The sequence below is a fragment of the Mycobacterium sp. E342 genome (genome assembly GCF_001667665.1).
Classification (GTDB): Bacteria; Actinomycetota; Actinomycetes; order Mycobacteriales; family Mycobacteriaceae; genus Mycobacterium.
The window spans coordinates 1-43,247 of record NZ_LZJM01000206.1 but is presented as its reverse complement, the minus strand read 5'-3'; the positions used below and the strand labels follow the sequence as shown (position 1 = coordinate 43,247).

Sequence of the window (43,247 nt, the reverse complement as noted above, 5' to 3'; positions counted from 1 at the left end):
GGCCTCGGCGAAACGCACCGTCCGCGGGATCGGCGGGGCCAGTACCGGCAGGTTGTAGCGGTCGGCGACGTCCAGCAACACGTCGCGGGTGTGCGTGGTCCGCGAGTCGTACAGTGTCGGCAACGCGCCGAGCAACCGAAGGTCCGGGTTGGTGATCTGCTGGACGTCGGCGACGGTGCGCAGGAACTGGCCCACGCCGCGGTGCGCGAGCGTCTCGCACTGCAGCGGCACGATCACCTCGTCGGCGGCAGTCAGGCCGTTGAGCGTGAGCACACCCAGCGACGGCGGGCAGTCGATGATGACCACGTCGAAGTCGTCGGCGAGCTTGGCCAGCGCCCGTTTGAGCGCGTACTCGCGGCCGGCGCGCATCAGCAACATCGCCTCGGCTCCCGCCAGGTCGATGTTGGCCGGCAGCAGCGTCATGCCCTCCATCGTGGTGACCAGCGCGGCGTTGGGCTCGACCTCGCCGAGCAGCACCTCGTGCACGGACACCGGGAGCTTGTCGGGGTCCTGGCCGAGCGAGAAGGTCAGGCAGCCCTGCGGATCCAGGTCGACCAGCAGCACCCGCTTGCCCTCGTCGACCATCGCCGCGCCCAGCGAGGCAACCGTCGTCGTTTTGGCCACGCCGCCCTTCTGGTTGGCCACCGCCAGTACCCGGGTCTTAGTCATGAGCGCGGCTCCTCCTCATCGCTTCGCTCTGCATCGTCACCGCGCGCTCACCAGCGCCCGCCCCTCCTTGTTGCCGCGGTCACAGTGCCCATCCTGGCATGTTCGATCGCCCCGCGCTGCGGCCGACGTGCCCGGCATGTCGTCCGGCAGAATCGGTCGATATGGGCTTGCACAACCATCGACTGGTCCTCCTCCGCCACGGGGAGACCGAATGGTCGAAATCCGGCCAGCACACGGGGCGGACCGACCTCGAGCTCACCGACACCGGCCGCGTCCAGGCCGAGCTCGCCGGCCGCGTCCTGCGCGAGTTGAACCTCACCGACCCGTTGGTGGTCAGCAGCCCGCGCATCCGCGCGCTGACCACCGCCAAGCTGGCCGGACTGGCCGTCGACGAGGTCTCCCCCCTGCTCGCCGAATGGGATTACGGCTCCTACGAGGGGCTGACGACACCCCAGATCCACGAATCGGTCCCCGATTGGCTGGTCTGGACGCACGGCTGCCCCGGCGGCGAGAGCGTGGCGCAGGTCAGCGAACGTGCCGACCGGGCCGTCGCCTTCGCGTTGGAGCAGATGGAGTCGCGTGACGTGGTGTTCGTGGGGCACAGCCATTTCTCCCGTTCAGTCATCACGCGCTGGGTGGAGCTGCCGCTGGTCGAGGGCAGCCGCTTCTGGATGCTGGCCGGCTCCCTCGCCGTGTGCGGTTTCGAGCACGGCGTGCGACAGCTCGCCGCGCTCGGCCTGACCGCCCAGCCACAGGCGATCAAGCCCGGGTGAGCACCCAGCCACCGTTCGCGCTGTGCGGACCGACGCAGACCCTGGTGGCTGACGGGGTGCGGGAGCGCTACCGCGACGTGGCGGCCGCTCAGGACGCGCTGCGTTCGGGCTCGACGCCAATTGTGGTGGGCGCGTTGCCGTTCGACGTAGGCCGACCGGCGGCGCTGCTGACGCCCCGGGCGGTGCGCCGCACCGACGCGCCGCCGGACTGGCCGAGCGGCCCGCTCCCGGCGGTGCGTGTCGCCGCCGCCGACCCGTCGCCGGACGACTACCGCCGCCGCATCGCCCGCGCGCGTGACCAACTCACCGCGCCCGACAGCCCGCTCAGCAAGGTGGTGCTGTCCCGCGCGCTGCGGCTGGTCGCCGACGCCCCCCTGGACGCCCGCGTCATCCTGCGCCGGCTCATCGCCGCCGACCCGGCCGCATACGGTTACCTCGTCGACCTGACCGGCGCCGGCGACGACTACGCGGGCGTGGCGCTGGTGGGCGCGAGCCCGGAGCTGCTGGTGGCGCGCTCCGGAGACCGCGTCACATGCCGGCCGTTCGCCGGTTCCGCACCGCGCGCCGCCGATCCCGACGTCGACGCCGCCCACGGCGCCGCGCTGGCCGGTTCGGCCAAGGACCGGCACGAGCATCAATTGGTCATCGAGACCATCCGGGCCGCGCTGGAGCCGCTGTGCGACGAGCTGACGATCGCCGCCGAGCCCGAGCTGAGCCGCACCGCGGCGGTATGGCACCTGTGCACGCCGATCAGCGGGCGTCTGCGCGAAACATACACCACGGCAATCGATTTGGCCCTGGCTCTGCACCCCACACCGGCCGTCGGCGGGGTGCCGACCAAAGCCGCGGTCGAACTCATCGCCGAACTGGAGGGCGACCGCGGGTTCTACGCGGGGGCGGTGGGCTGGTGTGACGCGCGCGGCGACGGCCGCTGGGTGGTGTCCATCCGCTGCGCGCAACTGTCGGCGGACCGCCGCAGCGCGATCGCCCGCTCCGGTGGCGGCATCGTCGCCGAATCCGACCCCGATCAGGAAGTCGCGGAAACCACAACGAAATTCGCCACCATCCTCAACGCGTTGGGCGTCGAGCAATGACCATTCGCCGTGCCGCGCCGCAAGACGCGGGCGCGATCACCGAGATGATTCACGCGCTGGCCGAATTCGAACACGCCGCGGATCAGTGCACGGTCACCGAAAAACAAATTGCCGCAGCGCTTTTCGGTGCCACCCCGACGGTTTATGGGCACGTCGCGGAGGTCGACGGCGAGATCGCCGCGATGGCGCTGTGGTTTCTCAACTTCTCCACCTGGGACGGCGTGGCGGGCATCTACCTCGAAGACCTGTTCGTGCGGCCGGGGTTTCGCCGTCGCGGCCTGGCCCGCGCACTGTTGGCGACCCTGGCGGCCGAATGCCTCGACAAGGGCTACACGCGGTTGTCCTGGGCGGTGCTGAACTGGAACGCCGATGCCATCACGCTGTACGACGGGGTCGGCGGCGAACCGCAGCGCGAGTGGACCACCTACCGGCTGTCGGGTCCCCGGTTGGCCGGGCTGGCCGAATCACGCTGATCGCCGCCGGCGGCCCAGCGCACTCCCTGCGGGCTGAAGAGCAGCCCCAACACGGCCGCCGCCACGACGCCCGCGGGAATCCCGAAGGCGGGCCGGTGCGAGTCCACCGCGAGGTACCACGCCACCGGCAGGAGCAGCAGCTGGGTGATCACGGCGAGCCCTCGGCCCCAGCGCTTACCGAGCGTGAGCGCGCGCCCGGCGGCCAGCACCACCGCCCCGACCACCAGGAAGAACAGGGCGGTGCCGAGCCCGTTGACCACGTGCTGGTCGGCCCCCGCGATGCCGCGCACCACCAGTACCATCGCCATGACCAGCGCGGCCACCCCCTGCGCGGCCACCAAGAGACCGGCGCCGCGCACAACGGATGGGACGGCCCCCGGGTTGCGGCGCAAACCTGTCACCCGCGTCAGCGTAGTCACCGCGGCGGCGGGGGCGTTCCCCACAGCGTCGCCTTAAGGCTCCCGCATAAGCTCGTGCCTCATGCGCGCCGTGCTGATCGTGAACCCCACAGCCACGTCCACCACCCCGGCCGGTCGCGACCTGCTGGCGCACGCGCTCAAAAGCCGCCTGCAACTCACCGTCGAACACACCAATCACCGCGGTCACGGCACCGAACTCGCGGAGAAGGCGGTCGCGGACGGCGTCGACCTGGTGGTGGTGCACGGCGGCGACGGCACCGTGAGCGGGGTCGTCAACGGCCTGCTCGGCCGCCCCGGCGCCGCTTCGGGGCCGACCGGTCCGGTGCCGGCGGTCGCGGTGGTCCCCGGCGGTTCGGCGAATGTGCTGGCGCGGTCGCTGGGCATCTCCCGGGATCCGGTGGCCGCCACGAACCAGCTCATCCAGCTGCTCGACGACTACCACCGCCACCACACGTGGCGCCGGATCGGCCTGATCGACTGCGGCGAGCGGTGGGCCGTGTTCAACACCGGGATGGGTGTCGACGCCGAAGTGGTCGCCGCGGTCGAGGCCGAACGCGACAAGGGCGGGAAGGTGACCGCGTGGCGCTACATCCGCGCGGCGATACCCGCCGTGTGGGCTTACACCCGCCGCGAACCGATGCTCACCCTCGAACTGCCCGGCCGCGAACCCGTCACCGGGGTCAGCTTCGCGTTCGTGTCCAACTCCAGCCCCTGGACGTTCGCCAACGACCGGCCGGTATGGACCAATCCCGGCTGCACCTTCGAGACGGGGCTGGGTGTGTTCGCACCGACCACCATGAAAACCATCCCCACCCTGCGCATCGTGCGGCAGATGTTCGCCAAGCGGCCCAAGTTCGAGTTCGACCACCTCATCACCGCCGACGACGTCCCCTGCGTGCGCGTCACGTCGACCGGCGGCCCGGTCGCCTGCCAGTTCGACGGGGACTACCTCGGGGTGCGCGAAACCATGACGTACCGGGCGGTGCCGGACGCGCTGGCCGTCGTCGCGCCGCCTCGAAAAAATCCGTTCTGAGCTGCGGCGACGAAGCGGCCGCGGGCCAAGAGACGCAGCTTTTCCGCAAGAGTGGCCAGTCAGTGTAGTACAACTGTGTAAGGGCTCGGCTACGGAATGATCAAAGTGAGATAGCCCACGAGCTAACTCGGTGCTATTGACTTCTGTTGAGCCTGTGAAACGATCAAAAGGTTGCATGCAGAAATTTAGATAGGGGTACGGACCCTTTTCTTGTGCACGCATTAACAGCCGAAGAAAATTGGCCGTGCGCCTTGCTGCGCACTCAGTGAGGAGTAACAACGTATGGATTGGCGCCACAAGGCGGTCTGTCGTGACGAGGACCCGGAGCTGTTTTTCCCGGTAGGGAACAGCGGCCCGGCGCTCGCGCAGATCGCTGACGCGAAACTGGTCTGCAATCGGTGCCCGGTGACCACGGATTGCCTGTCCTGGGCCCTGAACACCGGCCAGGACTCGGGCGTCTGGGGCGGCATGAGCGAAGACGAGCGGCGCGCACTCAAGCGTCGCAATGCCCGGACGAAGGCCCGTAGCGGAGTCTGACCCAGTCAGAGCAAACAGTGCGGCCTCGACGAAAGTCGGGGCCGCGCTGTTGTGTGGGGCGCACAGCGCCTACAACGCCAGGCGGGCCCGCCGACCGATCGGCACCCGCAACACCACATCGGTGCCGCGGGACGGGGCCTGACGCATGCCCAGCGTGCCGTCGAGTTCCGCCGACACCAATGTCCGCACGATCTGCAGGCCGAGGCTGTCGGACGTCTCCAGGCTGAAGCCCTCCGGCAACCCGCGGCCGTCGTCGTGGACGACGACGTCGAGCCAGCGGGCCGACCGCTCGGCGCGGATGGTCACCGACCCCGCTTCGGCCGCCGGGTCGAACGCGTGCTCGATCGCGTTCTGAACCAGCTCGGTGATCACCATGATCAGGGCCGTCGCGCGGTCGGAGTCCAGCACACCCAGGTCACCGACCCGGTTGATCCGGATCGGTCGGTCCACCGACGCCACGTCGTTCATGATCGGCAGGATCCGGTCGATCACCTCGTCGAGGTTCACCTGTTCGTCGACCGACATCGACAGCGCGTCGTGCACCAGGGCGATCGACGAGACCCGCCGCACCGACTCGATCAGGGCTTCGCGCCCCTCGGCGTTGACCGTCCGGCGGGCCTGCAGGCGCAGCAGCGCCGCCACCGTTTGCAGGTTGTTCTTCACCCGGTGGTGGATCTCGCGGATCGTCGCGTCCTTGGAGATCAGCGCGCGGTCGCGGCGCTTCACCTCGGTGACGTCGCGGATCAACACCGCCGCCCCGGCGCCGGCGCCGTCGACCACCAGCGGCAGCGTCCGCAGCAGCACCGTGGCGCCGCCGGCGTCGACCTCCATCCGCATGCTCTTCCCGCCGGCCAGCAGGTCGAGCACATGCTCGGCCAGCTCCTGGGCCTCGAAGGGGTCGGAGATCAGCGGCCGCGTCACCTTGACCAGGTTGCGGCCCTCCAGCTCGCTCGTCAGGCCCATCCGGTGGTACGCCGACACCGCGTTGGGGCTGGCGTACGCGACGACGCCGTTGACGTCCAGCCGGATGAAACCGTCGCCCGCCCGGGGCGTGGAGCGGGACATGACGACGTCCCCCACGTCGGGAAAGGTGCCGTCGGCGAGCATGTGGACGAGGTCGCTCGCGCACTCCCGGTAAGCGGTCTCCAGTTGGCCGGACGTGCGGTCGGCCGCGCCCGCGGTTTGATGCCGGGTGAGCACGGCCACCACCCGGCCGCCGTACCGCACCGGGGAGGCCTCGACGTGCGGGCCGGGCAGCAGCGAATCCTCTTGGCCCGCATCGTAGTTGCGCTGTGGCGTCCCGGACTCGAAGGCCTCGGCCACCAGTGCCAGCCGGTCGGCGGCGACGACACTGCCCACCGAGTCGGTGAGCAACACCGTGGGCGCGGTGTTGGGCCGGCACTGCGCGACGCACACCAACATGCCGTCGTCGCGGCGAACCCACATCAGGTAGTCGGCGAACGACAGGTCCGCCAGCAGCTGCCACTCCCCCACCACCGCGTGCAGGTGGTCCACGGCGTTACCGGGCAGCACGGTGTGTTCGGCAAGCAGATCACCGAGAGTCGACATCACTCACTCCCCGGGCATCCCCGGCAACGGACGGATCCAAATTCTTTCGGGGGCTAGCTGATCACGGCAATCAGGTCGCCCGCCTGGATGACATCGCCCACCGAGACGCTCACCTTGCTGATGGTGCCGTCGACCTCGGCCAAGACGGGAATCTCCATCTTCATCGACTCCAGCAACACCACGACGTCGCCTTTGCCGATCTGGTCACCCTCACTCACCACGACTTCGAGCACGCTGGCCACGATCTCGGCGCGGACATCCTCGGCCATCTTCACCCCACTCGTTGCGGCCATTGCGAGGCCGGCTGCTGGTCATCAAGCTTCCGTCAGGCTCGGTGTATATCGAACCATAGGACCGCTTCCGGCCGCGGCGCACGGGCCGTTGTCGCCGCCGCCGACTTCCGTGAGACACTGTGCGGCAGGCTCACGGGCGCCGGGCGCCCTGATCAAAGACCAATCAATGGAGGATCGACCAATGGCCAAACGGGGCCGTAAGAAGCGCGACCGCAAGCACAGCAAAGCCAATCACGGCAAGCGGCCCAACGCCTGAGGACCGTTACTGCGTCTCGCGGATGATGGTGGTCCGCCGGATCTCCAGCCGTAGCCGCTCGCGCAGGCCTTCCGGCGCCTTCTCGCCCCGGCATTTGGTCGCGATCAACGCCTTGATCCGTTCCTCGAGGCCGTAATGCTTGAAGCAGCCGGGGCACGCTTCGAGGTGGCGGCGCAGCTGGTCCCGCGATTCCGGCGTGCATTCGCCGTCGAGCAGGAGCCAGACCTGGCGGATCACCTCGGCACAGCCGACGGCGCCGTGGGCGTCGTCGTTGGGGCAGGTGTCGCTGGGGCCCGAAAGCTCGCTCATGATGACACCTCCTCGTGCGCCTGGTGGCCGCGGTTGAAGCCCCGCTCCTTGGCCACGTCAGCCAGCAACCCACGCAGTTGACGGCGGCCGCGGTGCAGCCGTGACATTACCGTCCCGATGGGCGTTTCCATGATCTCGGCGATTTCCTTGTAAGGGAAGCCCTCGACGTCGGCGTAGTAGACGGCCATCCGGAACTCTTCCGGCAGCGCCTGCAGCGCCTCCTTGATCTCGGTGTCGGGCAGCGCCTCGAGCGCCTCGACTTCGGCCGAGCGCAGCCCGGTGGACGAGTGCTCGGCGTTGGACGCCAGCTGCCAGTCGGTGATCTCCTCGGTCGGGTACTCGGCCGGCTGGCGCTGCCTCTTGCGGTAGCTGTTGATGTAGGTGTTGGTCAGGATGCGGTACAGCCACGCCTTGAGGTTGGTGCCCGCCCGGAAGGAACGAAACCCTGCGTACGCCTTCACCATCGTCTCTTGCAGCAGGTCTTCCGCGTCGGCCGGATTGCGCGTCATGCGCAGCGCGCCGCCGTAGAGCTGATCCAGCAGGGGGATCGCGTCGCGCTCGAAACGTGCCATCAGCTCCGCGTCCGTCTCCTGCGGGGCGGGATCGGGAATCTCGCGTGCTGTCGCGCCGTCTGTGTCGGCCATGTCGATAACCCCGGTCCCTTCTGCTGCGGTGTCGCCGGGCGGCACCGAAAGCGCCACCGGGCTTGCAGGAAAGCAAGCCAACTGCTCGGCACCCATTGGACGGTCCAACAGGCTCGTCGCCGCTGACACCAAACCGCTCCTCCCAATCTAGAGGCTGGCACCGACAGTGTCTGCCCGGGTGCGCCCCATAACATCAGAGACCGTTTCGTTCAACAGCGGCGGCCGACGTGCTCATTCCCACCGAATCCGGGGCGGCCCGTCCCCGGGTCCGGGCGTGCGCGGCCGGACGTTAATGTGACGCCATGTCCCTGAATGGCAAGACCATGTTCATCTCCGGCGCCAGCCGCGGTATCGGCCTGGCGATCGCCAAACGCGCCGCACAAGACGGCGCCAACATCGCCCTGATCGCCAAGACCGCCGAGCCGCATCCCAAGCTGCCGGGCACGGTGTACACCGCCGCCAAGGAGCTCGAGGAGGCGGGCGGGCAGGCCCTGCCGATCGTCGGGGACGTCCGCGACCCGGAGTCCGTCGAATCCGCGGTGGCCAAGACCGTCGAGCAGTTCGGCGGCATCGACATCTGCGTCAACAACGCCTCGGCGATCAACCTGGGGTCCATCACCGAGGTGCCGATGAAGCGGTTCGACCTGATGAACGGGATCCAGGTGCGCGGCACCTACGCGGTGTCACAGGCCTGCATCCCGCACCTCAAGGCCGCGCAGAACCCGCACATCCTGACGCTGTCGCCGCCGGTGCTGCTCGGCAAGGAGTGGCTCAAGCCGACCGCGTACATGATGGCCAAGTTCGGCATGACGCTGTGCGCGCTGGGGATCGCCGAGGAGATGCGCGAGGCGGGCATCGCGTCCAACACGCTGTGGCCCCGCACGCTGGTGGCCACTGCCGCGGTGCAGAACCTGCTCGGCGGCGACGAGGCGATGGGACGCGCCCGCAAGCCGGAGGTGTACTCCGACGCGGCCTACGTGATCCTCAACAAGCCCGCCCGCGAGTACACCGGCAACACCCTGCTCTGCGAGGACGTGCTGGTGGAGTCCGGCGTCACCGACCTGTCGGTGTACAACTGCGTGCCGGGTGGGCAGCTCGGCGTCGACTTCTGGGTCGACGGCGTGAACCCGCCGGGATACACGGGGCCCTAGCGGGGTTCAGCGGTGGCCCGCGCCGCCACGCCGGCGCTGGCGGCGCTGACGAAAGCCGGTGTGCCGCACCGGCTTGTCACCTTCGATCACGATCCGCGGGCACGCTCATTCGGCGTCGAGGCGGTGCACGCGCTGACGACGGAGCACGGCATCGCGCCCGAGCAGATCTACAAGACCCTGGTCATCGCGATCCCCGGCGGCTTGGCGGTCGCGATCCTGCCGGTGCCGGCCCGGCTTTCGCTGAAGGCGGCCGCCGCGGCGCTCGGGGCGGCCAAGGCGAGCATGGCCGAACCCGCCGCCGCCGAGCGGGCCACCGGTTACGTGGTGGGCGCCGTGTCGCCGTTCGGACAGCGCAAGACGCTGCCTACCGTCGTGGACGCGGACGCACTGGCCTGGGATCGGGTGTACTGCAGCGCCGGGCGCCGCGGCTGGGACGTCGGGGTTGCACCGCGGGACCTGATCCGGTTGACCGGCGCGACCACCGCCGACATCCGCGCTTAGCGCGTGTGTAACGGCAGGGCGAAAACCGGGCCGATTTCTCGCCGTGGCGTTACGCTCCCGCCATGACGACGAAGCGATCCCGCGGTGCGACGATTGTCGCCGCCGGTGTGCTGGCTTTTTCCGGGTTGACGACCGCCGGTGTGGGCATCGCCAACGCCGACACGATTCAGACCGAGGGCAACTACCCGACCCGTCAGGCCTGCCAGGACGCCGGGCCGGGCGTGAAGGCCTCGACGCCGGGCAACTGGAACAACTTCTGGTGCATTCCGGACCGCAACGTCAACGGCAACTGGAAGCTGGTCCTCAGCAACTAGAGCAGCCTAAAGAAGGCGGGCCTGCTCGGGTTCCGGGCCGGCCGGCTCGAGTAGCTCGGGCCCGTTGTTGCGCACGTTGTTGACCAGCGTCGAGATCTCCCGCATGCGAATGCCGCTCACGTCGGGCGGACGGCTGAGCAGCTTTTCGTCGATCGGGGCATCGGGGTCCAGCCAGCGATCCCACTCCCGCTCGGGCACCACCAGCGGCATCCGGTCGTGGATCTCGGCCAGCTCGCCGGGTGCGTCGGTCGTGATGATGGTGCAACTCAGCAGTGGCGAACCGTCCTTGGCGGGCTTCCAAACCGACCACAGCCCGGCCATGAACAGTGGCTCGCGGTCCTCGCGGTACATGAAGAACGGCGTCTTACGGGACTTCTTGCCGGCGGCTGGGTCATTGACGCGCCATTCGTAGTAGCCGTCCATCGGGATCAGGCACCGTTTCGACTTGGCGCTCGACCGGAACGCGGGCGAGGTGGTGACCTTGTCCGCGCGCGCGTTGATCAGCATCGGCCCCTTGGTCTCGGGCGCCCCGTCGGCGGTGGCCTTCGCCCACGGGGGCACCAGGCCCCAGCGCATCAGCCGCACCCGGCGGGTGGGCTCGTCGTGGGGGTCGGTGTGCCGGCTGACGACGGTCGCGATGGTCGAGGTGGGGGCCACGTTGTAGTTGGGTGCCCCGGCGCTCTCGGAGGTGCCGGTGGCCTCGTCGATCGCCTTGATCTTCTGGGCCAGCAGCGCCGGATCGGTGGTGACCGCGAACCGTCCACACATACCTTCCATGGTGGCAGAACCTGGTGACACGCAATGATGGACCGGTGAGTATGTGGACGGCCCCCAGCGCGCCGAAACCGGTGCACGCGACCGTGACCGTTCCGGGCTCGAAGTCGCAGACCAACCGCGCGCTGGTGCTGGCCGCCCTGGCCGCCGCGCAGGGAAACGGCACCCCGACCATCAGCGGGGCGCTGCGCAGCCGCGACACCGACCTGATGATCGGCGCCCTGCGCGCCCTGGGCCTGCGCGTCGACGGCGGCGGGTCCGAGCTGACGGTCAGTGGACGCATCACGCCCGGGCCCGGCGCGCGGGTGGACTGCGGCCTGGCCGGTACGGTCCTGCGCTTCGTCCCGCCGCTGGCCGCGCTGGCCGAGGCGGTGGTGGAGTTCGACGGCGACGAGCAAGCCCGGGTGCGGCCCATCGCACCGCTGCTCGACGCCCTGCGCCGGCTGGGCGTGCCGATCGAGGGCGCGGGCCTGCCGTTCCGGGTGCACGGCAGCGGATCGGTCGCCGGGGGCACCGTGGCCATCGACGCCTCGGCGTCGTCGCAGTTCGTGTCCGGCCTGCTGTTGTGCGCGCCGTCGTTCGCCGAGGGCCTGACCGTGCAGCACACCGGCGCGACACTGCCGTCGGCGCCGCACATCGCGATGACGGTGGTGATGCTGCGGCAGGCCGGAATCGACGTCGACGACTCGGTGCCCAACCGCTGGCGGGTGCGCCCCGGCCCGGTGGCGGCCCGGCACTGGGAGGTCGAGCCCGATCTGACCAACGCCGTTCCGTTCCTGGCGGCGGCCGTGGTCAGCGGCGGAACGGTGCGCATCACCGGCTGGCCCGCGGCCAGCGTGCAACCCGCCGACCACATCCTGACCGTGCTGGCCAAGCTGAACGCCGTTGTCACCCAAGGGGACTCGTTCCTCGAGGTGCAGGGCTCGGCCGGCTACGACGGCTACCCGGGTTTTGAGGTCGACCTGCGCGCCGTCGGCGAGCTGACCCCGGCGGTCGCGGCCCTGGCCGCGCTGGCCAAGCCGGGATCGGTGTCTCGCCTCTCCGGCATCGGCCACCTGCGGGGCCACGAGACCGACCGGCTCGCCGCGCTCAGCGCCGAGATCAACCGCCTGGGCGGCGACTGCACCGAAACGCCCGACGGCCTGGTGATCACCGCGGCACCGCTGCGCCCCGGCGTGTGGCGCGCCTACGCCGACCACCGGATGGCGATGGCGGGCGCGATCGTCGGGCTGCGGGTGGCGGGGGTTCAGGTGGACGACATCGGGTCGACTTCGAAGACGCTGCCGGAGTTTCCGCAGCTGTGGGCGCAAATGCTTGAGTCCGGCGACGATGCGGGCCGCGCGAGCGGCCCGAGGAGGAGGCGGACAGTGGAGCCGGGGTCCGATATTTGAAGCCCGGCGATTACGACGAGTCCGACGTCAAGGTCCGCTCCGGCAGGGGCTCGCGACCGCGCACCAAGACTCGTCCTGAGCACGCCGACGCCGCGGCCGCGATGGTGATCAGCGTCGACCGCGGCCGCTGGGGGTGCGTGCTCGGCGGGGACCCCGATCGCCGGGTCACTGCGATGCGGGCCCGCGAACTGGGCCGCACCCCGATCGTCGTCGGTGACGACGACGACGTCGTCGGCGACCTGTCCGGGCGGCTGGACACTCTGGCGCGCATCGTGCGGCGCGGGGAACGGCGAACCGTGTTGCGGCGCACCGCCGATGACACCGACCCGACCGAGCGCGTGGTGGTCGCCAACGCCGACCAGCTGCTGATCGTGGTGGCGCTGGCCGACCCGCCGCCGCGCACCGGCCTGGTCGACCGGGCGCTGATCGCCGCCTATGCGGGCGGGCTGACGCCGATCCTGTGCCTGACCAAGACCGACCTCGCCCCGCCGGAGCCGTTCGCCTCGCACTTCGTCGACCTGGACCTGACGGTGGTCGCCGCGGGACGCGACGACCCGCTGCTCGCGGTCGCCGACCTGCTCGCCGGCAAAATCACCGTGCTGCTCGGGCATTCCGGCGTCGGCAAGTCCACGTTGGTGAATCGCCTTGTGCCCGAGGCGGAACGGGCCGTCGGCGAGGTCACCGACATCGGCCGGGGCAGGCACACCTCCACCCAATCGGTCGCGCTACCGCTGGCGACCTCCGGCTGGGTGATCGACACCCCGGGCATCCGCTCGTTCGGGCTGGCGCACATCGCGCCCGACGACGTACTGATGGCGTTCTCCGACCTGGCCGAGGCGATCGAGGACTGCCCGCGCGGCTGCGGGCACATGGGGCCGCCGGCCGACCCCGAATGCGCGCTCGACGCGCTGTCCGGCCCTGCCACCCGCCGCGTGGCCGCGGCCCGACGGCTGCTGGCCGCGCTCAACCAGACTTAGCCAGCCGCATGCCGAGCTCGTCGGGCGCCACCTTATGGCCTTCCGCGCAACGGATTTCGACGCTCGCCTCAGCGCCGCACCCGAGATGAGTGAGCCGTAGGCGGTTACGTCCCGGCAGGTGGCGTCGGCCCCACTCGAACATCGCCCACACCACCGGCATGAAGTCGATGCCGGCCTCGGTCAGCACGTATTCCTCCCGGCGGCGCTGCCCGGGCTCGTGATACGGCCGACGCTTCAGCAGCCCCAGCTCGACCAGCTCGGACAGCCGCGCCGACGTGGCGGCCTTGGTGATGCCCACGCGGCGGGCGAAATCGTCGAAGCGCGTAGTGCCGTAGTAGGCCTCCCGCATGATCAACATCGCGGACTTGGTACCCACCACCGCCATGGTCTTCTCGATCGCGCATTCGCCCACCGCGGACCAGGCATCGCGATCGGCCAGCGGCCCCTGCAGCAGTGTCATAGATCACCTCCCGATCTGGGTTGCGTTCAGTGTACCTAGGTGCTTATCTGAGTACAGCGGCCTATACCTAGGCTGCAGGACTCGAGGAGGAGCCATGACCCGCGACGCCGTCATCGTCGGAGCCGTCCGCACGCCCATCGGCAAGGGCAAACCCACCGGCGCACTGCACGACGTGCTGCCGGCCGACCTGCTGGCGCACAGCCTGCGGGAAGTGGTGGCGCGCACCGGTGTGGACCCGGTCCAGATCGACGACGTCATCGCCGGTGCGGTCGCGCAGGTCGGCGACCAGGCGGTCAACATCGCCCGCAATGCGTTGCTGGGCGCCGGATTCCCCGAGTCGGTCCCGGGCGTCACGATCGACCGGCAGTGCGGCAGCAGCCAGCAGGCCATCAGCTTCGCCGCGCAGGGCGTCATCTCCGGCGCCTACGACCTGGTGATCGCCGCCGGCGTGGAGTCGATGGGCCGCGTCCCCATGGGCACCTCGGTGCTGCCGGGTAGCAATCCCTTCGGTGACGACATGACGCGGCGCTACCCCGACGGCCTGGTGCCGCAGGGCATCAGCGCCGAACTGATCGCGGCGAAGTGGGGCCTCTCGCGCACCCAGCTCGACGAGTTCTCCGCCGGCAGCCACGACAAGGCCGCCCGCGCCACCAAGGACGGGCTCTTCGACAACGAGCTGATTCCAATCGCCGGACTGGCCACCGACGAATTCATCCGGCCCGGCACGACGGTCGAGACGCTGGCCGGACTACGGCCCGCGTTCTACAGCGAGGCGATGGCGGCCCGTTTCCCGCACATCAAGTGGGAGATCACTGCGGGCAACTCCTCGCCGCTGTCCGACGGCAGCGCGGCGGTCATGATCACCAGCAGCGAGGTCGCCGAGAAGCTCGGCCTGCGCCCGCTGGCGCGCATCCACACCACCACCGTGGTGGGCTCCGACCCGCTCTACATGCTGACCGGAGTCATCCCGGCCACCGAAAAGGTGCTGCGGCGGGCCGGTTTGACGCTGGCCGACATCGACCTGTTCGAGGTGAACGAGGCCTTCGCGCCCGTCGTACTCGCCTGGGCGCACGACACCGGCGCCGACCTGGCCAAGACCAACGTCAACGGCGGCGCCATCGCCATCGGCCACCCGCTGGGGGCCAGCGGCGCCCGCATCATGACCACGCTGGTCAACGCGCTCGAGCAGCGCGGCGGCCGCTACGGGCTGCAGACGATGTGCGAGGGCGGCGGCATGGCCAACGCCACCATCATCGAGCGGCTGGGCTGACGACGATGCCTTCGCACACGACCTCGAAGATCTTTGTCATCGGCGGCACCGGCGCCCAGGGCATTCCGGTCGTCCGGGCCCTGGTCGCCGACCAGAAATACTCCGTTCGATTCCTCAGCCGCGACCCCGGCTCCCGGCGAGCCAAGGAGCTGCTCGCCCTCGACAATGTGTCCGTCCTGGAAGGTTCGTTCGCCGACGAGGACGTCCTGCGCGAAGGGTTCCGCGGTTGCGACGGAGCGTTCGTCAACATCGACGGGTTCAATGCCGGCGAGAAGACCGAGATGTATTGGGCGATACGCGCTTACGAGATAGCCCTCGAAGAGGGGGTCAAATTATTCGTCTACGGAAACCTCGACTACGGGCTCAAGAAGTCGGGATACGACTCCCGCTTCCGCACCGGTCACTATGACGGCAAGGGCCGGGTGGGTGAGTGGATCCGGTTCCAGAATCAGGTGAATGGCAACCGGATGGGGGCGGCGGTCTTCACTACGGGTCCCTACATCGAGATGGTGATCTCGCCCGGGACGCCGATGACGCCTACCGTCGAGGACGGTGTCTTGACCTGGCGGGTTCCCCTCGGTGAGGGTGCGGTACCGCATGTGGCTCTCGAAGACTGCGGATATTACGTGCGTTGGCTTTTCGACCATCCCGAGCGCGCGAACGGCATGGACCTCGAAGTCGCTGTGGACCATATCGCCTATGCGGATCTCGCCGCGGCGTTCGAGAAGGTCACCGGACACCCGGCGCAGTACATCGACACCGATCTGGACACCTATTGGCGGGACGGCGCCCTCGGCAGAGCCGCGGATGCGCCCGCCGGTTACAACGCGGACCCCAGCGACAAGAGCACCATGACCGTCCGGGACAACTTCACGGGATTCTGGAATCTGTGGAAATACGGAGTCGTCAAACGCGATTACGACCTGCTCGACGAGATTCACCCGAATCGGATCAGAAACGCCGAGGAGTGGTTCCGCAGAGAAGACCAACTAGGAAGGGCGCAGGGGAAGGGCGGCCTGTGGGACCGGGTCCAACCGGAGAACCGGACTCCGATCCTCAAGATTGGTGAGGATCAAAGGACAGGAAAGTTGTAGGTCCCATGACCGAGATTCGATTCGAGGGCGTGCGGATGCGCCACGCCAGCACCAAGAGCTACGACGAGCTGCTCGCCGCGCTGCTCGCCGACATCGGCGAGCGGCCCGTTCCCATCAACGACATCGCGACAAGCAGCGATAGCTGGGAGTCCTACCGGGAGCGCGTCGAACCCCACGTCGGGCCAAGCGGATTCATGCTGTTCGGTGTCGTCGACCACGGCGCGTGGATCCCCAAGGCTGGGGTCGACCGCAAGGCGATCCGCGTGATCCTCGGCAACCCGTTGATCGCGATCACGATGCTGCGCCACGATGTAACGGCGGGCCTGTTCGCCCCGGTCGAACTCTTGATCACCGACGAGCCGGCCGGCAGCAGCCTGACCTACGTCAAGCCGTCGTCACTGATGGTCGTCGAGCCCAATCCCGAATTGCTCAGCGCCGCGGAACAACTCGACGCCAAGTTGGCTGCGCTGGCCGAAAAGGTGACCAGCGGCTCATAACCCGACTTACTCAGCGCGGTGGCCGTTGCGGGAAATACTAGTCTTTCGCTATGCACCGCAGGAACGCACAGGAGGGCGAGAAACGCTGCCGTGGCAAAGCACTGGCCGTGGCATGTTGCATCCGCGTACCTGAGGCGCCCGCAGCACAGACACCGCACTCGACTCATTGGGTCGCAAAGTCGTCGTGGTTGCTGGGCTCCACGAATAGCCATGAGGAGAAGCAGTTATGAAAGCGTGGCTGTGGGATGGACATGCAGGGATAGATCATCTGGCCCTGGCTGACGCGCCTGAACCGGTCCCAAAAGAAGGCGAAGTGGTGATACAAGTCCACTACGCGGGCTTGAATCCGGCCGACCGGATGATGGCAGAGAGGCGGTACCCATATCCGGTATACCCTCCTGCGCCGCACGTGCTGGGCCGGGACGGCGTCGGGGAAGTGATCAACGTTGGTAAGGGCGTCGAGGATGTGCACGTGGGCGACAAGCGGGTTCTCCTGCGCAGCGATGTCGGACTTCTCCGGTGGGGCATGTTTGCCGAGCAGGTGTCGATACCGGCAGTTAATTTGGCGGAGATCCCCCTAGGTTGGACCGAAGAGCAGTCGTCGGGCGCCGCCGTCGTTTATCTATCGGCGTACCGTGCTCTCACCATGTGGGAACCGCTCAAGCCGAATTCAGTGGTCCTGGTCACCGGCGCATCAGGCGGGGTCGGAGTTGCGGCTGTGCAACTGGCGGCGGCGATGGGCCACACGGTCGTAGCGCTTTCGCGCAGCGAGGAAAAGCAACGGCACCTCAAGGAACTCGGAGCGACGTTCACGTTCAACCCTGAGGACCCGCAGTGGCGAGCGGGCGTAAAGGATGCCCTGAATGGAGGCGGGGTGAACCTGGCGGTCGACACGATCGGGGGCGCTTTGCTTCCCGAAGTCATCGATACGATGGGCGATTCGGGAAGACTCAGCTTGGTGGGAGAACTCGGCGGCCCAGTGCCCAACTTTTACACGGGCACACTTTTCTCGCGCTGGCTGCGGATTGGCGCAATGGCTCTCAGCTACTACACACCGGAGCAACACCGCGCCGGCTGGCACGACCTCTTGGGCATATTGGCCCGCTCCGGAGCTCGGCCACTGGTCGACCGTGTGTTTCCATTCGAGCAGTTGCCGCGAGCCTTCGAACGCCTAGCTGACGGCCCGATGGGGAAAGTGGTGATCGAGGTAAAGCCTTGAGGTCCAGTGATGTTGGCTTCGACTTCACCGAACCCGTAAGTAACTCTAGCGGGGCACCGAGGCGTTCGCACTCGTCGTGCTCGCGTGGGTGCACGACACCGCCGCCGACCTGGCCCAGGCCAACGTCAACGGTGGGGCCATCGCGACCGGAACCGCCGACTGGGACTCCTTCCGGGCGCAGGACCTGCCCCACGCCGGGCCAAGCGGATTCATGCTATTCGCGCTCGTCGAGCATGGCGCGTGGATAACCAAGGCAGGCATCGACCGCAAGGCGATACGCGCGATCTTGGGCAACCCGCTGATCGCCATCACGATGCTGCGCCACGACGTGAGCGCCGGCCTGTTCGCCCCGGTCGAGCTGCTGATCTTTTGACGAGGGGGCCGGCTCGAGCCTGACCTACGTCAAGCCGTCGTCACTGATGGTGGTCGAGCTAAATCCCCAACTGCTTAGCGCCGCAGAAGAACTCGACGCCAAGCCGGCAGCACTGGCCGAAAGTTGACGGGCGGCTCATTGTCTCGTGAATCTGCCTGTGTACGCGACCGACCAAACTCCGCTGGGTATGGACAGGGTCACGCGCTTGTTGCCTTTAGTCGGCTGCCGGCGAACACCCTCCGCAACAGGGACGGCCGGAGAAGATCCGTGGGCTGCCCCAGGAGCTGCATTTGTCTGAACAGCGTCTCCGTGATTACTACGTCGGTCGCCGCTGCCAGGTAAAGCTTGCTCATGCCGAGACTGATGAACTTCTTTGGCTTCGACCGCCAATCATTTGATGGGATGATGGCGAAGTCGAAAAACCGATTCGCCCACCACATCGGTGACAACTTCCCGGCGGAGGCGCGAAAGAATCGGAATCCCAACTCCTCGTTACCATCGCTCAAGCACGTTCGGAGCGCCGCTGCCTGTAGCGCCGCCGAGGTCATTCCTTGGCCATACACGGGATTGAGGCTGCATAAGGCATCGCCCATGACGAGCAAGCCTTTTGGAAACCGGGTGAGCTTGTGATAACAACGCCAAACGCTAGCGGGATAGCGCTGAGTGGACACCTCGCCGATCGGTTCCGCAGCGCGCAGCGCCGCAGAGACGTGGCTCGGCATGGATTCGGAAACTGAGTCAAGCAACCCGGGCAGGTCGGTCGGTGTCTTCCTGCCAGCGAAACCGATCACCGTGGCGACGGCGGTCCCGTCTTCGTAAGGCAACAACCCAAAACCCTCCGGCCTGTCGAGTGTTGGAATTCTCAACACGGCTCGCTCGGCAAGCGCCCCAGGTGGCAAGCGAAAGAATTGGCTCGAGTAGCTCAGGTCAATCGTGTACCTGCGTTCAGGCGGCCTTTGATAACCATTGGCCTCCAAGAACGCCGGGGTGCGGGCGGAGCGACCACTCGCGTCGATGACTAGGTCGGTCGTCAGCACGAGTTCCTGGCCGGTTTCGCGCTCGACCACCCGCGCACCCGTGACCTGGCCAGTAGGGTCGATCACCGTCTCCGCCACGTCATGGCCATCCACGAATGTGACATTTGCAATCGAGCGCACCCGCCGTCGAATAATCCCTTCAAGCAGCGGTCGGCTGGCCAAGAACACGACCATGCCCTCGGACCGTGTGAACCTCCCTGACCGGCAAAAAACGATGTCACCTACGCCCAGGTGGAACAGGCCGGGGTCATCGGGACTGTCAAGGACTATGGCACCCGCCGCTTCGAGTTCCTCTAAGAGACCTGGAAACAAGTCGACGATGTACGGCACACCCCGGCTGAGCATCTGATGCAGATGGCGGCCTTGTGAAACCCCTCGCCGCTGAAATGTGCCACCGGGCAACTTGTCACGCTCGACCACGGTGACCGTGCCATAAAAATCCGACAACACCCTGGCCGCGAACAGTCCAGCGATACTCGCGCCACAGACCAATGCATGCTCACTGCCCATGTCGCTGGTCCCTCCCGAATTGCTCGGCGCCGCAGGAGAACTCGACGCCAAACTGGCCGCACTGGCCGAAAAGGTGACTGGCTAGAGCCAGCCGGTACGGGCGGCCGCGACCGGCTCGGGCGGCGACGGCGCCAATGCCCCGTCGCGCACGCCGTCGAGCATCCGTTTCACCGCGGCGACGATCTCCGGGGCCGCCGCGGCCAAGCCGGCCTTGTCGGCTTCGGGAACCTCGTCGGGATCGACGCCCGCCCGGGCCAGCACGGCGGCCGGGTCGGCCAGCTGATCGGCCAGCCAGGCAACCGGGTCGGCGGACAGCTCGGGAACGAAGTGCCGGCGGCCGGGTTCCCACCCGTCGAAACGGGGATGGTGATGCGCCCGGTCCAGCGTCCCGGGCGGGCTCTCGGTGGAGCCGAAGAGGTCCACCCGCCACACCGGGCGGTTGAAGCCGATCGGGACGCCGGCGTAGATCGACCCTTGCGGCTCATCCCGGTCGACGAGGCGCAGTTCCAGTCTGACTCCCCGTTCCGGGGTTTCCTGACCCTTGTTCGGGTTCGGGTCGACGAAGAACATGTCCCCGACGACCACGCCCAAGGTTTCGAATCCAAACGCTGCGAGCATGTTTGCAAGCGTAGTCCCGGCCGTCGAGCCGGGTCACGCACCGACCTTCCGGGCCGCGCGGTCCGGTAGCACCACCTCGTAGTCCGAGAAGGCCACCGCCCTTGTGCGGCGCTGGTATTCGTGCACCAGCCCCGGCCAGTTGGTGGTGACCCGGCCGGATGCGACGCGGTACCAGGAGTCGCACGTGGTCCAGACGCCGGCGTCCAGGCGGGACTGGATCTCCGCGTCGTAGGCCTGCTCCACGTCGCGCCGGACCTCGAACGCGCGGGCCACGCCCCCGTGCGCGAGCTCCTCGGTGATCTGGCGGATGTAGCGGGCCTGCTGCTCCATCATCAAGATGATCGAGCTGCTGCCGAGATTGGTGTTCGGGCCGTAGATCAGGAACATGTTCGGGAAGCCGGGCACTGCCATGCCGAGGTGGGCGCGGGCCCCGCCGGCCCACTCGTTGTGCAGGTCCCTGCCGTCGCGGCCGGTGATCGCCATCGGCGCGAGGAACTCGGTGGCCTTGAACCCGGTGCCGTAGATGATGACGTCCGCCTCGTGCAGCCGGCCGTCGGCGGTGCGCACGCCCGTGGGCGTCACCTCGGTGATCGTCGTCGTCTCGACGTCGACGTTGTCGCAGGCCAGCGCCGGGTACCAGTCGTTGCTGAACAGCACGCGCTTGCAGCCGATCGGGTAGTCGGGGGTCAGCTTCGCCCGCAGCACCGGATCCTTGATGTGCCACTTGAGGTTTGCCGATGCGGCGACGCCCACCAGCCGGGCGAGCGGGGCGACCTTGGTCAACGCGAGGCCGAAGGACTCCGAGATCTGCCAGATCAGGCCTCGCATGGCGGCGGCGAAGCCGGGCGCCTTGGCGAATGCGGCGTGGTGTGCGCCGGTGTAGGCGCGGTCCGGCTTGGGGACGATGTACGGCGCTGACCGCTGAAAGACGGTGACATGCTTCGCGGTCTGGCGAATGCGCGGCACGAACTGGATCGCGGATGCGCCGGTGCCGAGGACGGCGACGCGCTTGCCGGCCAGGTCGACGTCGTGGCGCCACTGCGCCGAATGGAACGAGGGACCCGCGAACGTATCGAGCCCCGGGATGTTCGGCAGCGCCGGCCGCGACAGCTGGCCGACCGCGGGCACCAACACGTCGGCCTCGAACACCTCGCCGGACGAGGTCTCGACCCGCCAGGTGGCGGTGCCGTCGTCGTAGGTCGCCGACGTGACCTCGACGCCGGTGCGCACCAGGTCGCGCAGGCCGAACCGCTCGGCGGTGGCGTGGATGTAGCCGAGGATGTCCGGCTGCTCGGCGTACCGCCGCCCCCAGTCGGCCTTCCGCGCGAAGGAGTAGGAGTACAGGTTCGACGGGACGTCGCAGGCGGCACCCGGGTAGGTGTTCTCCCGCCAGACCCCGCCGATGTCGTCGGCCTTCTCCAGCACCGTCACGGCGGCGAGGCCATCCCTGGACAGCTCGTAGGCGGCGGCGAGGCCACCGAAGCCGGCCCCTATCACCAGCACGCGAGGACGAGTCGAAGTCATGATTCCAAGCTAGGGGCGGGCTGCGGGTGGCCGGCAGCCGATTGCGGTCGACAAATCCATGATTCCGGCCACGATCAGACGGCCTGGAGCCGGGCCCGCGGCGCGACCGAACGCTGATACCGCGCCGGGGTGGTGCCCGTCCACCGTTTGAACGCGGCGATGAAGCTCGTCGCCTCGGCGTAGCCCAGCCGCAGCGCGACGTCCTCCACCGACAACGCGCCCGTCGCCAGCAGTTCCTCGGCGAGGACCCGGTGCACCTCCTCGGCCAGATCCCGGAACGTGGTGTTCTCCTCGGCCAGCCGCCGGCGCAGGGTCCGCTCGCTCATCGCCAACTGCCGAGCGACGGCCGCGATGGTGTGGGGTTCGCCGTCGACCGACGCCAGTCGCTCACGCACTCGCCGGGCGACGCCGGTCCGCTGCCAGCGGCGCTCCAGCAGGGCGCGGCACTGCTGCTCGCACATGGCCACGCTGCTCGCGCTGGCGCGCGGGAGCGGGTTGTCCAGCAGCACGGCCGGCCAACGCGCCACGTTGGCCGGCGCATCGTAACTCGGCGTCACGCCGAATGCCTTGCACGCCAAGGCATCACCCGACGACGGCGCGGGGCCCGCGAACTCGATCGAGGTAAACGGGACGGGACGGCCCAGCATTTCCGCCATGACCCGGGCGATCGCGACCAGGTCGCGCCGCACCAGGAACTCCGCGACCGGACCGGTCAGGCCGGGCAGGTCGAGCCGCATCGCGGCCACCGGCCCGTCCACCGTGACCGTCGGTAGGCCGAAACCGTAGCTGAGCTCGTAGAACCGGGCCGCGAACCGGACGGCGTCACCCAGGGTCGAACTGGTCAGGCAGGCGAAGCCGAAGATGCCAAGCGACCCGACGTGATAGCTGCTGCCCACCCGCACCCCCAGGTCGGCAGCGTCACCCAGCAGGTTGACCAGGTTGGTCGCGACCGCCAGCTCCTGGCGCCCGACGATCATCCGGTCGTGGTCGCGCAGGTCGGCCTCCGACAGGCCGGTCCCTTCCAGCACCTCCGCTACGGCAAGCCCGTTGCGGGAACCGAACTCGGCCATCAACGCGACGCTGGCCGTGCTCCGCGGGAAGTCCCAGTGGGAAACCTGTGACCCGACGAAGACCTGCACGTATCCCAGTATGGCGAACGGCGGTGCGCCGAGGTGGCGCGATCAGTCGATCCGTTCGACCCATTCCGCCCGGGATGGCCCCGGCTCGAAGGGATCGCTGAAGTATTGCGTCTCGCGGACGACTTTCCCGTTTTCGAATTCCATTACGCTGACCACATAGAACGGTTGCCCGTCATATGTCAGAACGAGTTCGCTGATCCAGAGGTCGCCGCCGCCGAGCATCCGCCGCACGGTGAAGCGTTTCGCATTCGGCTGGGCCGCTCGCGACGCTTGGATGTTGGCTCGACTACGGATGCGCTCAGCCGATTGCGGATACTCGAGAACCGCATCGGCCCGGTAAATTTCGTGCTCCGTCGCGAAATCGTTGGCGTCTGAGGCCGCCCAGTGACGCTGCAGCGCGGCCCGCACATCGTCGTCACTCATCGCCGGTCCCTCCCAAGCGACTCCCCCACGGGTCACGCTAGACCCGTGGCGCGCTGCGCGCACGCTCGGCGCTAGGCCGCCAGGCCGTCGGCGCCGCCGTTGGCCCGCCGCGCATCGCGCTGCGCGCGCTTAGCGCGCCGCCACCCACGCACGGTCTCGATGGCGGTCTTCAGCCCGCGGCGCCGGCCGGTCTCCGGGTCGGTGCCCGCGAAGCCGGGCTCCAACTCGGCGAACATGCGCTCGCTGCGGGTCTCCGGCGCGTCGTCGGCGCTGTCGCGCAGGTAGGAGTTCGGCAGCGACAGCTTGGCCAGCGTGCGCCACGTCTTGGCGTACTGCACCAGGAACGAGCCCGTGGTGTAGGGCAGGTCGTACTTGTCGCACACCTCGCGCACCCGCACCGCGATCTCCTCGTACCGGTTGCTGGGCAGATCCGGGAACAGGTGGTGCTCGATCTGGTGGGACAGGTTGCCGCTCATGAACCGCAGCACCGGCCCGGCCTCGAAGTTGGCGCTGCCCAGCATCTGGCGCAGGTACCACTGGCCCCGGGTCTCGCCGATCATGTCGGTCTTGGTGAATTTCTCCGCGCCGTCGGGGAAATGGCCGCAGAAGATCACGGCGTTGGCCCACACGTTGCGGATCACGTTGGCCACCGCGTTGGCCTTCAGCGTCGAGGTGTACGTGGCCCCGGGTGACAGCGCGGTCAGCGCGGGGAACGCGACGTAGTCCTTGAGCACCTGGCGGCCGGCCTTGGCCAGGAACTCGTCGACCCGCTGCCGGGCGTCGTCATGGTCCATCCGCCTCTTGGCGATCTTGCCGAGCTCCACGTGCTGCAGGCCGACGCCCCACTCGAACAAAAGCATGAGCATGGTGTTGTAGACCAGGTTGAAGATGTTGAAGCGCTTCCAGCGCTGGTCCCGGGTGACGCGCAGCAGGCCGTAGCCGACGTCGTCGTCCATCCCGAGGATGTTCGTGTACTTGTGGTGCACGAAGTTGTGGGTGAAGCGCCAGTGCTTGGATGACCCGCTCATGTCCCATTCCCACGTCGAGGAGTGGATCTCGGGGTCGTTCATCCAGTCCCACTGGCCGTGCATGACGTTGTGGCCGATCTCCATGTTCTCGATGATCTTGGCCACGCCCAAGGTGACGGCTCCCGCCCACCACGCCGAGCGGCGGGAACTCGCGGCCAGCATCAGCCGGCCCGATACCTCCAGCGCGCGCTGCGCTGCGATGGTGCGGCGAATGTAGCGGGCGTCCCGCTCGCCGCGGGAGTCTTCGATGTCCTGGCGGATGGCGTCCAGCTCAACGGCCAGGCTCTCGATGTCGGCGTCCGTCAGATGGGCGAATACGTCGACGTCGGTGATCGCCATCGTCTTCCTTCCCTACGGTCGATTTTTCGGTTCGAAAACCAGATCCAGACCTACGCTATCGTAACCTACGAATCCGTAGGTTACCTGTGAGTAGCACTTAGATGTCGAGCACACAATCGCCCGAGGCGGCAGACACACAGGTCTGAATCCGCGTCCCCGGGTCGTGTTCCGCGCCGGTGCGCAGGTCACGCACGTGGCCCTCCACGAGGCCGACCACGCACGACTGACATATACCCATCCGGCAGCCGAAGGGCATCTGCACGCCGGCGCCCTCGCCGGCGTCCATCAACGACGTCGCGGCATCGGCGGCGACGGCGCGACCGCTCCGGGCGAAGGTGACCGTGCCGCCGGCGCCCGCGGGCGCGGCCTTGGACACCGCGAAACGTTCCAGGTGCAGCCGGTCGCCGATGCCCGCCGCCGACCAGAGCTTCTCCGCCTGGGCCAACATGCCCTCCGGCCCGCATGCCCAGGTGTGGCGGTCGCGCCAGTCCGGCACCTCGCGGTCCAGCAGCGCAAGGTCGAGACGGCCCTGCGAGCGGGTCTCCCGAATCGAGAGGCGATACCCCGGATGCTCGGCGGCCAGCGCCGCCAGCTCGGCGCGAAACAGCACGTCGGACTCGGTGGGCGCGGAGTGCACGTGCGCGATGTCGCCAATCTGGTTGCGGCGCACCAAGGTTCGCAGCATCGACATCACCGGCGTGATCCCCGATCCGGCGGTCAGGAACAGGATGGACGGTGGCGCCGGGTCGGGCAGCACGAAGTTGCCCTGCGGGGCGGCCAGCCGGACGATGGTTCCCCGCTCGACGCCCGCCACCAGGTGGGTGGACAGGAACCCTTCGGGCATCGCCTTGACGGTGATGGTCACCGTGCGCGTGGAGCCGGATCCGGACGTCTCGGCCGGGCTGGAGGTCAGCGAATACGACCGCCAACGCCAGCGCCCGTCCATCAGCAGGCCGATCCCGATGTACTGGCCCGGCTGGTAGTCGAAGTTGAAGCCCCACCCCGGCTTGATCACCAGGGTCGCGGAATCCTCTGTCTCGCGGCGCACTTCGAGGATGCGGCCACGGAGCTCTCGCGCCGACCACAGCGGGTTGGCCAGATGCAGATAGTCGTCGGGCAGCAGCGGCGTGGTGATGCGCGCGGCCAGCTTGCGCAGCGCGTGCCAGCCGGGGTGTCGCTCGGCGCCCGCGACCACCGGCCGCTTGGTGTCGACGACGTTGCCCGCGATCGATGGGTTACGTCTGCCCAGGGGAAGCTCCTGCTCACGATGCTGCGTCTTGCTTGCGCTCACCATTGTGGTCGACTCTGTGGGCCTCACGAAACCTACGGTACCGTAACCTACGGTTGCGTAGCCAGCGTTCGGTGGGCCCGATCACATCACACCCTCGGGCCGGGCCCGTCGATCGTCACAGTGCCCACGCGCCCGTCGGGTCGGCGAACCTAGCCGGCCGCACTGGTGGCGAGCGTCAACGCCCGGACCACGGCTTGGCGGGCAAGGTCGATCTTGAATGCGTTCTGGCTCAACGGTTGCGCACCGGACATGGCGGCTTGGGCGGCGGCACGGAACGCCTGCGAACCCGGCGCCTTCCCGACCAGCGTCGCCTCCGATTCGACCAACCGCCACGGCTTGGCCGCTACGCCGCCCAGCGCCATGGTCGCCGACGCGATGACGCCGTCGGACAGCTCGAGGCCGACCGCCACTGATACCAACGCGAACGCATAGCTGTGCCGGTCCCGCACCTTGAGGTACCAGGATTTCGCCGCGTAGGGCGACGGCGGCAGCTCGACACCGACGATCAATTCGGCGGGCTCGAGTGCGTTGTCGACCTCCGGTGTGTCGCCGGGCAGGCGGAAGAACTCGCCGATCGGAATGCGGCGCGCGCCCCTGGGGCCCGCCACGTGCACAACGGCGTCGAGGACCGCCAAGGCCACCGCCATGTCGGAGGGATTTGTGGCCACGCACTGCCGCCCGGCGCCGAGAACGGCGTGCTCCCGGTTGAAGCCATCCAGCGCCGCGCAGCCCGAACCGGGTGCGCGTTTGTTGCACTTCGCGAAGTCGGTGTCCATGAAGTAAGGGCAGCGGGTGCGCTGCAGCAGGTTGCCGCCCGCGGTCGCCATGTTGCGTAGCTGGGTGGTCGCGCCGCTCAGAATCGCGTGGGAGAGAACGGGATAGCGGGTTCGGATCAGCGTGTGGTTGGCGAGCGTGCTGTTCGTGACGCCCGCCTCGATGTACACCCCACCCGCCTCGGTCGCCGTCACCGACGTCAGACCGATTCGGCCGATATCGATCAGCGCTGGCGGCTGGACGACGCCATATTTCATCAGGTCAACGAGATTGGTGCCGCCCGCGAGATAGACGCCCCCCGTTCGGACCACCGCGGTGATCGCGTCGGCCACCGAGGTGGCGCGCTGATAGGCGAACGTCTTCACTGTGGCCTCGCCTCCGCAACCGCCGCGATGGCGTCGACGATGTTCGCGTACGCCCCGCACCGGCAGATGTTTCCGGCCATGCGTTCCTTGATCTCGTTCTCCGTCAGCGGGATCGAGCCCGCCAGCGCCGCCTGGCGGTCACTTTCGAAGGAGACCATGGAGAGATCGCCGCGAGCGTGTTCGCGCAGCATCGCGCGCGCCGACGAAACCTGGCCCGCAGTGCAGTAGCCGCACTGAAACCCGTCGTGCTCGAGGAACGCTTCCTGAAGCGGATCCAGATCGTCGCCGTCGGCGACTCCCTCGATGGTCAGCACTTCCGCGCCATCGATCGACACGGCCAGCGTCAGGCAACCGAGCACCCGCTCCCCGCGCACGGTCACGGTGCAGGCGCCACACAGCCCGTGATCGCAACCCTTCTTGGTGCCGGTCAATTCCAGGCGCTCTCGCAGCAGGTCGAGCAGTGTGGTGCGGACGTCCACGAGTAGCCGGTGCGTCGTACCGTTGACACCCAGCGCGATCTCGCATTCGGCAGCTGCATCCATCAGCCGTTCCCCTCCGGCGTCGCAAACGGCGTCATGAGATGTTCGACGGTGATCGGCAGCTCGCGCAACCTGCGGCCGGTGGCGTGAAAGATGGCGTTGGCGATGGCCGCCGGGACACCGCATACCCCGATCTCCCCGATCCCGCGAACGCCGAGTGGATCCAGCCCGAAATCCGGGGTGTCCACGAAGGAGATGTCGAAGTCGGGACGGTCGGCATGGGTGGGCACGTAATACTCCCCGATCAACTGTGCGGTGGCCGCGTCGTAGGGGACCTGCTCCATCAGCGCCATGCCCAAGCCGAACGTGATGCCGCCCATCACCTGACTGCGCGCGAGTTTCGGGTTGAGGACGCGGCCGCAGTCCAGCACGGCGACCCAGCGTGTCACCGTCGCGCGGCCAATCTGCTCGTCGACTTCGACTTCACAGAAGTGCGCACCGAACGATTGCGAGATCGCGTCGCGTTGATCGCCCGCGTCGGCGGACATGTCGAAGCTCAGCTCTGTTCGGTAGGGCTCGGCCCCGCGGTCGAGTATCGCCGTCACCGGGATCCGCGGGTTGCCACCGGGGCCGACCACGGCGCCGTCGGCGACGGTGAGCAGGTCCGGCGCCAGGCCGTAGAAAGGGGTCCCCTCGTCCCCGCTGACCAGCCTGAGCAGCCGCCGCTTCCATTCCGCCGCCGCCGCGAACACCGCCGAGCCGACCGTCGCGGTGGTCTGGGAGGCGCCGCTATACGGCGCATCGGGATAATCCGAGTCTCCGGAGGCAAACATCAACTGCGACAACGGTAGTCCGCACGCGTCGGCGGCAACCTGGCTCATCGCCGTGCGCACCCCGGTGCCGAGCTCGTGGGTCGCCGAGGCGAAGCGCACCAGCCCGTCCGCTGTGGTGGCCACGCTGCAGGACGCCGGCATCCGCCGGCCAGGGTAGGTCGCGGTGGCCATTCCCCAGCCGATCTGTATCCCCCGACCCGACAACGAGCGGGGCGCCAATGGCCTTTTGTCCCAACCGAATCGCTCGGCGCCCAGGGCATAGCAGTCCTGCAGGTGTGCACCGGACCAGCGCTTCCCGCTGGGCTGGTCGAAGTCGACGTGGTTGCGGATGCGGAGTGCCAGCGGATCCACACCCAGCTCGTAGGCCAGTTCGTCCATGGCCGACTCCAGGGCGAACAGGCCGGGCGCCTCCCCCGGCCCGCGCATGAAGCACGGTGTGGGCGCGTTGATGCGCGCGACTCGGTGCGAGACGACCAGGCGAGGTGAGTGGTACAAGAACCTGCTCGACAGCCCCGTCGGCTCGCAGAAGTGGGCCACGGTGGATGTCTCGGTGACGGTGTGATGCTCGGTGCTGCCCAGCAGTCCGCTGTCAGCGGCAACAAGCGTCACACGCTGCTCGGTGCGCGGCCGGTGCCCGGTCGAGGAGAACATCTGGTTGCGGCTCAGGACGAGCTTGACCGGTCTACCGACCGCGCGAGCCGCGACCGCCACCAGCGCCACGTGCATCCAGAGAAAGCTCTTCGACCCGAACGCCCCACCGACCAGCGGTGCGATCACCCGGACATTCGCCTCGGGTATGCCGAGGTACCCGGCGAGCACGGACCGCTCCCCGGTGATCCAGCGGGTGGTGTCGTGGACGGTGAGTCGGTCACCCTCCCAGGCGGCGATGGTCGAGGACAACTCGATGGGATAGTGCGCATTACGCGGTGTCGCGTAGTGAGAGTCAATCCGGTACGGCAGGCGCGGCTCATCAGGTGCACCGCGGCGGTCCTGCAGCTTCTCCTCCTCCAGCTTCACGAAGTGGTCGGGCAGGTAACTCCCGTACCGAATCCGGCCGTCCTGTTCGTCGGGTGGCTGCGGCCGGGTCAGCGTCTCGGCGGCGCTCAGCGTCGCCGGGCGGTGCTCGTAGTGCAGATCGATAAGTGATGCCGCGTACGTCGCGCGCTCCGGCGAGTCCGCGACCACGAGCGCCATGTGCTGCCCGACATGGTGAACGGTCAGGTCCGACAGCGGGGGCCGCCGCTCGATGGGCACGTCGAACGTGAGGTCCCTTGGAAGCGTGTGCAGTGGAGGGCAATTCAGAGGCGTCAGCACGTACAGGACACCCGGTGCCGCCGCGGCGCGGTCGGCGCCGGCGACCAGTGACTCGACGGTGACCGCCCCCCGGGGGATCTGCGACTGCACGAGGGCCGCATGCGCGACGGAATCGACGACCGTATCCGCGGTGTAGCGGGCACGGCCGGTGACCTTGGCACGACCCTCGACGCGGTTGATGGACAGTCCGACCTGTCGCGCTGGTGGCCGCGTCATCGAGGCGATGCGGCGTCGGTGAGGCGGCCATCGCGTCGAATAGGTGTGACGACACCCGAGTTGGGATACCGGGCACGTCGCGGCATCGACCCCTGGTTCATGGCTGCATGTTAGGCGGAGAGGCGCGATGCCGCCGGGTTCGCATGCCGGGCCTAGAGCAGCTCGAGCAGGAACGGCAGCTCCTGGTTGGCGTACCACGCCAAGTCGTGGTCCTGCGCGTCGCCGACGATCAACTCGGCATCCTCGTCACCCAGGTCGGCGGCGTCGATGGCCTCGATCGCCTTCGTAACCGCCGGCTCGGCGCCCGCGTTGTCGACGTACGCGGCGATCACGTCTGCAAGCGCGACCGGGCCGCTGAGCCGCACCACCGCGTCGTCGAGGTCGGGCCGGTAGGTGACCCCGGATTCGCCGAAGTCGACCTCGGCGGCCAGCACCGCGCGCCGCGGCGGCAGGGATCCGGTGGCGCCGGCGTCATCGGCCAACAGGCGCAGCGAGGCCAGCGCCGCCTCACGCAGCGCGACCTCGGCGAGCTCGTCGTCGTCGCCCTCGGCGTACGCCTCCCGCAGGGCCGGCGTCAGCGCGAACGCGGTGCCGTTGACGGGCCGTACCGAGCCGTCGGCGACGAGCCGCTGCAACATCGCCAGCGTGGCCGGAATGTAGACGAGCGTCACGGTGACACCTGCCGACCCGCTTCGACCGGCTCCGCCGCTCTTGCGATCGTCACGAATCCCCTATCAGTGTGGCCGCGTAGTCGTCGACGTATTTGGACAGCTCACGCGGCGGGCGCCGGTAGTTCCCGCTCACCACCGGCGTCTTGGGGAGTTTGACGCGCGGCCGCTCGACGTCGTGATAGGGGATCGTAGACAGCAGGTGCGCCATCATATTCAGGCGCGCGTGCTTTTTGATGTCCGATTCCACGACATACCAAGGGCTGACCGGGGTATCGGTGTGCACCATCATCTCGTCCTTGGCGCGTGAATAATCCTCCCGCTTGTACAGCGATTCGGTGTCCATCGGGCTCAGTTTCCATTGCCGCACAGGGTCGTTCAGCCGGGCCTTGAACCGCCGGAGCTGCTCGCCCTCCGAAACCGAAAACCAGTATTTGCGCAGCAGGATCCCGTCGTCGATGAGCATCTGCTCGAAGATCGGCGTCTGCCGCAAGAACAGCGCATGCTCTTGGGGCGTGCAGAATCCCATGACCTTCTCCACGCCGGCGCGGTTGTACCACGACCGGTCGAACAACACGATCTCCCCTTTGGCGGGAAGGTGGGCGATGTAGCGCTGGTAATACCACTGGCCGCGTTCCCGGTCCGTCGGCGAGGGCAGCGCCGCGATGCGGGCGACGCGCGGATTGAGGTATTCGGTGATCCGTTTGATCGTGCCGCCCTTGCCCGCCCCGTCGCGGCCTTCGAAAACGACCACCAGGCGCTGGCCGGTATGGCGCACCCACTCTTGCAGCCTCACGAATTCGGTTTGCAACCGGAACAATTCGGCTTGGTATACCTCGTCGGAAATCCTGGGCGCGTTCGGCGCAGTTGATTTCGCCGCCTTCGCCTTGGCGCTCTTCGTCGCGGTGCTCACATCAACGAATGATAGAACCGGCCATCGCTTTTCACTGTGACTAATTACCGGGAAGCTTCCAACAATTCTTCGAGCGACTGGCTCAGCAGGCCGGGCAGCAGCTCGACGTCGCTCATCGCCTCGCGGTCGGCGTTGATGCCGAAATACAGCATGCCGTTGTAGGACGTCACGCTGATGGCCAGCGCCTGGTTGTGCAGCAGGGGCGGGACGGCGTAGGTCTCCAGCAGTTTGGTGCCGGCGATGTACATCTGCGACTGGGCCCCGGGCGCATTGGTGATCAGCAGGTTGAACGTCCGCCTGGAGAAGCTCGGGAAACTGGTGGCGACCCGGATACCCATGGCGTGCAGCGTGGGCGGCGCGAATCCCGACAGGGTGACGATGGTCCTGGCGTCCACCAGGCGCGCGGCCGTCGGGTTCGACTCCGTGGCGTGCGCGATCTGCGACAGCCGGACGACCGGGTTGGGCTCCCCCACCGGCAGGTCCACCAGGAACGGCATCACCTGGCCGATCGCTTGGCCCGGTCCGGTCGCATCGAGCTGGCCTTCGGCGTAGATGGACAGGGGCGCCATCGCGCGCACGGTCGCGGTCGGCGACACCGCCACCCCGCGTGACATCAGCCAGTTGCCCAAAGCGCCGGCGATCACCGCCAGCACCACATCGTTGACGTCGCAGTCGTAGCGCGCGCGCACAGTGCGATAGTCGTCCAGGTTGCAGCTCGCGACCGTGAACCGCCGGTGGCGCGACACGTTGGCATTGAGCGGGCTGCTCGGCGCGGTCCCGCGCGCCACGGTCCGCGCGAAATCGACGACCCGGCGACCCGCGGCCAGCAGTTCACCATTGTTGGTCACCAAACCGCCGATGGTCGACCCGACGGCCTGCAGCTGGGTGGTCGGCCCGACGAACCAGTCGCCGATGGCCCCGAAGATTAGCCGCGCGTTGCCCGGGTCGCGTTCGGGGACCCAGATGTCCTCGGGCAGGGCCGGGAGGCGTCTGGTGCGATCGGCGATGACGTGGTTGATCTCCAGCGCCGCCATGCCGTTGATCAAGGCTTGGTGCGACTTGGTGTAGAGGGCGACCCGGTTCTTGGACAGGCCCTCGACCAGATACATCTCCCACAGCGGCCGCGACTTGTCCAGCGGCCGGGCGGCCAGGCGGGCGACCAGCTCGTGCAGCTGTTCGTCGCTGCCCGGGGAGGGCAGCGCGGAGCGCCGCACGTGGTAGGTGATGTCGAAGTCGGCGTCGTCGATCCACACGGGCCGGGCCGAGCCCACCCGCACCTCACGGACCTTCTGCCGGTAGCGCGGGATCTGCGGCAACCGCCGTTCGACCGTGGACAGCAGCGTCTCGTAGCTCAATCCCGCGCGCGGACGGCGCAGGATCGACAGCGATCCGACGTACATCGGGGTGGCCGTGTTCTCCAGCCGGAAAAACGCCGCGTCCGCCGGGGACAACCGGGTCACCATAGGGAGTTGTCCTCCTCGTCGAATCATCGCCGGCGTCGCTACACGAGATTTCCCGACCACGGTAATCGTCTGGGCGGGGCCGGGCCGAGCGCGGGTACGCGCGCGCCCGAGTTGTGCCATGATGACCACTGCCTGCCACTCTCCAGCGGGCTTCCGGTCCCGGCCGATGAGTTGGAGAGTGCGCGTTGAACACCAATCCTGTCGTGGGTCAGCCCGACGCCTTCGCCGTCCTGCCCGTCGTCGACTACGAGCCCCCGGCACGGGAGGTGCCGCGGAGCGCCCCGGCCTGCCGGCGGTCGTCCCGCGCGCCGTCGGTACGGCGCAGCACCCGCGTCGCGCGCCGGCCCCACCCGCCGGGAAGGCCGACGGCGGAGCCCCGCGCCGCCGCGTCAGGGCAGATGCGGCAGGCCGCGGCCTTCGCCGACGCCGCGCTGCGGCGGGTGCTCGAAGTCATCGACCGGCGCCGCCCGGCCGCCCAGCTGCGCCCGTTGCTGACGCCCAGCCTGGTGGATTCCGTGGTCGCGGTGGGCCATACGACCGCCGGCCACGAGGGCGCCGCGGTGCTGCGGCGGATGCGTCTGCAGCCGGCCGGTCACGGGGACCCCCAGGCCGCGGCCGAGGTCTCCGGCTCCTACAGCCGCGGCAACCGGATCCACGCGATCGCCTGCCGCGTCGAGCGGGTGCCTGCCGGTGCCGGAGGCCGCTGGCTGGTGGTGGCCCTCCACATCGGTTGACCCGACGGATCAGCGCGCAGGACCGCTGGGTGCCAGCGGACCGCCCGCGTAGCGGGTCAGCACCGGCCCCGCGATCGCCATGATGAAGACGTACGACGTCGCCAGCGCGGCGACCGCGGGGATCGACGTGCCCGCCAACCCGATGATGATCAGCGAGAATTCGCCCCTGGCGATGAGCGCGGTGCCCGCGCGCAGCTGCCCGCGCCGCGCCACCCCGTCGCGCCGGGCGGCGAAGATCCCGGTGGCGACCTTGGTGGCCGCCGTGACCGCGGCCAGGATCAGCGCCGCCGGCAGCATCGGGACCAGCGCGTGCGGGTCGACCGAAAAGCCGATCGCCAGGAAGAAGATGGCGGCGAACAGGTCCCGCAGCGGCCCGAGCACTCGACGCGCCCGATCGGCCGTCTCCCCGGTCAGCGTCAGGCCCACCAGGAAGGCGCCCACCGCCGCCGACGCGTGCAGGGATTCGGCCAGGGCCGCCACGATCAGGGTGATGCCCAGCACCCGGAGCAGCAGCTGTTCGGAATCGGGGTGTTCGACCAGCCGGCCGACGTGGTGGCCCCAGCGGTAGGACGCGGCGAAGGCGGCCAACAGTGCGGCCACCGCCGCCACCATGCCGACGACCGCGTGCAGCCAGCCGCCGCCGGCGGCCAGCACGGCGAACAGCGGCAGGTAGGCCGCCATCGCGAAGTCTTCGAGGACCAGCACGGAAAGCACGGCCGGCGTCTCCCGGTTACCGAGCCGGTGCAAGTCCTCCAGCAGGCGGGCGATGACGCCCGAGGAGGAGATGTAGGTGACGCCGGCCAGACACAGGATCGCCACGCCGTCCAGTCCCAGCAGCCAGCCGGCGACGGCGCCGGGCGCCGCATTGAGGACGGCGTCGACGCCCGCGGACGGCAGGTGGTGGCGCAGGCTGGCGGCGAATTCGGCCGCCGAGAACTCCAGGCCCAGGGTCAGCAGCAGCAGCACGACGCCGATGGGCGCGCTCGTCGTGATGAACTGGCCGCCGGCGTCCAGCGGCAGGATCCCGCCCTTGCCCAGCGACAGACCGGCGAGCAGGTACACCGGGATCGGGGACAACGCGAATCGGCGTGCGACGGCGCCCAACACGGCAAGCGTGGCCAGGAGGGCGCCGAGTTGTAGCAACAGCGCCCACGAAACCTGCACCGGCTCAGCCCTTGTCGATTATCTGCTCGACGCCGGCGATGCCGTCCTGGGTGCCGATCACAATCAAAACGTCTCGGGCGTAAAGCATTTCGGCCGGACCGGGCGAGGCGAGCACTTCCTCGTTGCGCACGATCGCGACGATGGAGGCGCCGGTGCGGGTGCGGGCGTGGGTGTCGCCCAACGGGTGCCCTACGAACGGGCTGTGGGCCAGGATGTGGACCTGACCCGTCTCGAGGCCGGGTATTTCGCGGGCCAGCTCGGTGAACCGCTCGGCGATCCGGGGCGCCCCCAGGATCTGGGCCACCGCCTCGGCCTCCTCGTCACTGAGTTGCAGGAGCGGCCGGGCCTTGTCCGGATCGTCGCGGGCATACACAACGAGCTCGAAGTCGCCGCTTCGCCGCGCGATGATGCCGATGCGGTCGCCCTTGTGATCGGTGAACTCGTAGCGAAGGCCGACGCCCGGCAGCAGCACCTCCTTGACATCCATACCGTCAATCCTGACAGGCCGGCCGGTGGCGCGGTCGCCGGATCGCGGGGCTCCTAGAGAATTCCTGAAGAGTCAGCCCTGGCGGGCCATCCCCGCGGGCTGGCGGCGCGGTATCGGCAGCAGCATCGACACCTCGCGCCGGTAATCGCGGTATTGGGGGCCCAGCGATGCGACCAGGTCACGCTCCTCCAGCTGGGTGGCGATCAGGATGTAGCACGTCATGCCGATCGAGAACAGCAGATGCCCGGCCGTCATGACGGGCGCGGCCCAGAACGCGATGACCATCCCGAGCATCAGGGGGTGGCGCACCACGCGGTAGAGCAGGCGGACGCGGAATTCGATGCTGGTGTAAGGCTTCTGGCGCGACGCCAGGTACACCTGCCGGAGCCCGAACAGGTCGAAATGGTTGATCAGGAACGTCGCCAGCAGCGCTATCGCCCAGCCGAGCCAGAACAGCGCCCACAGCACCGCGCGGACGGCGGGCACCCGCACGTCCCAGAAGACGGTCGGCATCGTTCGCCATTGCCAGTACAGCAGGGCCAACACCGCGCTGGACAGCAGCACGTAGGTGCTGCGCTCGATCGGCGACGGCACGACGCGGACCCACCATCGCTTGAACGCGGGCCGGGCCATCACGCTGTGCTGGACCCCGAACGCGACGATCAGCGCCGTGTTGACCAGCACCGCCTCGGTGATGGGTGCGGCGAGCCCGCGGTCGACGCTTCGTGGCACCGCCAGGTTGCCCACGAAACCGATCAGATACAGGAAGGCCGCGAGGAAGAGCAGGTACGCCGCGGCGCCGTAGCCAAGCGTCAGATATCGCTTCATGGGCCAAGTGTCCGCCGCGTGCACCCGCCCGCCTATAGGTCGATTGCCTCATCTTGGCGGAAGCGGCCCCTAGGCATTTTTGACCAGTCCGTGACGCAGCGCGCCCGCCTGGGCCGCGTCGAGTGGACTATCGGCTCAGCGGCGCTTGACCGATTTGGGCGGCTTGGCCCCGCGACCCTGCTGCCGTGCGGCCGCACGGCGCTCGCGCCGGGAGCCTCCCCCCGCGACGCCCGCCGGCGTCTTCTGGCCGTCGCCGCCGTTGCGCTGGACCTGCGCCGAGCCGTCCTCGGACGGGCCGGAATAGGTCAGGGCCGGTTGCTGGTCGTCGATTCCCTTGGCGCGCAACTGGGCTGGAGGCTCTTCGCGCACGGGCGGCGCGGTGTCGCCCTGGTCTGCCGCGGTTGCGAGGTCCTTGAGCCCCTCGGGCGCCTCCATCGGCGCGACCTGCGGCGACGGCACCGCCTCGACGGTGACGTTGAACAGGAACCCGACCGACTCCTCCTTCATCCCGTCGAGCATCGCCATGAACATGTCGTAGCCCTCGCGCTGGTACTCCACCAGCGGATCGCGCTGCGCCATGGCGCGCAGCCCGATGCCCTCCTTGAGGTAGTCCATCTCGTAGAGGTGTTCGCGCCACTTGCGGTCGATGACGTTGAGCAGCACGTTGCGCTCCAGCTGCCGCATCGCACCCTCGCCCGCGATCTCCTCGAGCTCGGCTTCCCTTGCCGCATAAGCGCGTTCGGCGTCCTTGAGTAGCTCGTCGAGCAGCTCCTCGCGGGTGAGGTCGTCGCGCTCGGAGTCACCGTCCAGGCGCATCAGGGTCTCGTGGTCGATGCCGACCGGGTACAGCGTCTTGAGCGCGGTCCACAACGCCTCCAGGTCCCAGTCCTCGGCGTAACCGTCGGCGGTCGCGCCGTTGACGTAGGCGGTGACCACGTCGCGGACCATGTCCAGCGCCTGCTCCTTGAGGTTCTCGCCTTCCAGGATGCGGCGGCGCTCGGCGTAGATCACCTTGCGCTGCTGGTTCATCACCTCGTCGTACTTGAGGACGTTCTTTCTGACCTCGAAGTTCTGCTGCTCGACCTGGGTCTGTGCGCTCTTGATCGCCCGGGTGACCATCTTGGCCTCGATCGGCACGTCGTCGGGCAGGTTCAGCCGGTTGAGCATCGCCTCCAGCGCGGCCCCGTTGAACCGGCGCATGAGCTCGTCGCCCAGCGACAGGTAGAAGCGGGACTCGCCCGGGTCGCCCTGACGGCCGGAGCGGCCGCGCAGCTGGTTGTCGATGCGCCGCGACTCGTGACGCTCCGTGCCCAGCACGTACAGGCCGCCGGCCTCGACCACCTCGGCGGCCTCCTTGCCGGCCTCCTCCTTGACCTTGGGCAGCTCCTCGTGCCAGGCCGCCTCGTACTCTTCCGGGGTCTCCACCGGATCGAGGCCGCGCTCGCGCAGCCGCAGGTCGGTGAGGAAGTCGACGTTGCCGCCCAGCACGATGTCGGTGCCTCGGCCGGCCATGTTGGTGGCCACCGTGATCCCGCCGCGGCGGCCCGCCACGGCAACGATGCCGGCCTCCTGCTCGTGGTACTTGGCGTTGAGCACGTTGTGCGGGACGCGGCGCTTCTGGAATTGCCGCGACAGGTACTCCGAGCGCTCCACGCTGGTGGTACCGATCAGGACGGGCTGGCCCTTCTCGTAGCGCTCGACGACGTCGTCGACCACCGCGATGTACTTGGCCTCCTCGGTCTTGTAGATGAGATCGGACTGGTCGGTGCGGACCATCGGCTTGTTGGTGGGGATGGGCACCACGCCCAGCTTGTAGATCTCGTGCAGCTCGGCCGCCTCGGTCTGCGCGGTACCGGTCATGCCGGCGAGCTTGTCGTAGAGCCGGAAGTAATTCTGCAGCGTGATGGTGGCCAGCGTCTGGTTCTCGGCCTTGATCTCGACGTGCTCCTTGGCCTCGATGGCCTGGTGCATGCCCTCGTTGTAGCGGCGGCCGTAGAGCACACGGCCGGTGAACTCGTCGACGATGAGCACCTCGCCGTCGCGGACGATGTAGTCCTTGTCGCGGTTGAACAGCTCCTTGGCCTTCAGCGCGTTGTTAAGGTAGCTGACCAGCGGAGAGTTGGCGGCCTCGTAGAGGTTGTCGATGCCGAGCTGGTCCTCGACGAACTCGACGCCGAGTTCGTGCACGCCGACGGTGCGCTTGCGCAGGTCCACCTCGTAGTGGACGTCCTTCTCCATCAGCGGCGCCAGCCGGGCGAACTCGAGGTACCAGTTCGACGCGCCGTCGGCGGGCCCGGAGATGATCAGCGGGGTGCGGGCCTCGTCGATCAGGATGGAGTCGACCTCGTCGACGATCGCGAAGTTGTGCCCGCGCTGCACCAGGTCGTCCAGCGAATGCGCCATGTTGTCGCGCAGGTAGTCGAAGCCGAACTCGTTGTTGGTGCCGTAGGTGATGTCGGCGTTGTAGGCCACCCGGCGCTCGTCGGGCGTCATCTGGGCCAGGATCACGCCGACGTCCAGGCCGAGGAAGCGGTGCACGCGGCCCATCCACTCGCTGTCGCGTTTGGCCAGGTAGTCGTTGACCGTGACGACGTGCACGCCCTTGCCGCCGATGCCGTTGAGGTAGGCCGGCAACACCGAGGTCAGGGTCTTGCCCTCACCGGTCTTCATCTCGGCGACGTTGCCGAAGTGCAGCGCCGCCGCGCCCATCACCTGCACGTCGAAGGGGCGCTGGTCGAGCACCCGCCAGGCCGCCTCGCGGGCCACCGCGAACGCCTCGGGCAGCAGGTCGTCGAGGCTTTCGCCGTCGGCGTGCCGCTTCTTGAACTCGTCGGTCTTGGCGCGCAGCTCCGCGTCGGTCAGCTTTTCGACCTCGTCGGACAAGGTGTTGACGTAGTCAGACACCCGCTTGAGACGCTTGAGCATGCGACCTTCGCCGAGGCGCAGCAACTTCGACAGCACGGTGTTGTCCCCTTTGGGATGTGCCCCTGTTGGTAGGAGTCTCTATAAGGCGACTCCCATGGTAGGTGACAACCCCGCGAGGGCCGCCCAACCTCAGGATGGCCTGCTCAGGAGAGCCTGATCAGCCCGTAGTCGTAGCCGTGGCGGCGGTAGACCACGCACGGCCGTTCGGTCTGCTTGTCGTGGAACAGGAAGAAGTCGTGCCCGACGAGCTCCATCTCGTAGAGCGCGTCGTCGACCGTCATCGGCGTGGCCGGGTGCTCCTTGGTCCGCACGATGCGGCCGGGCTCGTGGTCGGTCTCGGTGCCGTCGCCGTCGACGGGCGGCTCCGGCAGAAGTTCCTGCGGCGGCGCCGGCACCACCGCGGTGGCGGCGGCCAGCGACACCGGCGTCTTGTCGCCGTAGTGGACCTTGCGGCGGTCCTTGGCGCGGCGCAGCCGGTTCTCCAGCTTGTCGACCGCGGACTCGAACGCCGCGTAGAAGCTGTCGGCGCAGGCCTCGGCCCGGCTTACCGGCCCGCGGCCGCGGGCGGTGATCTCCACGCGTTGACACGATTTGCGCTGGCGCCGGTTGGGCGCGTGTTTGAGCTCGACATCGAAGAGGTAGATGGAGCGATCGAACCGCTCGAGGCGGGCGAGTTTCTGGGAGACGTAGACGCGGTAGTGGTCGGGGATTTCTACGTTGCGGCCCTTGATGACGACTTCGGCGTCGGTCGTCGGTTGAGCTTGGCCGTCGGTGTGCGTCGGCGGTTGGTCGAGAATCTGACCGGAATCCACGGATAGCCTTGACATACGTGACAACTCGTTTCTCTTTCACGTCGCACGCGCCCTGCGTGCCCGGCTTACTACGACGCGCCGACGAGGTGGGAGAGCGGTCCTCTGAAACAAGTCACCGCCGCAGGCTGCTCGCCGATGCAAGGTGTCGAATACTCACCCCTTCCCGCGAGTGGGGTCTCAACCTGGGAATGTCGCGACCAGTGAGTCAGACCAGTGAGTCGATTGATGTTGTTCTCGACGTTAGCTCTTGTTCGCCTCGCCATGCCACTGATTTCGCGGAGCTGTTGCGAGTTCTTCACATACTCTTGGCGACCGCACAGCCTCACGCGACCGCGACCGTCAGCACGGCGCCGACCCGCACGCCGGCGGCGCCCAACACCCGCACCGACTCGCGCGCCGTCGCCCCGGTGGTGACGATGTCGTCGACGATCAACGCCTCGGTGACCGGTCGCCGTCCCCGCAGCAGCACCCGCCCCGCGACGTTGCGCTCGCGGGCGGTGATGCCCAGGCCCACCGAGTCGCGAACCAGCGCCCGCATCCGCAGCGCCGGGACGACGGCGATCCCCGGGTGGCCGGCCACGGCGGTGCGCGCCAGCCGGGCGACCGGGTCGCCGCCGCGCCGGCGCGCCGCCGCACGACGCGTCGGAGCCGGCACGACGGTCAGCGGTGTCTCGACGATCCCCCACGACAGCAGCCGGTGCACGCCGGTGGCCAGCGCGGCCGCCAACGGCCCCACGAGGTCGCCGCGGCCGTGCTCCTTGAGCCCCAGGATCGCCTGCCGGCGCGCGCCGGCGTAGCGGCCGAGCGCGAACACCGGCACCTGCGGGTCGACCCGCGGGCTCACCACGTGCGGCTGGTCGGCGGCCACCGACAGCTCCCGGGCGCAGGCGTCACACCAGCGGGTCGACGGGGCCCCGCAACCGCCGCACTGCAGCGGCAGGATGAGGTCGAGCATGACCGCCAGTCTCGGCGTCAGGGGTGACAACACCGAAACGCCTTGACACCGAGATCGACGTTGGCGCGCCCCTTACTCGCACTTTCTCACGCTGGCGTCGATTTCGGCGGTGGCGGCGCTACGCCGCGCTTGCGATCGCCACTAGCCCGATGGTGGCGACCCGCCGCGCCCGGCTACGCCGCGCTTGCGATCGCCACTAGCCCAATGGTGGCGACCCGCCGCGCCCGGCTACGCCGCGCTTGCGATCGCCACTAGCCCGGCAGCACCGGGGCCGCCCCGAACACCGTCAGCCCGGGCACCTCCGACCAGCCCTGCTGGCTTTCGGCCGCCGACGCCGAGTACTGCAGCACCCCTTGCGGGGCCCCGACGTAGATCGTCGACGGGTTGGCCGCGACGGTCAGCACCGGCATCTGCAGCCCGCGGGCCGGCGCGTCGGAGTTCACCCCGTCGAGGTTGACGTAGGAGACGGGATGGCTGGCGTCGGTGCGGGTCACCACGATGTCGTCGCCGGTGCGCCAGGACAGCGAGACCACCGAATTGCCCAGCCCGAAGCCGAGCCGCCGCGGGTAGGTCAGGGCGAACTGGCCGGCCTGGGTCTGCTCGACGCTGGCCAGCACCACCTGGCCGCCGATCACCATCGCGGCGCGGGTGCTGTCGCGGGACAGCTGCAGATCGGTGATCGGCCCCGGGAAGCGGCTGGCCACGGCGACGGAATCGACCGGGATGCGGGCGGGTTGCCCGGAGGCCGGCTCCTGAATCGCGCGCAGCACGTTGTTGCCGTCAACCACGGTCCAGACCGCGTCGTCCAGCGACCAGCTGGGCCGCGTCAGGCTGTGCCCGTCGGCGGACTGGACCGCCTCACCGCCGAGGTCGCCGATCCACAGCGACGCCGCTTCGTCGGGCGCGCCCCGGTGCAGCGTGACGACGGACGCCACCTGCCGCCCGCTGCGGGAGAGCGCGGCGCCGGTCTGGTCACCCATCCGCCCGAAGGCCCCGGACACGTTGGTGAAGCGCTGTCCGTCCAGTGACACCAGCGAGCCGTTCACCAGGGCATGCAGGCCGGCGCCGGCGCCGTCGGCCACGCCGGGGTCGGTGGCCGCGACGTCGGAGGTCGTCCACCCTTCGGCGAACCTGTCGTCCAGCGGCGCGCCGTCGGCGTTGATCACATACGGGCCCCGGATGTCGGCCCGGGCCAGCGTCCAGATGATCTGCGCGGCAAGCAATTGCCTGCTGTGCGGGTCGGTGGTGGACAGCTTCTCCAGGTCGATGCGCGCGCCGCCGTAGCCGCGCCCGATCCCGTTCTTGCCGCCGTCGGCGCGAGTCACCGGCCCGCGCAGCCGCAGCGGCGGGGCGAGCAGGTTGCGGACGGTGTGCGCCATCTCCGGGCGCGGGCCGCCGATCAGCTTGGAGACCAGCTCGGTGGCGAGTTGGTCGTGATCGGCGACCGCGACGTAGCGCGGATCGGGCACCACCGTCTTGCCGGTGGGGTCGGCGAAGTACAGCGTGTTGCGCTTGTAGGTCGCCTGAAACTGCTGCCAGTCCAGGAACACCCCGTTGGGCAGCCGGTCGATCCGCCACCCGCCCGAAGTCTTGACCAACTCGATCGGGCCCGGGTCGGGCAGCACCCCCTCCGCCGTCTCGAACACCCCCATGTCCGACAGCGACCCCAGAATGTCCGCCCGCATGTTCGCCGAAACCCGTTCGGCCGCACGGGTTTCCACGAATACCACGTGGTCGATCAGCAGGGCGCTGCCGGCGTCGTCCCAGGCGTTGGACGCCGACTGGGTGAGGAACTGCCGGGCCGCCAGATGCCGGTTCGCGGGATCGGCTGTGGCCTTGAGGAATTCGCGCAGCAACACGTCGGGATCCATGCCCGGCGTCGGCTTGGGCAGGTTCGACGGGGCCGGCCGTTCGACGGTGCCGATGGCCTGGGGGGCCGACGAGCTGGGCACCCCCGCGCACCCGGCCAGCACCACCGCGAGGACCAACAGCCCGAGCAGGCGCCGCATCACCCGCTCCTCTCGGCGTGTTCGCGCTGACGCGACCGGTCTTTGGTCTGCTGCGGGCCCGTCGCCGTCGTCGCGGTGGGCGGAATGGGCTTCATGGGCAGCGGGCTGGGCCTGGCGATCAGCGTGGAGGACGCCCGCCTGCACCAGGGCCGGCTGGAGGCGTGGGGTGAGCCCGGTGAGGGCTCGTGTTTCCGGCTCACCCTTCCGCTGGTCCGCGGCCACAAGGTCACCACCAGCCCGCTGCCCATGAAGCCCATTCCGCCCACCGCGACGACGGCGACGGGCCCGCAGCAGACCAAAGACCGGTCG

General features: G+C 68.6%; 44 protein-coding genes and 2 pseudogenes. 18 read left to right on the top strand and 28 right to left on the bottom strand.

Translation table 11 applies throughout. The features are described 5' to 3' along the window. Positions 1 to 669 (bottom strand): ParA family protein (locus A5692_RS15410; RefSeq protein WP_068057341.1); only part of this gene is annotated, 669 nt, incomplete at its 3' end. A 161-nt stretch (positions 670 to 830) separates the two neighbouring features. Between A5692_RS15410 and A5692_RS15405 the strand changes: the two genes are divergently transcribed. The 3 genes from A5692_RS15405 to A5692_RS15395 are packed head-to-tail and all read left to right on the top strand — an operon-like array spanning position 831 to position 3,009. Beyond that, positions 831 to 1,442 (top strand): acid phosphatase, encoded by a 612-nt coding sequence (locus A5692_RS15405; RefSeq protein ID WP_068057339.1) that lies wholly within the window; start codon positions 831 to 833, stop codon positions 1,440 to 1,442. Beyond that, positions 1,439 to 2,536 carry an isochorismate synthase MenF gene (locus tag A5692_RS15400; RefSeq protein WP_068057337.1) on the top strand — a complete coding sequence of 366 codons (1,098 nt, stop codon included), beginning with the start codon at positions 1,439 to 1,441 and terminating at the stop codon, positions 2,534 to 2,536. The genes A5692_RS15405 and A5692_RS15400 overlap by 4 nt, the downstream gene beginning before the upstream one ends. Continuing rightward, positions 2,533 to 3,009: a GNAT family N-acetyltransferase gene (locus tag A5692_RS15395; protein ID WP_068057333.1), complete on the top strand. Its 477-nt coding sequence runs from the start codon at positions 2,533 to 2,535 to the stop codon at positions 3,007 to 3,009. Before A5692_RS15400 ends, A5692_RS15395 begins: the two co-directional genes overlap by 4 nt. Here A5692_RS15395 and A5692_RS15390 read toward each other — a convergent pair. Beyond that, complete coding sequence (locus A5692_RS15390) at positions 2,961 to 3,401, bottom strand: hypothetical protein (RefSeq protein ID WP_068057351.1); 441 nt, start codon at positions 3,399 to 3,401, stop codon at positions 2,961 to 2,963. The genes A5692_RS15395 and A5692_RS15390 overlap by 49 nt on opposite strands. Before the next feature lie 88 nt (positions 3,402 to 3,489). On the opposite strand from A5692_RS15390, the gene A5692_RS15385 reads away from it, so the two are divergent. Together A5692_RS15385 and whiB1 are read left to right on the top strand one after the other, a co-directional pair. Then, on the top strand, positions 3,490 to 4,461 hold the full coding sequence (locus A5692_RS15385) for a diacylglycerol kinase family protein (RefSeq protein ID WP_068057331.1): 972 nt from the start codon (positions 3,490 to 3,492) through the stop codon (positions 4,459 to 4,461). 282 nt (positions 4,462 to 4,743) lie between these two features. Beyond that, positions 4,744 to 4,998 carry a transcriptional regulator WhiB1 gene (whiB1, locus tag A5692_RS15380; protein WP_007168139.1) on the top strand — a complete coding sequence of 85 codons (255 nt, stop codon included), beginning with the start codon at positions 4,744 to 4,746 and terminating at the stop codon, positions 4,996 to 4,998. Between the two features lie 69 nt (positions 4,999 to 5,067). Here the strand turns inward: whiB1 and A5692_RS15375 are convergent, their stop codons facing one another. Both A5692_RS15375 and A5692_RS15370 read right to left on the bottom strand, forming a co-directional pair. Further along, on the bottom strand, positions 5,068 to 6,567 hold the full coding sequence (locus A5692_RS15375) for a sensor histidine kinase (RefSeq protein WP_068057330.1): 1,500 nt from the start codon (positions 6,565 to 6,567) through the stop codon (positions 5,068 to 5,070). A gap of 53 nt (positions 6,568 to 6,620) precedes the next feature. Then, positions 6,621 to 6,836: a biotin/lipoyl-binding carrier protein gene (locus A5692_RS15370; protein WP_067926821.1), complete on the bottom strand. Its 216-nt coding sequence runs from the start codon at positions 6,834 to 6,836 to the stop codon at positions 6,621 to 6,623. A 205-nt stretch (positions 6,837 to 7,041) separates the two neighbouring features. Between A5692_RS15370 and A5692_RS30430 the strand changes: the two genes are divergently transcribed. Then, positions 7,042 to 7,116, top strand: coding sequence for a 50S ribosomal protein bL37 (locus tag A5692_RS30430; RefSeq protein ID WP_011728008.1), 75 nt, complete (start codon positions 7,042 to 7,044; stop codon positions 7,114 to 7,116). A 6-nt stretch (positions 7,117 to 7,122) separates the two neighbouring features. On the opposite strand, the gene rsrA is transcribed toward A5692_RS30430, so the two are convergent. Together rsrA and A5692_RS15360 are read right to left on the bottom strand one after the other, a co-directional pair. After that, complete coding sequence (rsrA, locus tag A5692_RS15365; RefSeq protein WP_068057328.1) at positions 7,123 to 7,425, bottom strand: mycothiol system anti-sigma-R factor; 303 nt, start codon at positions 7,423 to 7,425, stop codon at positions 7,123 to 7,125. Beyond that, positions 7,422 to 8,069 carry a sigma-70 family RNA polymerase sigma factor gene (locus A5692_RS15360; RefSeq protein ID WP_068057326.1) on the bottom strand — a complete coding sequence of 216 codons (648 nt, stop codon included), beginning with the start codon at positions 8,067 to 8,069 and terminating at the stop codon, positions 7,422 to 7,424. The genes rsrA and A5692_RS15360 overlap by 4 nt, the downstream gene beginning before the upstream one ends. A gap of 302 nt (positions 8,070 to 8,371) precedes the next feature. Here A5692_RS15360 and A5692_RS15355 point away from each other — a divergent pair, with 302 nt between their 5' ends. From A5692_RS15355 to A5692_RS15345, 3 genes are all read left to right on the top strand, one after another. Then, complete coding sequence (locus tag A5692_RS15355; protein ID WP_068057324.1) at positions 8,372 to 9,220, top strand: NAD(P)-dependent oxidoreductase; 849 nt, start codon at positions 8,372 to 8,374, stop codon at positions 9,218 to 9,220. Between the two features lie 12 nt (positions 9,221 to 9,232). Next, on the top strand, positions 9,233 to 9,721 hold the full coding sequence (locus tag A5692_RS15350; protein WP_068057322.1) for a YbaK/EbsC family protein: 489 nt from the start codon (positions 9,233 to 9,235) through the stop codon (positions 9,719 to 9,721). Positions 9,722 to 9,783: 62 nt separating this feature from the next. Then, positions 9,784 to 10,035 (top strand): hypothetical protein, encoded by a 252-nt coding sequence (locus A5692_RS15345; RefSeq protein WP_068057320.1) that lies wholly within the window; start codon positions 9,784 to 9,786, stop codon positions 10,033 to 10,035. Positions 10,036 to 10,041: 6 nt separating this feature from the next. Here the strand turns inward: A5692_RS15345 and A5692_RS15340 are convergent, their stop codons facing one another. After that, positions 10,042 to 10,803, bottom strand: a complete 762-nt coding sequence (locus tag A5692_RS15340) for an SOS response-associated peptidase (protein WP_068057317.1) — start codon at positions 10,801 to 10,803, stop codon at positions 10,042 to 10,044. Positions 10,804 to 10,847: 44 nt separating this feature from the next. Here A5692_RS15340 and aroA point away from each other — a divergent pair, with 44 nt between their 5' ends. Together aroA and rsgA are read left to right on the top strand one after the other, a co-directional pair. Continuing rightward, on the top strand, positions 10,848 to 12,200 hold the full coding sequence (gene aroA, locus A5692_RS15335; RefSeq protein ID WP_156766098.1) for a 3-phosphoshikimate 1-carboxyvinyltransferase: 1,353 nt from the start codon (positions 10,848 to 10,850) through the stop codon (positions 12,198 to 12,200). Then, a complete protein-coding gene (rsgA, locus tag A5692_RS15330) occupies positions 12,197 to 13,177 on the top strand; it encodes a ribosome small subunit-dependent GTPase A (protein WP_068057316.1) in 981 nt (326 codons plus the stop codon). Before aroA ends, rsgA begins: the two co-directional genes overlap by 4 nt. On the opposite strand, the gene A5692_RS15325 is transcribed toward rsgA, so the two are convergent. Beyond that, positions 13,164 to 13,637: a helix-turn-helix domain-containing protein gene (locus A5692_RS15325; RefSeq protein ID WP_068057315.1), complete on the bottom strand. Its 474-nt coding sequence runs from the start codon at positions 13,635 to 13,637 to the stop codon at positions 13,164 to 13,166. The two genes, rsgA and A5692_RS15325, sit on opposite strands and share 14 nt — an antisense overlap. A gap of 94 nt (positions 13,638 to 13,731) precedes the next feature. Between A5692_RS15325 and A5692_RS15320 the strand changes: the two genes are divergently transcribed. The 5 genes and pseudogenes from A5692_RS15320 (at position 13,732) to A5692_RS29870 (ending at position 18,217) form a co-directional block, all read left to right on the top strand. Beyond that, positions 13,732 to 14,907 carry a thiolase family protein gene (locus A5692_RS15320; RefSeq protein ID WP_068057313.1) on the top strand — a complete coding sequence of 392 codons (1,176 nt, stop codon included), beginning with the start codon at positions 13,732 to 13,734 and terminating at the stop codon, positions 14,905 to 14,907. Between the two features lie 5 nt (positions 14,908 to 14,912). Next, positions 14,913 to 16,001 (top strand): NmrA family NAD(P)-binding protein, encoded by a 1,089-nt coding sequence (locus A5692_RS15315; protein WP_068057311.1) that lies wholly within the window; start codon positions 14,913 to 14,915, stop codon positions 15,999 to 16,001. Positions 16,002 to 16,006: 5 nt separating this feature from the next. Continuing rightward, complete coding sequence (locus A5692_RS15310) at positions 16,007 to 16,498, top strand: DUF302 domain-containing protein (RefSeq protein ID WP_068057309.1); 492 nt, start codon at positions 16,007 to 16,009, stop codon at positions 16,496 to 16,498. A gap of 226 nt (positions 16,499 to 16,724) precedes the next feature. Further along, positions 16,725 to 17,717, top strand: a complete 993-nt coding sequence (locus tag A5692_RS15300; RefSeq protein ID WP_082962743.1) for an SDR family NAD(P)-dependent oxidoreductase — start codon at positions 16,725 to 16,727, stop codon at positions 17,715 to 17,717. Positions 17,718 to 17,793: 76 nt separating this feature from the next. Then, positions 17,794 to 18,217, top strand: a pseudogene (locus A5692_RS29870) (DUF302 domain-containing protein). 70 nt (positions 18,218 to 18,287) lie between these two features. Here the strand turns inward: A5692_RS29870 and A5692_RS15290 are convergent. The 13 genes from A5692_RS15290 to A5692_RS15230 all read right to left on the bottom strand — a co-directional run bounded on the left by A5692_RS15290 (position 18,288) and on the right by A5692_RS15230 (position 33,024). Next, entirely contained in the window at positions 18,288 to 19,637 is a 1,350-nt protein-coding gene (locus A5692_RS15290) for an NAD(P)/FAD-dependent oxidoreductase (protein WP_068057304.1), read from the bottom strand. Positions 19,638 to 19,718: 81 nt separating this feature from the next. Continuing rightward, positions 19,719 to 20,255 carry a hypothetical protein gene (locus A5692_RS15285; protein WP_068057302.1) on the bottom strand — a complete coding sequence of 179 codons (537 nt, stop codon included), beginning with the start codon at positions 20,253 to 20,255 and terminating at the stop codon, positions 19,719 to 19,721. A gap of 33 nt (positions 20,256 to 20,288) precedes the next feature. Then, complete coding sequence (locus A5692_RS15280) at positions 20,289 to 21,779, bottom strand: NAD(P)/FAD-dependent oxidoreductase (RefSeq protein WP_068057300.1); 1,491 nt, start codon at positions 21,777 to 21,779, stop codon at positions 20,289 to 20,291. Positions 21,780 to 21,853: 74 nt separating this feature from the next. Further along, on the bottom strand, positions 21,854 to 22,918 hold the full coding sequence (locus A5692_RS15275; RefSeq protein ID WP_068057298.1) for an AraC family transcriptional regulator: 1,065 nt from the start codon (positions 22,916 to 22,918) through the stop codon (positions 21,854 to 21,856). Between the two features lie 42 nt (positions 22,919 to 22,960). Then, on the bottom strand, positions 22,961 to 23,341 hold the full coding sequence (locus tag A5692_RS15270) for a nuclear transport factor 2 family protein (RefSeq protein WP_068057294.1): 381 nt from the start codon (positions 23,339 to 23,341) through the stop codon (positions 22,961 to 22,963). 71 nt (positions 23,342 to 23,412) lie between these two features. After that, the gene (locus A5692_RS15265; protein WP_068057292.1) at positions 23,413 to 24,708 is read right to left on the bottom strand and encodes a fatty acid desaturase; all 1,296 of its coding nucleotides are present in this window, start codon (positions 24,706 to 24,708) and stop codon (positions 23,413 to 23,415) included. A gap of 97 nt (positions 24,709 to 24,805) precedes the next feature. After that, complete coding sequence (locus A5692_RS15260) at positions 24,806 to 25,999, bottom strand: ferredoxin reductase (protein WP_369830296.1); 1,194 nt, start codon at positions 25,997 to 25,999, stop codon at positions 24,806 to 24,808. 149 nt (positions 26,000 to 26,148) lie between these two features. Continuing rightward, positions 26,149 to 27,138 carry a xanthine dehydrogenase family protein subunit M gene (locus tag A5692_RS15255; RefSeq protein ID WP_068057290.1) on the bottom strand — a complete coding sequence of 330 codons (990 nt, stop codon included), beginning with the start codon at positions 27,136 to 27,138 and terminating at the stop codon, positions 26,149 to 26,151. Beyond that, entirely contained in the window at positions 27,135 to 27,680 is a 546-nt protein-coding gene (locus A5692_RS15250; RefSeq protein WP_068057288.1) for a 2Fe-2S iron-sulfur cluster-binding protein, read from the bottom strand. The genes A5692_RS15255 and A5692_RS15250 overlap by 4 nt, the downstream gene beginning before the upstream one ends. Then, entirely contained in the window at positions 27,680 to 29,980 is a 2,301-nt protein-coding gene (locus A5692_RS15245) for a xanthine dehydrogenase family protein molybdopterin-binding subunit (RefSeq protein ID WP_068057286.1), read from the bottom strand. The genes A5692_RS15250 and A5692_RS15245 overlap by 1 nt, the downstream gene beginning before the upstream one ends. A 152-nt stretch (positions 29,981 to 30,132) precedes the next feature. Next, complete coding sequence (locus A5692_RS15240; protein ID WP_068057283.1) at positions 30,133 to 30,651, bottom strand: hypothetical protein; 519 nt, start codon at positions 30,649 to 30,651, stop codon at positions 30,133 to 30,135. 49 nt (positions 30,652 to 30,700) lie between these two features. Continuing rightward, a complete protein-coding gene (ppk2, locus tag A5692_RS15235) occupies positions 30,701 to 31,561 on the bottom strand; it encodes a polyphosphate kinase 2 (RefSeq protein WP_068057281.1) in 861 nt (286 codons plus the stop codon). Between the two features lie 44 nt (positions 31,562 to 31,605). After that, the gene (locus A5692_RS15230) at positions 31,606 to 33,024 is read right to left on the bottom strand and encodes a wax ester/triacylglycerol synthase family O-acyltransferase (protein ID WP_068057279.1); all 1,419 of its coding nucleotides are present in this window, start codon (positions 33,022 to 33,024) and stop codon (positions 31,606 to 31,608) included. Between the two features lie 185 nt (positions 33,025 to 33,209). Here A5692_RS15230 and A5692_RS15225 point away from each other — a divergent pair, with 185 nt between their 5' ends. Beyond that, positions 33,210 to 33,758: an Rv3235 family protein gene (locus A5692_RS15225; RefSeq protein ID WP_156766096.1), complete on the top strand. Its 549-nt coding sequence runs from the start codon at positions 33,210 to 33,212 to the stop codon at positions 33,756 to 33,758. Positions 33,759 to 33,767: 9 nt separating this feature from the next. Here A5692_RS15225 and A5692_RS15220 read toward each other — a convergent pair whose 3' ends face one another. The 7 genes from A5692_RS15220 to lpqB all read right to left on the bottom strand — a co-directional run bounded on the left by A5692_RS15220 (position 33,768) and on the right by lpqB (position 42,938). Beyond that, positions 33,768 to 34,922 carry a cation:proton antiporter gene (locus A5692_RS15220; protein ID WP_068057277.1) on the bottom strand — a complete coding sequence of 385 codons (1,155 nt, stop codon included), beginning with the start codon at positions 34,920 to 34,922 and terminating at the stop codon, positions 33,768 to 33,770. 4 nt (positions 34,923 to 34,926) lie between these two features. Next, positions 34,927 to 35,409, bottom strand: a complete 483-nt coding sequence (locus tag A5692_RS15215) for a cation:proton antiporter regulatory subunit (protein WP_068057275.1) — start codon at positions 35,407 to 35,409, stop codon at positions 34,927 to 34,929. A 72-nt stretch (positions 35,410 to 35,481) separates the two neighbouring features. Then, positions 35,482 to 36,237 (bottom strand): methanethiol S-methyltransferase, encoded by a 756-nt coding sequence (mddA, locus tag A5692_RS15210; RefSeq protein ID WP_068057343.1) that lies wholly within the window; start codon positions 36,235 to 36,237, stop codon positions 35,482 to 35,484. Between the two features lie 135 nt (positions 36,238 to 36,372). Next, on the bottom strand, positions 36,373 to 39,198 hold the full coding sequence (secA, locus tag A5692_RS15205) for a preprotein translocase subunit SecA (RefSeq protein ID WP_068057273.1): 2,826 nt from the start codon (positions 39,196 to 39,198) through the stop codon (positions 36,373 to 36,375). 107 nt (positions 39,199 to 39,305) lie between these two features. Further along, positions 39,306 to 39,974 (bottom strand): ribosome hibernation-promoting factor, HPF/YfiA family, encoded by a 669-nt coding sequence (gene hpf, locus A5692_RS15200; protein WP_068057271.1) that lies wholly within the window; start codon positions 39,972 to 39,974, stop codon positions 39,306 to 39,308. Positions 39,975 to 40,296: 322 nt separating this feature from the next. After that, positions 40,297 to 40,929, bottom strand: a complete 633-nt coding sequence (locus tag A5692_RS15195) for a ComF family protein (protein WP_068057269.1) — start codon at positions 40,927 to 40,929, stop codon at positions 40,297 to 40,299. A 251-nt stretch (positions 40,930 to 41,180) separates the two neighbouring features. Continuing rightward, positions 41,181 to 42,938, bottom strand: a complete 1,758-nt coding sequence (gene lpqB / locus A5692_RS15190) for an MtrAB system accessory lipoprotein LpqB (protein ID WP_197514470.1) — start codon at positions 42,936 to 42,938, stop codon at positions 41,181 to 41,183. Between the two features lie 96 nt (positions 42,939 to 43,034). Here lpqB and A5692_RS29115 point away from each other — a divergent pair. Then, positions 43,035 to 43,247, top strand: a pseudogene (locus tag A5692_RS29115) (two-component sensor histidine kinase); the annotation flags it as partial.

Bases quoted from the DNA above. Each gene is read 5' to 3' on its own strand.
- A5692_RS15270 (WP_068057294.1), bottom strand. From the start codon at position 23,341: ATGAGTGACGACGATGTGCGGGCCGCGCTGCAGCGTCACTGGGCGGCC.
- mddA (WP_068057343.1), bottom strand. From the start codon at position 36,237: ATGAAGCGATATCTGACGCTTGGCTACGGCGCCGCGGCGTACCTGCTC.
- A5692_RS15285 (WP_068057302.1), bottom strand. From the start codon at position 20,255: ATGCTCGCAGCGTTTGGATTCGAAACCTTGGGCGTGGTCGTCGGGGAC.
- A5692_RS15280 (WP_068057300.1), bottom strand. From the start codon at position 21,779: ATGACTTCGACTCGTCCTCGCGTGCTGGTGATAGGGGCCGGCTTCGGT.
- A5692_RS15230 (WP_068057279.1), bottom strand. From the start codon at position 33,024: ATGGTGACCCGGTTGTCCCCGGCGGACGCGGCGTTTTTCCGGCTGGAG.
- A5692_RS15245 (WP_068057286.1), bottom strand. From the start codon at position 29,980: ATGACGCGGCCACCAGCGCGACAGGTCGGACTGTCCATCAACCGCGTC.
- A5692_RS15290 (WP_068057304.1), bottom strand. From the start codon at position 19,637: ATGGGCAGTGAGCATGCATTGGTCTGTGGCGCGAGTATCGCTGGACTG.
- A5692_RS15310 (WP_068057309.1), top strand. From the start codon at position 16,007: ATGACCGAGATTCGATTCGAGGGCGTGCGGATGCGCCACGCCAGCACC.
- A5692_RS15195 (WP_068057269.1), bottom strand. From the start codon at position 40,929: ATGCTCGACCTCATCCTGCCGCTGCAGTGCGGCGGTTGCGGGGCCCCG.
- A5692_RS15385 (WP_068057331.1), top strand. From the start codon at position 3,490: ATGCGCGCCGTGCTGATCGTGAACCCCACAGCCACGTCCACCACCCCG.
- A5692_RS15375 (WP_068057330.1), bottom strand. From the start codon at position 6,567: ATGTCGACTCTCGGTGATCTGCTTGCCGAACACACCGTGCTGCCCGGT.
- A5692_RS15355 (WP_068057324.1), top strand. From the start codon at position 8,372: ATGTCCCTGAATGGCAAGACCATGTTCATCTCCGGCGCCAGCCGCGGT.
- A5692_RS15315 (WP_068057311.1), top strand. From the start codon at position 14,913: ATGCCTTCGCACACGACCTCGAAGATCTTTGTCATCGGCGGCACCGGC.
- rsrA (WP_068057328.1), bottom strand. From the start codon at position 7,425: ATGAGCGAGCTTTCGGGCCCCAGCGACACCTGCCCCAACGACGACGCC.
- A5692_RS15395 (WP_068057333.1), top strand. From the start codon at position 2,533: ATGACCATTCGCCGTGCCGCGCCGCAAGACGCGGGCGCGATCACCGAG.
- A5692_RS15405 (WP_068057339.1), top strand. From the start codon at position 831: ATGGGCTTGCACAACCATCGACTGGTCCTCCTCCGCCACGGGGAGACC.
- A5692_RS15320 (WP_068057313.1), top strand. From the start codon at position 13,732: ATGACCCGCGACGCCGTCATCGTCGGAGCCGTCCGCACGCCCATCGGC.
- A5692_RS15370 (WP_067926821.1), bottom strand. From the start codon at position 6,836: ATGGCCGAGGATGTCCGCGCCGAGATCGTGGCCAGCGTGCTCGAAGTC.
- lpqB (WP_197514470.1), bottom strand. From the start codon at position 42,938: ATGCGGCGCCTGCTCGGGCTGTTGGTCCTCGCGGTGGTGCTGGCCGGG.
- A5692_RS15300 (WP_082962743.1), top strand. From the start codon at position 16,725: ATGAAAGCGTGGCTGTGGGATGGACATGCAGGGATAGATCATCTGGCC.
- A5692_RS15345 (WP_068057320.1), top strand. From the start codon at position 9,784: ATGACGACGAAGCGATCCCGCGGTGCGACGATTGTCGCCGCCGGTGTG.
- A5692_RS15340 (WP_068057317.1), bottom strand. From the start codon at position 10,803: ATGTGTGGACGGTTCGCGGTCACCACCGATCCGGCGCTGCTGGCCCAG.
- A5692_RS15250 (WP_068057288.1), bottom strand. From the start codon at position 27,680: ATGGATGCAGCTGCCGAATGCGAGATCGCGCTGGGTGTCAACGGTACG.
- A5692_RS15360 (WP_068057326.1), bottom strand. From the start codon at position 8,069: ATGGCCGACACAGACGGCGCGACAGCACGCGAGATTCCCGATCCCGCC.
- A5692_RS15265 (WP_068057292.1), bottom strand. From the start codon at position 24,708: ATGGCGATCACCGACGTCGACGTATTCGCCCATCTGACGGACGCCGAC.
- A5692_RS15325 (WP_068057315.1), bottom strand. From the start codon at position 13,637: ATGACACTGCTGCAGGGGCCGCTGGCCGATCGCGATGCCTGGTCCGCG.
- whiB1 (WP_007168139.1), top strand. From the start codon at position 4,744: ATGGATTGGCGCCACAAGGCGGTCTGTCGTGACGAGGACCCGGAGCTG.
- A5692_RS15215 (WP_068057275.1), bottom strand. From the start codon at position 35,409: ATGGATGTCAAGGAGGTGCTGCTGCCGGGCGTCGGCCTTCGCTACGAG.